Annotated in this window: 49 protein-coding genes, 1 tRNA gene and 1 pseudogene; 25 read left to right on the plus strand and 26 right to left on the minus strand. The window is 60.5% G+C overall.

Features of this window, described 5'->3' with window-relative positions; all coding sequences use genetic code 11:
• From OA90_RS28470 to OA90_RS04500, 5 genes and pseudogenes are all read right to left on the minus strand, one after another.
• Positions 1–212 (minus strand): annotated as a pseudogene (locus OA90_RS28470) (IS630 family transposase); the annotation flags it as partial.
• A 104-nt stretch (positions 213–316) separates the two neighbouring features.
• Complete coding sequence (locus OA90_RS04485; RefSeq protein WP_068407953.1) at positions 317–1,354, minus strand: esterase-like activity of phytase family protein; 1,038 nt, start codon at positions 1,352–1,354, stop codon at positions 317–319.
• A gap of 17 nt (positions 1,355–1,371) precedes the next feature.
• The gene (gene cobT / locus OA90_RS04490; RefSeq protein WP_068407955.1) at positions 1,372–3,288 is read right to left on the minus strand and encodes a cobaltochelatase subunit CobT; all 1,917 of its coding nucleotides are present in this window, start codon (positions 3,286–3,288) and stop codon (positions 1,372–1,374) included.
• Between the two features lie 38 nt (positions 3,289–3,326).
• Positions 3,327–4,313, minus strand: a complete 987-nt coding sequence (cobS, locus tag OA90_RS04495; protein WP_068407958.1) for a cobaltochelatase subunit CobS — start codon at positions 4,311–4,313, stop codon at positions 3,327–3,329.
• Positions 4,314–4,380: 67 nt separating this feature from the next.
• Complete coding sequence (locus OA90_RS04500; RefSeq protein WP_068407964.1) at positions 4,381–4,971, minus strand: DnaJ domain-containing protein; 591 nt, start codon at positions 4,969–4,971, stop codon at positions 4,381–4,383.
• 178 nt (positions 4,972–5,149) lie between these two features.
• Here OA90_RS04500 and OA90_RS04505 point away from each other — a divergent pair, with 178 nt between their 5' ends.
• Complete coding sequence (locus OA90_RS04505) at positions 5,150–5,449, plus strand: BolA family protein (protein ID WP_068407966.1); 300 nt, start codon at positions 5,150–5,152, stop codon at positions 5,447–5,449.
• Positions 5,450–5,761: 312 nt separating this feature from the next.
• On the opposite strand, the gene OA90_RS04510 is transcribed toward OA90_RS04505, so the two are convergent.
• The 3 genes from OA90_RS04510 to OA90_RS29440 are packed head-to-tail and all read right to left on the minus strand — an operon-like array spanning position 5,762 to position 8,883.
• Positions 5,762–7,114 carry an HlyC/CorC family transporter gene (locus tag OA90_RS04510; RefSeq protein ID WP_082836845.1) on the minus strand — a complete coding sequence of 451 codons (1,353 nt, stop codon included), beginning with the start codon at positions 7,112–7,114 and terminating at the stop codon, positions 5,762–5,764.
• Positions 7,111–8,265: a 3-dehydroquinate synthase gene (aroB, locus tag OA90_RS29435; protein WP_068407968.1), complete on the minus strand. Its 1,155-nt coding sequence runs from the start codon at positions 8,263–8,265 to the stop codon at positions 7,111–7,113. The genes OA90_RS04510 and aroB overlap by 4 nt, the downstream gene beginning before the upstream one ends.
• A gap of 18 nt (positions 8,266–8,283) precedes the next feature.
• Positions 8,284–8,883 carry a shikimate kinase gene (locus tag OA90_RS29440; RefSeq protein ID WP_199823614.1) on the minus strand — a complete coding sequence of 200 codons (600 nt, stop codon included), beginning with the start codon at positions 8,881–8,883 and terminating at the stop codon, positions 8,284–8,286.
• Between the two features lie 190 nt (positions 8,884–9,073).
• Here OA90_RS29440 and OA90_RS28970 point away from each other — a divergent pair, with 190 nt between their 5' ends.
• From OA90_RS28970 to OA90_RS04530, 3 genes are all read left to right on the plus strand, one after another.
• Positions 9,074–9,217 carry a hypothetical protein gene (locus tag OA90_RS28970; protein ID WP_170107213.1) on the plus strand — a complete coding sequence of 48 codons (144 nt, stop codon included), beginning with the start codon at positions 9,074–9,076 and terminating at the stop codon, positions 9,215–9,217.
• A complete protein-coding gene (xerD, locus tag OA90_RS04525) occupies positions 9,217–10,140 on the plus strand; it encodes a site-specific tyrosine recombinase XerD (protein ID WP_068407974.1) in 924 nt (307 codons plus the stop codon). Before OA90_RS28970 ends, xerD begins: the two co-directional genes overlap by 1 nt.
• Positions 10,141–10,218: 78 nt before the next feature.
• On the plus strand, positions 10,219–11,847 hold the full coding sequence (locus OA90_RS04530) for an AMP-binding protein (protein WP_068407976.1): 1,629 nt from the start codon (positions 10,219–10,221) through the stop codon (positions 11,845–11,847).
• Between the two features lie 13 nt (positions 11,848–11,860).
• Here the strand turns inward: OA90_RS04530 and OA90_RS04535 are convergent, their stop codons facing one another.
• From OA90_RS04535 to OA90_RS04545, 3 genes are all read right to left on the minus strand, one after another.
• Positions 11,861–12,994, minus strand: a complete 1,134-nt coding sequence (locus OA90_RS04535) for a GNAT family N-acetyltransferase (RefSeq protein WP_068407980.1) — start codon at positions 12,992–12,994, stop codon at positions 11,861–11,863.
• Positions 12,984–14,357: a lipopolysaccharide biosynthesis protein gene (locus tag OA90_RS04540; protein WP_068408689.1), complete on the minus strand. Its 1,374-nt coding sequence runs from the start codon at positions 14,355–14,357 to the stop codon at positions 12,984–12,986. Before OA90_RS04540 ends, OA90_RS04535 begins: the two co-directional genes overlap by 11 nt.
• Before the next feature lie 443 nt (positions 14,358–14,800).
• Positions 14,801–15,199: a YchJ family metal-binding protein gene (locus tag OA90_RS04545; RefSeq protein WP_068407982.1), complete on the minus strand. Its 399-nt coding sequence runs from the start codon at positions 15,197–15,199 to the stop codon at positions 14,801–14,803.
• 103 nt (positions 15,200–15,302) lie between these two features.
• Between OA90_RS04545 and OA90_RS04550 the strand changes: the two genes are divergently transcribed.
• Positions 15,303–16,274, plus strand: a complete 972-nt coding sequence (locus OA90_RS04550) for an endonuclease/exonuclease/phosphatase family protein (protein WP_068407984.1) — start codon at positions 15,303–15,305, stop codon at positions 16,272–16,274.
• Between the two features lie 9 nt (positions 16,275–16,283).
• Here OA90_RS04550 and OA90_RS04555 read toward each other — a convergent pair whose 3' ends face one another.
• The gene (locus tag OA90_RS04555) at positions 16,284–16,634 is read right to left on the minus strand and encodes a cytochrome c (protein ID WP_068407985.1); all 351 of its coding nucleotides are present in this window, start codon (positions 16,632–16,634) and stop codon (positions 16,284–16,286) included.
• A gap of 226 nt (positions 16,635–16,860) precedes the next feature.
• On the opposite strand from OA90_RS04555, the gene ggt reads away from it, so the two are divergent.
• The 3 genes from ggt (at position 16,861) to OA90_RS04570 (ending at position 20,692) form a co-directional block, all read left to right on the plus strand.
• A complete protein-coding gene (gene ggt, locus OA90_RS04560; protein WP_068407986.1) occupies positions 16,861–18,606 on the plus strand; it encodes a gamma-glutamyltransferase in 1,746 nt (581 codons plus the stop codon).
• Between the two features lie 160 nt (positions 18,607–18,766).
• On the plus strand, positions 18,767–19,552 hold the full coding sequence (locus tag OA90_RS04565; protein ID WP_068407987.1) for a ThuA domain-containing protein: 786 nt from the start codon (positions 18,767–18,769) through the stop codon (positions 19,550–19,552).
• Between the two features lie 66 nt (positions 19,553–19,618).
• Positions 19,619–20,692: a Gfo/Idh/MocA family oxidoreductase gene (locus tag OA90_RS04570; protein WP_068407988.1), complete on the plus strand. Its 1,074-nt coding sequence runs from the start codon at positions 19,619–19,621 to the stop codon at positions 20,690–20,692.
• Between the two features lie 365 nt (positions 20,693–21,057).
• Here OA90_RS04570 and OA90_RS04575 read toward each other — a convergent pair whose 3' ends face one another.
• From OA90_RS04575 to OA90_RS04600, 6 genes are all read right to left on the minus strand, one after another.
• On the minus strand, positions 21,058–21,486 hold the full coding sequence (locus OA90_RS04575) for a universal stress protein (RefSeq protein ID WP_068407990.1): 429 nt from the start codon (positions 21,484–21,486) through the stop codon (positions 21,058–21,060).
• An 18-nt stretch (positions 21,487–21,504) separates the two neighbouring features.
• Positions 21,505–24,135, minus strand: a complete 2,631-nt coding sequence (locus OA90_RS04580) for a TRAP transporter permease (protein WP_068407991.1) — start codon at positions 24,133–24,135, stop codon at positions 21,505–21,507.
• A 170-nt stretch (positions 24,136–24,305) separates the two neighbouring features.
• The gene (locus OA90_RS04585; RefSeq protein ID WP_244274554.1) at positions 24,306–25,259 is read right to left on the minus strand and encodes a TAXI family TRAP transporter solute-binding subunit; all 954 of its coding nucleotides are present in this window, start codon (positions 25,257–25,259) and stop codon (positions 24,306–24,308) included.
• Between the two features lie 131 nt (positions 25,260–25,390).
• A complete protein-coding gene (locus OA90_RS04590; RefSeq protein ID WP_068407993.1) occupies positions 25,391–26,719 on the minus strand; it encodes an aspartate aminotransferase family protein in 1,329 nt (442 codons plus the stop codon).
• Positions 26,716–27,624, minus strand: a complete 909-nt coding sequence (locus OA90_RS04595; protein WP_068407995.1) for a MurR/RpiR family transcriptional regulator — start codon at positions 27,622–27,624, stop codon at positions 26,716–26,718. The genes OA90_RS04590 and OA90_RS04595 overlap by 4 nt, the downstream gene beginning before the upstream one ends.
• Positions 27,625–27,912: 288 nt before the next feature.
• Positions 27,913–27,987 (minus strand) — tRNA-Gly (locus OA90_RS04600).
• 337 nt (positions 27,988–28,324) lie between these two features.
• On the opposite strand from OA90_RS04600, the gene OA90_RS04605 reads away from it, so the two are divergent.
• From OA90_RS04605 to OA90_RS04620, 4 genes are all read left to right on the plus strand, one after another.
• Complete coding sequence (locus tag OA90_RS04605) at positions 28,325–28,846, plus strand: prolyl-tRNA synthetase associated domain-containing protein (protein WP_068407997.1); 522 nt, start codon at positions 28,325–28,327, stop codon at positions 28,844–28,846.
• Between the two features lie 127 nt (positions 28,847–28,973).
• A complete protein-coding gene (trxA, locus tag OA90_RS04610) occupies positions 28,974–29,975 on the plus strand; it encodes a thioredoxin (RefSeq protein ID WP_082836846.1) in 1,002 nt (333 codons plus the stop codon).
• 100 nt (positions 29,976–30,075) lie between these two features.
• A complete protein-coding gene (locus OA90_RS04615; RefSeq protein ID WP_068408000.1) occupies positions 30,076–30,753 on the plus strand; it encodes an LON peptidase substrate-binding domain-containing protein in 678 nt (225 codons plus the stop codon).
• A 77-nt stretch (positions 30,754–30,830) separates the two neighbouring features.
• Positions 30,831–31,022 carry a Trm112 family protein gene (locus tag OA90_RS04620; protein WP_068408002.1) on the plus strand — a complete coding sequence of 64 codons (192 nt, stop codon included), beginning with the start codon at positions 30,831–30,833 and terminating at the stop codon, positions 31,020–31,022.
• 304 nt (positions 31,023–31,326) lie between these two features.
• On the opposite strand, the gene OA90_RS04625 is transcribed toward OA90_RS04620, so the two are convergent.
• Positions 31,327–31,623, minus strand: a complete 297-nt coding sequence (locus tag OA90_RS04625) for a YggT family protein (RefSeq protein WP_068408005.1) — start codon at positions 31,621–31,623, stop codon at positions 31,327–31,329.
• A 230-nt stretch (positions 31,624–31,853) separates the two neighbouring features.
• Between OA90_RS04625 and OA90_RS04630 the strand changes: the two genes are divergently transcribed.
• Entirely contained in the window at positions 31,854–32,654 is an 801-nt protein-coding gene (locus tag OA90_RS04630) for a MipA/OmpV family protein (RefSeq protein ID WP_068408694.1), read from the plus strand.
• A gap of 312 nt (positions 32,655–32,966) precedes the next feature.
• Here OA90_RS04630 and OA90_RS04635 read toward each other — a convergent pair whose 3' ends face one another.
• The 4 genes from OA90_RS04635 to OA90_RS04650 all read right to left on the minus strand — a co-directional run bounded on the left by OA90_RS04635 (position 32,967) and on the right by OA90_RS04650 (position 37,227).
• A complete protein-coding gene (locus OA90_RS04635; RefSeq protein ID WP_068408006.1) occupies positions 32,967–33,812 on the minus strand; it encodes a pentapeptide repeat-containing protein in 846 nt (281 codons plus the stop codon).
• Positions 33,813–34,362: 550 nt separating this feature from the next.
• Complete coding sequence (locus OA90_RS04640) at positions 34,363–35,376, minus strand: patatin-like phospholipase family protein (RefSeq protein ID WP_068408008.1); 1,014 nt, start codon at positions 35,374–35,376, stop codon at positions 34,363–34,365.
• 49 nt (positions 35,377–35,425) lie between these two features.
• Entirely contained in the window at positions 35,426–36,208 is a 783-nt protein-coding gene (locus OA90_RS04645) for a 3-hydroxybutyrate dehydrogenase (protein WP_068408010.1), read from the minus strand.
• A 131-nt stretch (positions 36,209–36,339) separates the two neighbouring features.
• Positions 36,340–37,227, minus strand: a complete 888-nt coding sequence (locus OA90_RS04650) for a 4-hydroxy-3-methylbut-2-en-1-yl diphosphate synthase (protein ID WP_068408012.1) — start codon at positions 37,225–37,227, stop codon at positions 36,340–36,342.
• Between the two features lie 266 nt (positions 37,228–37,493).
• Here OA90_RS04650 and ispG point away from each other — a divergent pair, with 266 nt between their 5' ends.
• From ispG to OA90_RS04670, 4 genes are all read left to right on the plus strand, one after another.
• Positions 37,494–38,753, plus strand: coding sequence for a flavodoxin-dependent (E)-4-hydroxy-3-methylbut-2-enyl-diphosphate synthase (ispG, locus tag OA90_RS04655; protein WP_068408014.1), 1,260 nt, complete (start codon positions 37,494–37,496; stop codon positions 38,751–38,753).
• Positions 38,754–38,790: 37 nt separating this feature from the next.
• Complete coding sequence (gene pdxY / locus OA90_RS04660) at positions 38,791–39,693, plus strand: pyridoxal kinase (RefSeq protein WP_068408016.1); 903 nt, start codon at positions 38,791–38,793, stop codon at positions 39,691–39,693.
• Entirely contained in the window at positions 39,686–40,423 is a 738-nt protein-coding gene (locus OA90_RS04665) for a DUF429 domain-containing protein (protein ID WP_068408018.1), read from the plus strand. The genes pdxY and OA90_RS04665 overlap by 8 nt, the downstream gene beginning before the upstream one ends.
• Before the next feature lie 357 nt (positions 40,424–40,780).
• A complete protein-coding gene (locus OA90_RS04670) occupies positions 40,781–41,830 on the plus strand; it encodes a hypothetical protein (protein ID WP_068408021.1) in 1,050 nt (349 codons plus the stop codon).
• Between the two features lie 59 nt (positions 41,831–41,889).
• On the opposite strand, the gene OA90_RS04675 is transcribed toward OA90_RS04670, so the two are convergent.
• The 3 genes from OA90_RS04675 to acnA form a co-directional block, all read right to left on the minus strand.
• Positions 41,890–43,437 (minus strand): DUF2235 domain-containing protein, encoded by a 1,548-nt coding sequence (locus OA90_RS04675; protein ID WP_068408023.1) that lies wholly within the window; start codon positions 43,435–43,437, stop codon positions 41,890–41,892.
• Between the two features lie 280 nt (positions 43,438–43,717).
• Positions 43,718–44,107, minus strand: a complete 390-nt coding sequence (locus OA90_RS04680; protein WP_068408024.1) for a VOC family protein — start codon at positions 44,105–44,107, stop codon at positions 43,718–43,720.
• A gap of 116 nt (positions 44,108–44,223) precedes the next feature.
• Complete coding sequence (gene acnA / locus OA90_RS04685) at positions 44,224–46,899, minus strand: aconitate hydratase AcnA (RefSeq protein WP_068408026.1); 2,676 nt, start codon at positions 46,897–46,899, stop codon at positions 44,224–44,226.
• A gap of 619 nt (positions 46,900–47,518) precedes the next feature.
• Here acnA and OA90_RS04690 point away from each other — a divergent pair.
• From OA90_RS04690 to OA90_RS04725, 8 genes are all read left to right on the plus strand, one after another.
• Positions 47,519–50,311, plus strand: coding sequence for a bifunctional aconitate hydratase 2/2-methylisocitrate dehydratase (locus OA90_RS04690; protein ID WP_068408696.1), 2,793 nt, complete (start codon positions 47,519–47,521; stop codon positions 50,309–50,311).
• 175 nt (positions 50,312–50,486) lie between these two features.
• Complete coding sequence (locus tag OA90_RS04695; protein ID WP_068408028.1) at positions 50,487–51,209, plus strand: DUF4129 domain-containing protein; 723 nt, start codon at positions 50,487–50,489, stop codon at positions 51,207–51,209.
• Positions 51,206–52,528 carry a hypothetical protein gene (locus OA90_RS04700; RefSeq protein WP_068408031.1) on the plus strand — a complete coding sequence of 441 codons (1,323 nt, stop codon included), beginning with the start codon at positions 51,206–51,208 and terminating at the stop codon, positions 52,526–52,528. The genes OA90_RS04695 and OA90_RS04700 overlap by 4 nt, the downstream gene beginning before the upstream one ends.
• Positions 52,518–53,474 carry a MoxR family ATPase gene (locus tag OA90_RS04705; protein ID WP_068408033.1) on the plus strand — a complete coding sequence of 319 codons (957 nt, stop codon included), beginning with the start codon at positions 52,518–52,520 and terminating at the stop codon, positions 53,472–53,474. Before OA90_RS04700 ends, OA90_RS04705 begins: the two co-directional genes overlap by 11 nt.
• A 53-nt stretch (positions 53,475–53,527) precedes the next feature.
• Positions 53,528–54,769 (plus strand): DUF58 domain-containing protein, encoded by a 1,242-nt coding sequence (locus OA90_RS04710; RefSeq protein ID WP_082836847.1) that lies wholly within the window; start codon positions 53,528–53,530, stop codon positions 54,767–54,769.
• A complete protein-coding gene (locus tag OA90_RS04715) occupies positions 54,769–55,767 on the plus strand; it encodes a stage II sporulation protein M (protein WP_068408037.1) in 999 nt (332 codons plus the stop codon). The genes OA90_RS04710 and OA90_RS04715 overlap by 1 nt, the downstream gene beginning before the upstream one ends.
• The gene (locus OA90_RS04720) at positions 55,764–56,687 is read left to right on the plus strand and encodes an RDD family protein (protein ID WP_068408039.1); all 924 of its coding nucleotides are present in this window, start codon (positions 55,764–55,766) and stop codon (positions 56,685–56,687) included. The genes OA90_RS04715 and OA90_RS04720 overlap by 4 nt, the downstream gene beginning before the upstream one ends.
• Positions 56,688–56,774: 87 nt before the next feature.
• The gene (locus tag OA90_RS04725; protein WP_068408041.1) at positions 56,775–57,635 is read left to right on the plus strand and encodes a hypothetical protein; all 861 of its coding nucleotides are present in this window, start codon (positions 56,775–56,777) and stop codon (positions 57,633–57,635) included.
• Positions 57,636–57,671: the final 36 nt, after the last annotated feature.

Below are 57,671 nucleotides of genomic sequence, written 5' to 3' on the forward strand. Positions count from 1 at the left end.
TCGGGGCCTTTTGCATTGAAACGCAAGACCCAGTCGCGGATCACCTGGACCGTCACGCCGCCGACCGCACCCGCATCGCTGCGCAAGCCGCCGTCATAGATCACTGCAAGCGCCAAAAGGCGCCGTGTTTGATCGGCATTCACCGAGCCACGGGCTAGATGACGAAGGGTTGGAGCATCAAAGTCATCTCGAAGACGGATAGGGGCGGACATGGCAAACTCCTCATGTTCCCCATCAGGAATCATATTCGCGAAACTTTGGGAATCCAAAAGAGTCGTCAAATTCGTCGCTTGGTATTACAAAGCTGCCCTGTCGCCTAATCTTCCAGACGGAACCTCAACAGGATCGTCCGTTGAAGAAACGACCTGTTGTCGTCGGACAGCAGGGTCAGGATTGTTTCGCCGGCCTCGTTCCGGTGCACGGCCAGCGCTTCCATATTGTCGATCTGATAGCCGAAATCCGCTTCAAGCAGCAATTCACCCTCCAGGAGGGCATCCGGACGAATGGATTCGCCCGGGAAGCGGCGCAGCCGCAGACCGATCAGGTCGAGCAGCGTGAACCGGCGCTCCACAAGCAACAGATCGCCGTCGGGCAGATAGGCCGCGTCCGTGGCATCGAACCCGTCATGCCGGCGGATGCTGAACCTGTCCGTCCCCTTCTGCCCGATGATGTAACCGTCAAGAACGTTCCCGTCATTGGTTGAGGTTTCAGCAACCGCAATCAGGCTGCCCGCAACGGAGCTGCCGTGTGGGGCGATCGCCAGCGCTTCCAGCCCGGTGTTTCGAGGAAGCATGCGAATATCCTCCACAAGCTTCACTTCGCCGAGCATGCGCTCCTTGCCGGTTGCCAGAGGCCAGGGGTAACGGTAGATCGCGTTCTTGGTTTCGGCGGTTACGTAAAGATCGGAGCCGTCCAGTGCCAGGGCTTCCGTGTCGTGCCCCCAGCGGGCCTTGAGGGTCTTGCCGTCAGCACCGAGCAGCGGCGCCATGCGGACGCCGGAAACATCCAGCGGTGTCCCTTCCGCTGTCTGTGCAATCCGGCCACTCACCCAATGACCGTGGTCGGTCACCGCGAGGAAGGCGCTCCCGCCATCGAGACTGATAAGTCCGGAAAGTCCCCCGATCTCCCGATCGGACGCCAGCAGCTCCAACCCGCCGAGAAATGTCAGCTTGCCGAAAGTCCGCTCTTCACGGCCGATCTGGAAGATGTCGATTGCCTTGGTCCGGACATTGACGGGCTTTCCCTGGCTCAACGGTTCGTCGGCAAACCCGGCGGCCGGCGCGGCAAGCACCGTGGCGAACACGGCCAGGGCAGTGGCGGGTTTCAGAAAATGCCGGAACCGTCTTCCCGTCATGCGTTGCGCCGTGCCGATTACCGGCGGCCGGCGCGGCGGCGCCCGCGTGACTGGGGGTCCTGCTGGACGTTGTCGTCAAAGAGATTGGCCAGCTGGTCGGTCATCGCTCCGGCCAGTTCCTCCGCATCGACGATGGTCACCGCCCGCTGGTAGTAGCGCGTGACGTCGTGGCCGATGCCGATGGCAATCAGTTCGACCGGGGATCTGGTCTCGATTTCCTCGATCATATAGCGCAGGTGGCGCTCCAGATAATTACCCGGGTTCACCGACAGCGTCGTGTCGTCCACCGGCGCCCCGTCGGAGATCATCATCAGGATGCGGCGCTGTTCGGGACGCGCCATCAGCCGGTCGTGTGCCCACATCAGCGCCTCGCCGTCGATATTCTCCTTCAGCAGTCCTTCGCGCATCATCAGGCCGAGATTGCGCCGGGCCCGCCGCCACGGCGCGTCCGCGGATTTGTAGATAATATGCCGCAGATCGTTCAACCGTCCGGGTGTCGGCGGTTTGCCGGCGCCTATCCAGCTTTCCCGCGACTGTCCGCCTTTCCACGCCTTGGTGGTGAAACCGAGGATCTCCACCTTCACGCCGCAGCGTTCCAGCGTCCGTGCCAGGATATCTGCGCAGGTCGCGGCGACGGTGATCGGCCGGCCGCGCATGGAACCGGAATTGTCGAGAAGCAGCGTCACGACCGTATCGCGGAAATTCGTGTCCCGCTCCTGTTTGAACGCCAGGGGAGCCATCGGGTCGGTCACCGCGCGCGTCAGCCGCGCCGTGTCCAACAGGCCTTCCTCCAGATCGAAATCCCAGGCCCGGTTCTGCTGCGCCATCAGCTTGCGCTGAAGGCGGTTGGCAAGCCGGGCGACGGCGCCCTGAAGCGGCGTCAGCTGTTTGTCCAGAAAACCGCGAAGACGGTCGAGCTCCGCCATATCGCACAGCTCTTCGGCGGTGACGGTCTCGTCGAACTGATGGGTGAAGACCCGGTAATCAGTTTCCGGCCGATTGCTGAAGGGCGAATTGGGCCGATCACTTTCGCCCGGCTCCTCCGCGTCCTCGGCCATGTCCTGGTCGGCGAAGTCATCCATATCGGCTTCGGCGGCTTCCGTGTCGCCGCTGTCCTGCTCCTCGCCGGAAAGCTCCATTTCCTGGGGAGCGGCTTCCTGGTCGCCACTGTCCTCTTCGCCGTCTTCGCCGCTTTCGGCTTCGTCGTTGTCGCCCTGATCCTCGTTCTGATCGGGATCCGTGTCCTCGTCCCGGTCACCGATCTCGTCGGCCATGTCGAGAGATCTGAGCACATCGCGCAGACGATCTGCAAAGAGGTTCTGGTCTTCCACTTCCGCTTCGAGCTTGTCGAGATCGTCGCCGGCCTTTTCCTCGATCCAGCCGCGCCACATATCGACGAGCTTTCGTGCGCTTGCCGGCGGCTCGGCGCCGGTAAGCCGCTCGCGCACCATCAGCGACAGCGCATCCTGAAGCGGCGCGTCCTCGCGGCTGGCAATATCGGGCGCACCGGATTTGCGGAACCGGTCGTCCAGCATCACCGCCAGATTGTCGGCAACGCCCTGCATCCGCCGTGCGCCGACGGCCTCGCAGCGCGCCTGCTCGAGGGCCTCGAAGATCGCCCGCCCTTCCGCGCCCTGCGGCATGTTCTTGGCATGCAGTGCCTTGTCGTGGCAGGCGATGCGCAGTGCCATGGAATCGGAAAGACCCCGCGTCACGGCAATTTCATGCGCATTCACCTTGCGCGACGGCTCGGGCAAACGGGCGGACAGGCCACTGAGGCCGGGACGGTCTCCGGAGAAAATCACCTCCAGTTCCGCTTCGCCTGAAATCGCGCGCATGGTGCCGCTCACCGACTGCTTGAACGGCTCGGTGGTCGGTGCGGGCTTGTTGCCCGGAAGGGAATTGTTGCCCGGCCTGGCCCGTGTTTCACGCACTTGCTAAGCCCTCACTTGCACTGGGTGCCATGGGACCCTCAGCTCATCACCACGTTGACGGACGATTCCGGCAGCTCCTCACCGAAGCAGCGCTGATAGAACTCGGCCACCAGGGACTGCTCCATGTCATCGCATTTGTTGAGGAAGGTCAGGCGGAAGGAAAAGCCGATATCGCCAAAGATCTCGGCGTTTTCAGCCCAGGTGATCACCGTCCGCGGGCTCATGACCGTGGAAAGGTCGCCGTTGACAAAGGCGTTCCGGGTCATATCCGCGAGACGCACCATCTTGGAGACGGTCTGGCGGCCTTCATCCGTGCGGAAATGTTTGGCCTTGGCCAGAACAATGTCGACCTCATTGTCATGCGGCAGATAATTCAGTGTGGTGACGATCGACCAGCGGTCCATCTGCGCCTGGTTGATCTGCTGCGTGCCGTGATAAAGGCCGGAGGTATCGCCCAGACCCACCGTGTTGGCCGTGGCGAACAGGCGGAACGCGGGATGCGGGCGAATGACGCGGCTCTGGTCGAGCAGCGTCAGGCGGCCGGAAGATTCCAGAATGCGCTGGATCACGAACATCACGTCCGGCCGGCCGGCGTCATATTCGTCGAAGACCAGCGCGACGTTGTGCTGGTAGGCCCAGGGCAGGATGCCGTCCTTGAATTCCGTCACCTGCTGGCCGTCCTTCAAGACAATCGCATCCTTGCCGACAAGGTCGATTCGCGAGATATGGCTGTCCAGGTTGACGCGGATACAAGGCCAGTTGAGACGGGCGGCGACCTGCTCGATGTGCGTCGATTTGCCCGTGCCGTGATAGCCGGTCACCATAACGCGGCGGTTGTGCGCAAAGCCGGCGAGAATCGCCAATGTTGTCGCCCGGTCGAACAGGTAATCTTCGTCTCGCTCAGGTACATGCTCGGACGGCGCGGAAAATGCCGGTACCTTGAGGCCGGAGTTGAAACCGAAAACCTCTTCCACGGAAACTTCAGTATCCGGCATGGCGATGGCCGCAGTCGTCGTCTCTGTCATCAGTCCTCCGCAGTCCCGTAATTCTCGGGAAGGGTCAATTGGGGGAAGCCGGCAGGACCCTGCAGGCTCAAAGGAAACCGGCTTTTTTCAGGACATTATAGGCCTGAATGATCTCCCGCAGGCGGTCTTCGGAAGACCTGTCACCGCCATTGGCGTCCGGATGGTTCAATTTCACAAGCTCCTTATAGCGCGCTTTTATCTCGGTGCCACGGGCTGTGTAAGCCAGATTGAGCACATCCAGTGAGCGTTTTTCAAGCGCGAGCAGCTTTCTTTGGCGCGGACGATGGGCTTGCGCGGCTCTGCGCTGCGCATTTGTCCGCGTGTCGGCGCGGGTATCATGCCCGTCAGGGCCTTCGGCCGCCTCCCGGTTCACGCCCATCTTCCAAGTCGGACGATGGCCGGTCAGGCTGTCCTTGTGATAGGAGCGCACATCGTCGTCGCCCATTCCGTTGAAATAATTGTAGGACTTGTTGTACTCGCGAACGTGATCGACACAGAAATTAAAATACTGGCCTTCCCGGTCGCGCCCTTTCGGGGCCTTATGGGTTCCGGGCCTCTTGCATCCCGGATGTTCGCAGACCGGATGTCCGTCCTGCTTTGCCCGTTCCTTGTCCGGTTTGACCCGAATGCTGTCGAAGAGTTTGGATTCCAGTTTCATGCGGTAAGATCTTGAGATCCATCAGGCTGCGGACACACCGCAGGCGATTGCGTTGAACCGGGGGCCGGAGCCAATGTGGCGCCGCGGCTCCCGGACGTCGGAAAGCCCGCTACATTATCAGTCGCAGTTGGGCCAGCAAAGACTTGAACTTTGAAAACAGGGACTCCACGTTAAAAACATGAGCACAAAAGAGATTATTGTCGACAAGCTGACCTCGGCCTTCTCGCCTTCCTACCTCAACGTGGTTGACGAATCCGAAAAGCACCGAGGCCACGGCGGCTGGAGAGAGGGTGGGGAGACCCATTTTCGCGTACAGATCGCCGCTTCCGCGTTCGAAGGCCTGAACCGTCTGGCCCGCCATCGGGCGGTCAACGACGTTCTGGCGGAGGAACTGGCGAATGGCGTCCACGCCCTGGCACTGGAGATCCGCGCCGACAGCGAACCGGACCCGCGCGCGACACGTGTCGCGGACGTCTGATTTCAAACGTTCTCCGGTTGTTACCCACCCACAAGATCCCGGATCCGGCTGGAGAATGAACATGATGCGATGAGACGCGCAAGCAGTCCTGTGAGAACAGCGATCAATATCGCGTAATAGCAGCCCTCGAAACGCTTCTGTTTCCAGTTGCGCACCAACAAGCTATCCGAAAACGACTTGATCAGGAACGCTGTGCCTCCTCCGCCGCGGCAGAATCATCCCCTCTTTCAAGCACCGGCCGAAACTCCTGGGACACGACCCGCGACAACAGCGCGCACGGCGGAAACAGGGTGAGCACGCCCCGGCTCACGTCTACCCGCCCGGTTTTGCTGTCAGGGCATCTGCCGCCGTCGCGGGAGAGACCGGCCCGACAATATGGGTCTTCATGGCCGGGGATTGCCCGAGCGGCATGATCCTCAGCCGGGTTATCCGGTTCTTTTCCCGTCTGAGAACCGTGAAGCGGAAACCGTGGAAGGTAAAGATCTGCCGTTCTTCCGGTATCATCCGGGCCTCGTGGATGACGAGACCGGCGATTGTCGTCGCCTCGTCGTCCGGCAGGTTCCAGTCGGCGGCACGATTGAGGTCACGGATCGGGACTGACCCGTCAACGATCACCGAACCGTCCGCCTGCGGGCGCAGACCTTCCAGTTCGACATCGTGCTCGTCCGCGATCTCCCCGACGATCTCCTCCAGAATATCCTCCAGCGTCACCAGACCCATCACTTCGCCATATTCGTCGACAACGAGCGCGAAGTGCGACTTGTTGCGCAGGAAGGCATTGAGCTGGTCTTTCAGGCTGGTCGTGTCCGGCACGAACCATGCGGGAGCCGCGATATCCAGAATATCGATCTTCCCGGCATCTCCGCCAACAGCATGCAGGGCCCGCAAAAGGTCCTTGGCATGCAGGACACCGACAAAATTGTCGCTCTTGCCCTGCCATAACGGAATGCGTGTGTAAGGTGACGCCAGCGTGGCGTTTACCAGATTGGCGGCATCGTCGTCGGCGTTGAGCGCAACCATGTTTGTCCGGTGCACCATCACGTCGGACACTTCCAGTTCGGCGAGGTCGAGCAGACCGCCGAGACGGTCGCGCTCCCCCTTCTCGATAGCGCCTTCGATATGTTGCAGATCGACAGCGCCGCGCAACTCGTCGAGCGCGGAAAGAATGGACCTGTCGTCGTCAACATTGACCCCGAGGAGTTTCAGGAGGTGGCGGACAATCCACTCCACACCGATCACCACCGGCCCGAAGACCGCCACGACCAGGCGGACAATCGGCGAGACTGCCAGAGCGAACCGCTCCGGGTTGGAAATCGCCCATGTTTTCGGCAGAACCTCGGAAAAAACCAGCACCAGCAAGGTCATCACCAGTGTCGCCAGCGCCACCCCCGCTTCGCCGAAGAGACTCAGAAACACACTTGTCGCAAGGGCAGAGGCCAGAATATTGACGAGATTGTTGCCGAGAAGCAGCGCACCGATCAAACGTTCCCGGGACGCCATCAGACGGTTCGCCACGCCCGCCCGCCAGTCGCCGGTCTTTTCAATCTGATGCAGCCGGGCACGGGACGCGGCGGTCAGCGCCGTTTCCGAGCCGGAAAAGAAACCGGAAAGACCAAGAAGCACAAAAATGGCGGCAATCGCCAGCCAGAGAGTCGTTTCCATCATCCCGCGAGTTTCTCCTTGAGAAATTCCAGAACCTGCGCCGGGTCCACACCCTTTTCGACAAAGGCTTCGCCGATGCCGCGGGTCAGGACGAAGGTCAGGGCACCGCGACTCACCTTCTTGTCCTGCGCGATGATATCCATGAAGGTTTCCGCCGGCGGCAATTGCCCCGGAATCTGATCTGTCCGCACCGGCAGTCCGACATCCGTAAGATGTTTGCGCACCCGCACGGTCGTCTCTTCATCGAGCAGACCGAGCCGCTCGGAAAATTCATGCGCCAGCATCATGCCGATAGAGACCCCTTCGCCATGAACAAGCCGCACCGTTTCGTAGGAGACCGCCGATTCCAGCGCATGGCCGAAGGTATGCCCCAGATTGAGCAGTGCCCGGCGACCGGATTCCAGTTCATCCGCGGCAACGACATCGGCCTTGGCCTGACAGGAGCGGGCAATCGCCTCTTCCCGCTCGGCACCTCCGGAAAAGACCGCCTGCCAGTTGGATTCGAGCCATGCAAAGAAATCCGCGTCGCCAAGCAGACCGTATTTCGCTACTTCCGCATACCCTGCCCGGAACTCGCGGGGGGACAGCGTGTCGAGAATGGCCGTATCGGCCAGCACCAGCGCCGGCTGGTGGAAAGCGCCGATCAGGTTCTTGCCGTGCCGCGAATTGATGCCGGTCTTGCCGCCAACGGAACTGTCCACCTGGGACAGAAGCGTCGTCGGCACCTGAATGAAGGCCATTCCCCGCCGCACAGCGGCTGCGGCGAACCCGGTCAGGTCGCCAACCACACCGCCACCCAGCGCGACGACCGCATCACCGCGTTCCAGCTTCGCGGCCAGGATTTCGTCACACAGCCGCTCGAACTCGCGAAAACACTTGGTGCCCTCGCCGGGCGGAACGGTGATCACCGAATGCTCCAGGCCCGCGGCATTCAGGCTTTTCGTGAAATCCTTGAGATGCAGCCCTGCAACGGTTTCATCCACAACGACCGCCAGACGCGCACCGGGTAGAACCGAAGCGATATCCGCTCCGGCCGTTGCCAGAAGGCCGCGGCCGATCTTGATGTCGTAGCTGCGTTCGCCAAGATCGACGCGCACGACATTCACATCTTCCCCGGATCCGTTTTCAACGTCTGCTAGTGCCGTATCTGCCATGGTGTCACACTTTGAAATTCAGGAAATTGAAGTCTTCGAAAGGCTCCCGCCCTCACCCTGCAACAGGTGGTCAGCGAGTGTTAGGACGATCTGGTCCACCACAGCCTCGTGCGGAACGTCCCTGGACTGCACCGTCATTGCCGCCATTGCGTAGACAGGCTCCCGCTCGGCCAGCAGCTTGCGCATGGTCCCCTCCGGATCAGGATTGCGCAGCAACGGCCGGGTCGCCCTCCGGCGCACCCTGGACATTGCGGTGTCCAGATCCACCTTGAGCCAGATGGAAAGGCCCTGTCCCGCGATCTCCGTGCGGGTCGCCTCACTCATGAAAGCGCCGCCGCCGGTCGCCAGAACCTGAGGGCCTTCGCGCAAAAGCCGGGCGATCACCCGCTCTTCGCCGCTGCGGAAATAGTCTTCGCCATGCTCGGCGAAAATCTCGGAAATTGTCATGTTGGCAGCACGTTCGATTTCACTGTCCGCATCGACGAATTCCAGCCCGAGCCGGTGTGCGAGGCGCTTACCGACCGTCGACTTCCCGCACCCCATGATGCCGACGAGAACGATAGATCGGCGCCCAAGGGCCTGAACGAGCCGGGCGAGGTCGACGGATTGTGCTGTCATTCCCGCGTCGCCTTCTTCGGGGCTCCGTATCGTGTCGTTTTCTTTCATTGCGGCGTTGTAACATATTCCGCGAAAAAGACACGGGGGGAACGCGGGAAGTTGTCGTTATCTGATCCCTTGCGCCCGCCGCTCGCTTGCTGAAACAATTCGGCATCCGATTCGCCGAATGCTACGATCCGGGAGATCCGACGTGCCGACCCTGACACGATTGCTGTTTGCACTGCTTCTGCTGGGCGCGCTCGGGTATGGGGCGATTTATTCGCTGGCGAATTTTGTCGACCCGCGCGAGCGGGAAATCACGGTTCGTGTCAAGAAAGACGGTTTTGGCCGCTGATGGCTACTGATTTCGATCTGGAAAATTTTCTGGAAATGCTGGCCGCCGAACGCGGCGCGGCCGAGAACACCCTTGATGGATACCGGCGGGATCTGGAGGATTTCTCGGGATTTCTCGGTGGCAGAACGCTGGCCGCCGCCCACTCCGAGGACATCTCCGCCTATCTGGGTGACCTCGTTCGGCGCGGTTTCGCCGAAACCTCGCAGGCACGCCGGCTTTCGGCGCTGAAACAATTCTACAAGTTTCTGTATGCGGAAGGCAGCCGGGAGGACGATCCGACCCGCACCCTGTCCGCGCCAAAGAAACGCGGCAGTCTGCCCAAGGTGCTCTCGATGGACGAGGTCGACACCTTGATCGAGACGGCTCGGGCCGAGACAGTAAGGCCCCAGAAAAGCGCTGCTGCCCGCCTGCGTGTCCAGCGCATGTACACGCTGATCGAAACCCTTTACGCAACCGGCCTCAGGGTCTCCGAACTGGTTGCCCTGCCGGTGTCGGCCGCCTTGCGCGACGCGCGCCTGATCGAAGTCAGGGGCAAGGGCGGAAAGGAACGATTGGTTCCGCTGTCCCGGGCAGCCCAGGCGGCCATGAAGGATTATGTCGGGTTGCGCGCCGCCGAGGGCGCTCATGAAAAAAGCCCCTGGCTGTTCCCGTCACACGGCGGCAGCGGACATCTGACCCGGCAACATTTTGCCCGCGACCTGAAGCACCTTGCAGCCTCTGCCGGGCTCGACGCCTCAAAGGTTTCCCCACACGTCCTGCGCCACGCCTTCGCCTCGCATCTCCTGCAGAACGGAGCTGACCTGCGTGTGGTGCAACAACTTCTGGGACATGCGGATATTTCCACCACGCAGATCTACACCCATGTTCTCGATGAACGCTTACGGGAGCTGGTCGAAAGCGCGCATCCGCTGGCCAAAAAGTGACAGCCGGAGCTCTATTGCGCTGCAGCATTCTCCACACTAAACTCCGCTGCCTAATTTTTTAGCACTGGAATCCGATCTATGCTGCAGCCCGCCGGCGACTATGACTCGCTGAAAGCCCGTTTCCGTTGGTCCTTGCCGAATACATACAATATGGCCGGCGCTGTGAACGACCGGTGGGCGGTGAGCGACCCGGACCGTCTTGCCATACGCCACGTGCTGTCGGACGGCTCGCTTCAGGACTGGAGCCATCAGGCTTTGAACCGGGCGGCGAACCGCTTTGCCAATGCCCTTCAGGCGCAGGGCATCCGGCGTGGCGACAGGGTGGCGTTGCTCATGCCGCAGATCCCGCAAACGGCGATTGGCCATCTTGCCGCCTATAAGCTCGGTGCGATTGCAGTGCCGCTGGCGTCCCTCTTCGGACGTGAGGCCTTGCGCTACCGCCTTTTGGACTCCGGTGCCAGGGCGCTTGTCACCGACAACGCGGGCCTTGCCAAGCTGGCGGAAATCCGCAGCGACCTTCCCGGCCTCGAGTTGGTTGTCTCGGTGGATGGGCCGGAATCCGGAGTGCATGCCTTCGAAGATCTCCTGTCCGCGGCATCCGACAGCTTCGAGACCCTGCAAACCTCGCCGGACGATCCAGCGCTGATTATCTATACCTCGGGCACGACAGGCCAGCCCAAGGGCGTCCTGCACGGTCACCGCGTGTTGGCCGGCCATATGCCTGGCATCGAACTGTCGCAGAATTTTCTCGGCCGGAGCGGAGATATCCTTTGGACGCCGGCCGACTGGGCCTGGGCCGGTGGCCTTTTGAACGCCCTATTTCCCGCACTGGCGCTCGGCGTGCCCGTGGTTTGCCATGCGTCCAGAAAATTCGATCCGGAATTCGCCTTTCGTCTTCTCGAACAACAGGCCATCCGCAATGTGTTCATTCCACCAACGGCCTTGAAAATGCTGCGCAGTGTCGACGCCCCAGGCAAGCGCTTCAAGCTTGACTGGCGCAGCGTCGGCTCGGCCGGTGAGACACTCGGCCGGGAAACCTATGACTGGTTCGCCGAAGAATTCGGCTTTCCGGTTAATGAGTTTTACGGCCAGACCGAATGCAACGCCGTTCTTGGATCCGCGTCGGAAATCGGTGTCAGCCGGTCCGGAGCTATCGGCAAGGCGACACCCGGCCACGAGGTGGCGATTGTGGATGACGCCGGAATGCCCCTACCGCCGGAGACACCCGGCCAGATTGCCGTCAGGCGGCCCGATCCGGTGATGTTCCTGAAATACTGGAACAAGCCGGAGGCAACCGCTGAAAAGTTCATCGGCGACTGGATGATCACCGGAGATCAGGGGGTGATCGATGAGGATGGTTATGTTCATTTCATCGGCCGCGACGACGACATCATCACCTCCGCGAGTTACCGGATCGGGCCGGGTGAAATCGAGGATTGCCTGATCAAACACCCATCCGTGGCGCTGGCCGCCGCCATCGGCAAACCCGATCCGCTGCGCACGGAAATCGTGAAGGCCTATGTCGTTCTGAACCCCGGGGTATCCGGGGGCAAGACGCTGGAGGACAGTATCCGCGCATTCGTCCGTGAGCGTCTGTCCGCCCATGAATATCCGCGCGAGATCGCATTCGTGGAGGCCTTGCCGATGACCACTACCGGCAAGATCATCCGCCGGGAGCTTCGCGAGCAGGCGAGGCGGGAACTGTAGGGTATTCGGCCGATCAGGCCCTTCCAAGACGTTTCTTGACCGCCCGGAGGCTCCGGCGCAATGCGCGCTTTGCATTCAGGTCCGCATCGCCGAGGACTGCCTTCAGATGTCCCACGGTCCCCAGCGAGGCCAGCAGCGTCGCGGTTTCAACGCGACCCCGCCAGAGCGGCTCGATCATGGAATGGCCGGGAACTGCCAGGGAATCTGCGCCCTTGAACCCCGGCATGTCCAGATTTTCCCGCAGCGCATGCAGCGTGATCTGCGCGCCTGGAGAAAAGCGCGCCCGGTTCTCGTCGAAGGCGATCTTCCAGGAAAAGACACGCCCCCGATCTTGAATGAGCACAAGCGCTGCAACCAACGTATCGCCGACCTTGAGCTGATCGATGCGTACGCCGTCCCCGGCAGCAAGGTTGGCGATTGCGGATCTGGAGAAGGCTTCGGTCTGCGGACGGCTTGACAGCGCTGTTCCCGACCTGCCCTTCCACCCCGAGGCCTCCAGTCGGAGAAAAGCGTCGAAGGCAGCCGGCACGGCCTGACCGGTCAGGCTTTCAAAACTTAATTCATGTTCATCCCCGAGACGGCGCAGCAGCCTGCGCATTTCCTTGCGCCTTTTGCCGCTGAAGGCGGCCTGCAACTGCTCTTGGCCTTTGGGACCCGCATCATGACCCGATCGCTTTTCCTGCGCTGTGACCGTTATCCGCACCGCGTTGGTTCCACACAGATGCGAAGCTGTTTGCGAGGCGAGCGGCAGATAGGGAATGGCAAGCAGCGCTCCGGATCCGGCAGCGCCCTTGAGAAAGGCGGCAACGGCATCCGGCCCGGCCTGCGGGTGCATGAGGGGCGTACCGAGTGGAGAATAATCCGTCGCCCAGACCGTGGCGGCAGCGAACGTGAGCCCGAGACGGCGCCGGCCCACGGGAGCGGCCATCAGCCAGACACCCGTCCTGCCGTCACGGACGACGGCAAGCCGAACCGGCCGATGTTCCATATGCCGCAGATAGGGGCACAGAAACGCCGGACTGAAAAACGGATTCGGATCGAGCGCATCATTGCACAACTGCCGCCAGACGCCGGGCGGCAGGTCTTCATTCAAAGGATCGAAGAAACAGAACTCCGGTTCCGGTGGAGCAATCGAATCACGGGTCAACCGGCCGCTCCCTGGTTACGAAGAGGAGGGGTACGACGAATGTCGTGATATGAAGCTTGCGTCTTACCGTCAGCGCAAGAGCCGCAGCCTCGAAGAAGATGGCGCAACTCGTGGCGATTGCCGCGCCTGCAAGACCCAGCAACGGGATCAGGGCGAGGTTGAAAACAACGTTCATCAGGAAGGTTGCCGCATAAATCACGGCACAGGACTTCTGGTGCCCGGTCATGGTCAACAAAGCATCCGCCGGACCGACGGATGCCCGGGCAAGGACACCGATCATCAACAGTGCGATCAGCGGATAACCGCTTTCAAAGCCACTGCCGAACATGCGCAGCAGCAGCGGCGCGATCAGCAGCAACCCCGCACCGGCGGCAAGAGACGGCCAGAAGGTCCAGTGTGTCGCCTGGCGGACATAATCGGCAAGGCCGGCCCGATCATCATTGTGCAGATAACCGGAAAACCGGTGCGCTGAAGCCGATCTCACCGCGAAATAGACGAAATGGACGAGGGCAAGGGTCTTGGAAGCGGCGAAATAGACCGCCACCTTGTCCGGGTCTTCAAAGAAACTGATCATGATGACGTCGGCACTGGTGATCAGTTGCAGGAACCCGTCCACCAGAAGCATCGGCGCGGAAACCGCCAGCCAGAACTTCAGGTCGACCTTGCGGGGACCGGCCGGAACCTTCGGCGCCAGCCGTCCCTGCAGATGAACATATTGGTAGAGCGCGATCAAAACGGTGGCCGATACGACCGCGACCGTGGCCGTCAGGGCGTCGGTTTGCAGCCCGGCGAGCGCGGCAAGAACAAGCAGCAGCAGAATGGTCAGGGGTCGCCAGATATAGGTGGGCACCATCGCCAGCGCCGGCCAGTCATAACTGCGTGCGATACCATCCTGCACCTGGGCGATTGTGAAGAACGGCAAGGCGAACAAAACGGCAATCAGCGGCAGAACGTAATCGGCATCGATAGCCGAGCGGAACATGAAAACAAGGCCGATCCCGAGCGCACCGGTCACTGTTCCGAGAAAGAAGGCGGTTTGCCGGCTGATACGCAGAAAGCCGCGCAGGCCGTCCATATCGCCGGTCTGCAGATATTGCGGGATAAACCGGCTGGCGGACGTTGAAAACCCGCCACAGGTCATCGCGCCGATGACAATCAGGAAGGTCCATGCAACGGAGTAAATACCGTAATCATGCGCTCCAAGAAGCCGCGCCAGAACGATCTGTGAGAGATAGGCAAGCGCCGCGCCGCCAACACGGATCGCGAACGTCGAAACCGCCATGCGGCCCGCGGTACCCTGGTCCGTCCCACTGCCCCGCAGCAGCGCGGCAGCCTTCGCTGCCTTGCCCAGAGCCTGAGACAAGACGGCGTTTTGAAAAGGTTTTGCCAAGAAAGCCGAAAATCGCAAACACGGATCCTTTTTGAATTCTTGTCCGTATTTGTGACATGAAGGCCTTAATATTCAATGGCGATTGAAATTCCGGCATCCGTATCGATTCACAGATACGTGAACGTGGCGGGCCTGCGAATAGGACCGCCGATGTCCATAACCGCAACACACAGGACGCCTCTGGGAATCCAGGCTTGACGTGCCTTGCCGAATATGGAACAAATAGTGAACATTGATTCGAAGGACCTGCCAACCGCGCAGTATCGGTCCCGACCGATCGAAAAAGTGCAACAGCATTGCGGATGTCGAGGGTTGCCTCCCCTTCTATCCGCAGTTTGGTCCGGCTCCTGCCCCCGCCGCCTTCCGCAGGAGCCGGACATTTTTTCCGGGAAAACGCTCAACCGCTCGCAGGCCAGTTATTCCGGCAGGGCTTCCGCATAGTACCAGCGGCCGGCCTTTTTACGGAAACGGCTAAGTTCCCGGTGCGTGTGCAATGTGCCGCCGGAAAGATATCTTGCTTCGAAAAGAACCGTGCCTTCGCGGTCGCCTTTCCCGCCTTTTTCAGTTGCCAGGACGCGCAAGCCGGTCCAGTGATTTTGAGCCGCCCATCTGGCGGTTTCCAACTCATCAAAGCCATCCTGGTGTTTCGGCCAGAGTGTTTCTTTCAGGTAGGCAATATTCTGTCGGACATAGGCGGTGTATCGCGAGCGCATCAGCGCTTCCGCGGTTTCGGGAAACGCTTCGCCGCCGAGAAAACGCCCGCAGCAGCGATCGATCGGTTCGCCGCCGCCACACGGACAAGGGTCATCGGCCATGCCGGTCTCCTGACATCAAACTTTTTGTTCTCTACCACTGGTTCACAGAACCGTCCCACCGCTAAGGTGTCGGTCCACGTTCCATACGGTCTGGCCCGGCGCAATGAAACTTGCAACCTTCAACATCGAATCCTTCGGCGCCGATCGTTTCGACGCAGCGGCTTTGAAACCGCGAGTGAACGCCCTGCGACCGAGAATACGGGAACTGGATGCCGATATTCTCTGCCTCCAGGAGGTAAACGCACAAAAGGTGACGGGGGCTCCCAGGCGCGGGTTTCCGGCGCTTGACCTGCTGCTCTCGGATACGCCCTACGAGGTCTATCACCTTGCCGCCAGCGAGCGGGCACCGGGCAAGGGACCGGGTGACAGGCACAATCTGGTGGTTCTGTCGCGCTTCCCGATCATATCCGCCGAGAGCCTCTTTCAGGCTCATGCCCATCCGATTCTGTGGCAACCCGGAACGGCCGACCCGGCATATGGTGCACCGCAGGCGATCGAATTCGACCGGCCCGTCCTGAAAACCGAAATCGATATCGGCGTCGGTAAGCCGCTGCATCTTTTCGCGGTTCACCTGCGCGCGCCGATTGCGGCGAATATCCGGGGAGGCAAAACGGACAGCCGCACATGGAAAAGTATTCCGGCCTGGGCGGAAGGCTATCAGCTCTCTGTCCTGAAACAGATCGCGCAGGCCCTGGAACTGCGCCTGGCGGTCGAAGCGCTGCTCGATGCCGATGAGGCAGCGCAGGTGATCCTAGCCGGAGACTTCAATGCCACCGGCGAAACCGGAACCTTGCGTCTCCTGCGCGCCGACCCGGATGACACCACCTCGCCGGACCTTGCCCCGCGCCGGCTTTTCCAGCTTGACGCCTCGCTACCGCTCGACCGGCGCCGGACGATCCTGCACAAGGGCAAGGGTCAGGCGCTCGATCATATCCTTGCAAGCGCAGCAATGACTCACAGGACCATTGATGTCCGGGTCTTCAACGACAATCTGCCCGATGAAATCTTCGACGCCGGCGACCCGGAGATCGCAGGCTCCTTCCATGCCGCGATGCGCGCGGAATTCAATATGTAATGTCCGGGACTACGGCTTGAGCGACGTGATATAGGCGGCGAGATTGGCGATCTCGACATTTCCCAGGTTCATGTCGGGCATCGCCGGATGCGGATCCACCAGGAAGGTCGCCAGACGGTCTTCGGTCCACTCCGGGTCCGCGGCGATGTCGTAAAAGCTGGGCAGCGACGTGCTGGAAACGCTCGGCTGATCCTCGGCGACCAGATGACAGGCGGCACACCAGCGCAGCGCCAGCGCTTTTCCGGCCGTCTCATCGGCTGCCTGTGCGGATGGGGTCAAACCAAACACCGCGGCACCGCTTGCGGCAAACACCGCCCGCAACAGAACGGCAGAAGCCTTGCGTAAAATCATGCGTCCCATGAAGCCTCCTTACGGCAAGCCGCATCCGTGAGTTTTCCGGCAGATGTGGCGCCAGAAAAGGCACTCTACCGGTCCCGGGCGGAGATGCCTTGCGGTGAATCAATCGCACCGTGTGCAGGCAGGCTGCTTCACGTTTGCGTCATGCCAACGCCCCTTGGAATGAACCTGTTGCCTCCCCCGTCGGCATTCTGCACACTTGCACCTGGTCAAAATACCGGAGGGAACCATGCGCCGCCGCCTTGAATCCGTTGTCTGCTCGCTCGCGCTGGCCGCCGCACTCACCTTCGGGCAGGCAGGCTCCCTGACCGCGCAGGAAACCCCAATCTACTCGCTCAAGGACCGGTTTCAGCCGGTTGTCGCGCAAAACGGCATGGTCGCAAGTCAGGAAGCCGTTGCGACCGGTGTCGGCGTGGAAGTCCTCAAGAAGGGTGGCAACGCCGTGGACGCCGCCATCGCCACCGGGTTCGCCCTTGCGGTAACCCTGCCTCGGGCTGGCAACCTCGGCGGCGGCGGCTTCATGCTCATACATATGTCCGAAAGCGGGCAAACCGAGGCGCTCGACTACCGGGAAAAAGCCCCGGCGGCCGCCTTCAAGGACATGTTTCTTGGAGATGACGGCGAACCGGACAACACCAAATCCCGTTTCTCGGGTCTGGCCATCGGTGTTCCGGGAACCGTCGCCGGTTTCGCGCAAGCCCATCAACGCCACGGCAGCGGAAATCTGTCCTGGGCGGAGCTGATCGCGCCGGCGATCGAACTGGCCGAAGACGGCATAACAGTAACGCCCGGCCTGTCCGCCGCCCTGACCGCGGCCATGCCGCGCCTGTCCAGGGATCCGGCAACCGCGGCCGTCTTTTACAAGCAGGGACTGATCGCTCCTCTTCCGGGCGAGGTTCTGAAGCAGCAGGATCTTGCCTCGACCCTGCGCCTGATTGCGGACAAGGGAGCTGAAGGATTTTACGAAGGCGACGTTGCCGCGAGGGTCGCCGACAAGGTTCAGAAAGCCGGCGGCGGCATGACGACAGCGGATCTGGCATCTTATCGGCCGGTCTGGCGCGAGCCCGTCAGCGGTATCTATCGCGGCTATGAAATCGCCTCCATGCCACCGCCCTCCTCCGGTGGTGTTCACATCGTCCAGATCCTCAACATGCTGGAAGCTTTCCCGGTCGCGGAATACGGCCTGAATTCCGCCGACAGCATTCACGCCATGGCCGAAGCCATGCGCCGTGCCTATGCGGACCGGTCGAAATACCTTGGCGACCCCGATTATGTCAGCGTGCCCGTCACTGGCCTGACCGCCCCGGGCTATGCGGCGGAACTGGTGAAGACCATTGGTATGGAGGCGGCAACGCTTTCCGAAGAGATCGGTCCCGACAATCCGCTTCCCTACGAGAGCAACGAAACCACGCATTTTTCCGTCGTCGACAAGGACGGCAACGCGGTTTCGAACACCTATACGCTGAACTTCTCCTATGGCGTTGGCATGATGGCGGACGGCACAGGGGTTCTGCTCAACAACGAGCTGGATGATTTTTCCGCCAAACCGGGTGTTCCCAATGCATACGGACTGATCGGCGGCACGGCCAACGCCATCGAGGCCGGCAAGCGTCCGCTGTCCTCCATGAGCCCGACGCTGGTCTTCCGAGACGGCGAATTCTTTCTGGCCACCGGCTCGCCGGGCGGCAGCCGCATCATCACCACCACGCTGCAGATCATCCTCAATGTCATCGATCACAAGATGAACATCGCCGAGGCAACGGCGGCACCGCGCATTCACCACCAGTGGCTCCCCGACGAAATCCGCATAGAAGAAGGTATCTCACCGGACACGATCGAGCTTCTGGAGAAACGCGGACACAAGATCGAGGTCCGCAATGCGATGGGATCGACCCAGTCGGTCATGAAGGCCGACGGCGTCCTTGCCGGATCTTCCGACCCGCGCCGTGTAGGGGCCCTGACCGCGGGCTATTGAATTTGCCCACGGCCCGAGCCTGCACACCGCCGCGCCTGCCGACTGCCGCTCTCGCCGATTGACAGCCCCGAAGACAGGTGCTAGCGCTATCCAAAGCGCTTTGGATCTCTTTTGCTGCACAAGATCTCATCAGAGTTTCCGCCAACCGGGAGGTACTTTCATGGACATCAGAACCGTGGTCTGGGGCGAGAACGTCCATGAACAGCACAACAGGATCGTAGCCGGCCTCTATCCGGACGGCATGCACCAAAGCATCGCCGATGCGTTGAACACCGACCCGGATATCAGCGCAACGACGGCGACGCTCCAGGATCCCGAACATGGTTTGACGGAGGAGCGGCTTGCCGAAACGGATGTTCTGATCTGGTGGGGCCATGCCGCCCATGGCGATGTCGCCGACGACGTCGTGGAACGGGTGTGCGATGCCGTCTGGTCCGGCATGGGCATGGTGTTTCTGCATTCCGCGCATTTTTCCAAACCCTTCAAGCGCCTGATGGGCAGCCCCTGCAACCTGACATGGCGCGAGGCCGGTGAGCGTGAGCGGCTCTGGGTCACCAGCCGCAACCATCCCATAACCCGGGGTCTGCCGGACAGTTTCGAGCTGGAGATGGAGGAAATGTACGGCGAGCCCTTCGGCGTGCCTGAGCCTCTGGAGACGGTCTTCATCAGCTGGTTCCAGGGCGGCGAGGTTTTCCGCTCGGGGCTGACTTACAAGCGCGGTGCAGGAAACGTCTTCTATTTCCGGCCGGGTCACGAAACCTACCCGACCTATCATGACGCAAACGTGCAAACCGTTCTGAAGAACGGCGTCAAATGGGCCTTCAGTCAGATGGCGCGCGTGAAAGATCCCAATGAGGCTCCGAACGTGCCTGTGGAGGCTGCGCCGGAAAAAATCGAGGAGCGCGGTCCGAAGCTTCATTCGGAAGGCGAGGAAGGGTTTCGCTGATCTGTCGTCCCTCCACCGGATGGAATCAACGTCCGGCCCATGCTCTTGTTGCTATGGAGAACACTTATGGCATCTGCTGCCACCCCGCTCCGGATACTGATCCTTGGCACGGGCAACATGGCCGTCAATCATGTTACGGCCCATCAGAAAATTCCGGGGGTTGAAGTCGTCGCCGGCGTCGACCGGAGGCCGGAGGCCCTGTCGAACTTTTGCGACCGCTTCGCGATCCCGCACAGCTTCGCCACCCTGGAAGAAGCCATCGCCTGGGGGGAATTTGATGCGGTGTCCAACGTCACGCCCGACGCCGCGCATCACGCCACGACCCTCGCATTCCTCAATGCCGGAAAACACGTCCTGTGCGAAAAGCCGCTCGCGACCAATGCGCGGGACGCCCTGGAGATGGCGGATCTTGCGCGGCAGAAGAAGCTGGTCGGCATGGTCAATCTCAGCTACCGCGATGTCGCCGTGCTGCAGAAGGCTGCGTCTCTTGTGGCGGAAGGCACCATCGGCACGTTGCGCCACTTCGAAGCTTCTTATCTGCAAAGCTGGCTGACCCAGCCCGCTTGGGGAGACTGGCGCACGCAGGACCAGTGGCTTTGGCGGCTCTCGACACGTCACGGTTCCAAGGGGGTCCTGGGCGATGTCGGCATCCATATCCTGGATTTCACCACTTTTGCCGCCGGCAGCCGCGTCGACGCGCTGTCCTGCCGTCTGAAAACATTCGACAAGGCGGAGGGCGGCAGGATAGGCGACCATGTTCTGGACGCCAATGACAGTTTCACGCTTCAGGCGGAACTGGAAAACGGTGCTCTTGGCACCATCAGCGCGACCCGTTTCGCCTCCGGCCACCTGAACGACCTGCGCCTCAGGCTCTACGGCGAGGAGGGTGGTCTGGAGGTCCGGTTCGAAAAGCAGATCGGAAGCCTGTGGGTCTGCCGGGATCCCGACCTTGAAACGGCGAACTGGTGTGAGGTGGCCGCAGAGCCGGTTCGCTCAGTCTATGAGCGCTTCGTGTCCGCGATCCGGGAAGATACCGCCGCCGAGCCGGACTTCGACCATGGAGCGGAACTTCAGAAAGCTCTGGATGCCGCCGAACAGTCGCACACGGAAGGAAGTCTGTTCCTGAAGATCGCTGATTGACCCCATACCGGCCGAAGCGAAGTAGCCGATAGAAGCTGCAGCGGAACCCTGGGACCCCGCTGCAGAAGTGGTACTTGAGGCAATGCACCACGGATAGGGCCGCTCATCGAGCCCCTTCCGTAACGCCTGTGGAGTCTACCGTGTTCCCCCTGACACTTCGTTCAGCCCGGAGCACAGGTTTGCCTCAATTTTTAGGCTAACCGGATAATATTCCGCAAAAGGCAGGAAAACGCGCGGTTTCCCGATGGAAACCGAACCCCCTCGTCATTTCGACGGCTAGCATTTTTCGCACTTACAGGACTGGCCCCGGGCCGGCTGTCCAGGGAAAGACCGCCTTTATATCCGGCCATCTGAAAACGGCCGCATCAGTGCCGGACGACATAGACGGACTGTTTGGCATGGCGCACAACGCGCGCCGCGTTGGGACCAAGCAGATAGTCGCCAAGGCCGGGCCGGTGGGCACCGATCACGATAAGGTCACAGTCCAGTTCGTCCGCGACCCTCATGATCTCCGAATAGATCGAGCCGTGGGCGATATGCCCTTTGACTTTCTCCGAAGACGCGGCGTTTTCGGAAAGAAAGCTCTTGAGAGCCGCAAGTGCCCGCTCAAGAACTTTCTCTTCCTCTCCTGGACCGAAATAAGATCCGACGATCGGCATGGAATAGCTCGGCACGACGGTGACGATATGAAGCTCGTCCTTGCGAAGGTTCGCAAGCTCCTCCGCCGTCTTCAAAAGCTGCTTTGCGTCTTCAGCTTCGCCGAGATCGAGCGATACGAGAACTTTTCCAGTCATTGAATTTCCCCCAATTCTCTAGTATGCCGGCACGGTCTGGCGGCGGCGCTGCATCAGGATCACAAGCCCCAGCAGCAGCAACGCAGGAATGTAGAAGACTTCCTTCGCCATCCTTTCTGCGGGCAATTGCACTTTCGAAACCACCACGCTTTCGTCGGCGTAGTAGTCGTATCCCTGCAATTGGGTGAAATACGGTGTTCCGGGCAGCGGCTCCTCGAGGATCGTCTTGTCGCCGTCTTCCATGACCGTCAGGCCGATCTTGAAAAGGCGGTCGGTCCCGTCGTCGGCTTTCGGCCCGAGTTCAAGCACCAGCGTCAGATCCTCGATCTGGTCGGGATCGTCGAAATCCGGTCCCGAAACCACAATTCGAAGCGTACCGCCGTCCTCGACCTCACCGGCAAGCTGAACCAGATCCGAACCCGGCCGGTCGACATAAGGAGGCTGGACGTAGTCGAGCCAGAACCCCGGACGGAAAAGCGTGAAGGCGACCAGAAGCAGGGCGACAGTCTCCCATATCCGGCTTCTGGCAAGGAAGTATCCCTGCGTCGCCGCCGCGAAGAGCATCATCGCCGTCACCCCGATGACGAAGATGAAGACCGCCTTCACCGGTCCGACGTCGATCAACAGCAATTCCGTGTTGAAAATGAAGAGGAACGGCAGAAGCGCTGTGCGGATATCGTAACTGAAGCCCTGGATACCGGTGCGGATCGGGTCCCCTCCGGATATGGCCGCCGCCGCAAAGGCCGCGAGACCCACAGGAGGCGTGTCATCCGCCAGGATACCGAAATAGAACACGAACAGATGCACCGCGACCAGAGGCACGATCAGCCCGCTCTGTGCACCGACGGTGACGATCACCGGCGCCATCAGCGACGAGACCACGATGTAGTTCGCTGTTGTCGGCAGACCCATCCCGAGGATCAGGCTCATGATCGCCACGAGAAAGAGCATGAGCATCAGGTTGCCTCCGGAGAGGAACTCGACGAATTCGCCGACCACCTGGTGCGCGCCGGTCAGCGATACCGTCCCGACGATGATGCCGGCGGCACCCGTGGCCACACCGATGCCGATCATGCTGCGGGCGCCGGAGATCATGCCGTCGACGAAGTCCCTGAAGCCCTCTCTCCAGGCCGCGCTCATCTCGCCGCTTGCCCGCAAGGCGGCTTTCAGCGGCCGCTGGGTGAGCACGATGGTGAGCATGGCGATGGTCGCCCAATAGGCGGATGTGGTCGGCGACAAGCGCTCGATCAGGATGCACCAGATCAGGATGACGATGGGCAGCAGGAAATAGAACCCGGTGACTGCCACGTCCCATGCCCTTGGCAGTTCTTCGATAGGAGCATTCGGGTCGTCCATCTCCAGATCCGGATACCGGGAGGCAACCACAGCCAGAATGACATAGGCGGCAAGACAGATCAGCGCTGCAGCGGTGAAAGTCAGGTTCGGAAACACCACCTTGATCCAGCCGAGACCGTAATAGACCACGGCGGCAAGCACGCACATGGCGATGAAGCCGAAAAGAACGCCGGAAAGACGCCGCGCAAGGGTGGCGGTTATCGTCGACCGCTTCATGCCTTCCAGGCCCAGCTTCAGGGCTTCCAGATGCACGATATAGACGAGCGCTATGTAGGAGATCACCGCCGGCAGGAAGGCGTGCTTGATGAGTTCAGGATAGGAAATTCCGGTAAATTCGGAAATCAGAAACGCCGCCGCGCCCATGACCGGCGGCGTAAGCTGGCCGTTTGTGGAGGAAGCGACTTCCACGGCGCCCGCCTTTTCGGGCGAAAACCCGGTGCGCTTCATCAGCGGAATGGTGAAGGTGCCGGTGGTCACCACATTGGCGATGGAAGACCCGGAGTAGAGACCGGACAGGGCCGAAGCAACCACGGCCGCCTTGGCCGGACCGCCGCGCAGATGGCCGAGGAGGGCAAACGCCAGCTTGATGAAATAGTTGCCCGCGCCGGCTTTCTCCAGCAGCGAGCCGAAAAGCACGAACAGAAAGATCATCGAGGCGGAAACGCCGAGGGCCACACCGAAGACGCCCTCCGACTGCATCCAGTAGTGCCACATGGCCTTGCCCAGGGACGCCCCTTTCCACTGGATCGCATCCGGCATGAACGAGGCATGGCCAAAGAAGACGTAGAAGACGAAAACGGAGGCGACAATCACCAGCGGCAGACCGAGAGAACGGTAGACCGCGATGCCCAGGCTGATCATGCCCATGATCGAAAAGACGAGATCGGCGGTGGTCGGTAGACCGGCGCGGCTGGCTATTTCTTCCTTGAAAACAAAAAGATAGATACAGGACGAGGCGCCGAGCAAGGCCAGCACCCAGTCGTAAAGAGGGACACGGTCACGCGGTGACGACTTGAAAAGCGGATAGGCCAGCATCGCCAGCGCAAGGGCGAACGCCAGGTGGAACTGCCGCGCTTCCTGATTGTTGAAAACAACGTTGACCCCTGTCAACTCGGTCAGGACATAAGGAACATTGGAGGCGATATAGATCTGGAAGGTGGACCAGACGAACGCGAGTGCCAGTATGAATTTACCTGCCGCGCCTGCCGCTGACCGGGCACCGGTCTCGACCTCGGCGACCATCATATCCACATCGACGTCTTTTTCGCGCCTGGTATCGTCTTCAGCTGACATTCCAAGTCCCTCCGCTTGCGTTCCGGCGACCAGAACGCGCTTCCCCGTTTAGCCAGGTTCCACCACCCGGCATCCGGCCCCCGCCGGAAGTGGTCTCGAGAGACCGTAGTCTTATGTTTTAAAAAGCAAAAACCGGGCAGGAGGAACCTGCCCGGCGTATTGGCGGAAGATCACATCCAGCCGCGTTCCGTGTAGTATTTCACGGCACCCGGATGAAGAGGAGCGGACAGGCCGTCCTTGATCATTTCTTCTTCCTTGAGGTTGGCGAAAGCCGGATGCAGCTTCTTGAAGGCGTCGAAATTGTCAAAGACCGCCTTGACGACGGTGTAGACGACTTCGTCGGACACATCGGAGGAGGAGATGAAGGTGGCGCCGACGCCGAAGGTGTTCACGTCATTGTCGGTGCCCCTGTACATGCCACCCGGAATGGTCGCCACGCGGTAGTAGGGATTGTCCGAGACGAGTTTATCGATCGGCTCGCCCGACACCGATACGATTTCGACATCGCAGGTGGTTGCCGCTTCCGTGATGGCCGCTGCCGGATGACCGACGGTGTAGATCATCGCGTCGATCTTGCCGTCGCAGATCGCCTGGGCCATTTCCGAGCCTTTCAGCTCCGCCGCCAGGGCAAGGTCATCCATGGTCATGCCAAAAGCATCCATGACGACTTCCATCGTGGCGCGCTGGCCCGAACCGGCGTTGCCGACATTCACCTTCTTGCCCTTGATGTCCGCGAAACCGGTGATACCGGAGCCTTTGCGGGCGATCAGGGTGAACGGTTCGGGATGGACGGAGAACACCGAGCGTTCTTTCTCGAACGGCCCCTGATCCTCGAACTTGGACGTGCCGTGATAGGCGTGATACTGCCAGTCCGACTGGGCAACGCCGAATTCAAGTTCACCGGCGCGGACGGTGTTGATGTTATAGACAGATCCGCCTGTGGATTCCGCCGAGCAACGGATGCCATGTTGCTTGCGGTCCTTGTTCACCAGGCGGCAGATCGCCCCGCCGGTCGGATAATACACGCCGGTGACACCACCGGTTCCGATGGAGATATATTCTTCCGCGGTCGCTGCCGACGCGCTCATACCGAGAGCGAATGCCCCGGCGATTACGGAGTACATGAGTTTCATTAGTTTCCCCTGTTCTTATGGTATCGGGCGCGGTTCCTCCTCGCCCCCTGAGCACAGCCCGGGCAGGCTGTGAAAGACTTTGCTGCAACCATACTATGCGAAATTTTACGCAAGGACACCCTCTACATCGGCTGCAGCGCCGCATCGACTGCAGCGCCGAGGCGGTCAACAATTGTCTCTATATCAGACCTGGTTGAGATGAAAGGCGGCGCGATCAGCACGTGATCCCCGTTCCGTCCGTCGATCGTTCCTCCCATCGGATAAACCATCAAACCCCGCTGCATGGCCTCGCGCTTGATGTGTGCGTGAATCTTGAGCGCCGGATCGAACGGCGCCTTTGTTTCCTTGTTTTCGACAAGCTCGATCGCCTGGAACAGCCCCCGGCCGCGAATGTCTCCGACGCGAGGATTCTGCCCGAAACGTTGCCCAAGGCAATCCGTCAGATGGGCTCCCACGGCCATGACATTCGCCAGAAGGTTGTCGCGCCTGATGATGTTCTGCACCGCAAGCCCGGCCGCCGCCGCCATCGGGTGGCCCATATAGGTGTGTCCGTGCTGGAAGAACCCGCTCCCCTGTTCGAACGCCTCGAAAATCTTTCCGCTGAGCAGCGCTGCCCCGATCGGCTGATAGCCGCCGCCGAGTCCCTTGGCGATGACCAGGAGGTCCGGACTGACGCCTTCCTGCTCGCAGGCATGCAGCGTTCCCGTGCGGCCCATGCCGCACATGACCTCGTCGAGAACAAGCAGGACGCCGTAGCGGTCGCAGATCTCGCGGATCTTGCGGAAATACCCCGGCGCCGGAGGCACCGCACCGCTGGTCGCACCGACAACCGGCTCGGCCACGAACGCCATGACCTGATCTGTGCCCAGCGCCAGGATCTGGTCCTCCAGCTCTCCGGCGGCGCGTGCGCCATAGTTCTCCGGGGTCTCACCCTCATGCTGATGCCGGTAGGCGTAGCAGGGGGCAATGTGATGGGTTTCGATGAGCAGCGGGCTGAACTGCGTCCGCCGCAAGGCGTTGCCGCCGGCCGCGAGCGCCCCCAGCGTGTTGCCGTGATAGCTCTGACGGCGGGCAATCACATGCCTGCGTCCTGGCTGGCCGGTTTCCACGAAATACTGGCGCGCCATCTTCAGAGCCGCCTCCACGGCCTCCGAGCCGCCGCTGACCAGATAGGCCTTTTCCAGACCCTCCGGGGCGGTCTCGACCAACCGGTCCGCCAGCTCTTCGGCCACCTCTGTGGTGAAGAAGCCCGTATGGGCAAAGGCCATAGTGTCCAGTTGCGCGTGAAGCGCCTTGAGGACATCCGGATGACCATGACCGAGACTGGAGACCGCGGCGCCGCCCGAGGCGTCGAGATAGGCCTTCCCGTCCCGGTCAAATATGAAAACCCCTTCACCGCGGGCGGCGACCGGAAGGTCGGACTGAATAGATCGGTGAAGAAGATGCGTCATCGAACGTCTTTTGTTTGGGTCGCGATGGGATGGGGCCGTTTAGTTGCATGCGTGCCGAGGCTCGCATGATAGGAATCCACCTGCCTGAGTGCTTCCAGTGTTTCTTTTTCTCCCTGACCGGCGACCAGAACGGCCAGGATTTCTGCAAGCAAAAAGGCGGGTGTCATCGAATGGTAGAAAGAGGGGCTCTCCGTTGTTGTTGCGATCGTTATGGTGGCGCGCTTTGCCAGAGGCGAGACGGGACTGTCCGTCAGGGCGACGACAGGTACACCCTGCTTGTGCGCGTAATCGACGATATCCAGCGTCAGCTGGGTATAAGGCGCGACGGTGACGGCGAAAAGCACGTCCTCCTTGCCAGCGAACCGGATCCGGTCCGATCCGGTGTTGGCGATGTCGTCCAGCAGGACCGATTTGTCGCCGACGAGCGACAGGATGTAATTGAGCTGCCACGCGATCGGGTGGCTGGCGCGCAGCCCGAGGCAATAGACACGCCGGGACCCGGCCAGAAGCGTCGCCGCATCGCTCAGGGTGACAAGCTGTTCCGCCGCCGACAGCGCTTGCAGCTGCCGGGTGACAGAAGCGACAATCTTCGCCGCGAGCGCCTGATCGCCGCCGAGATCCTGCAGACGCTGCTGATCGCGCGCCTTGTCCTCGAAACCGGTTGCCGGATTTCGCATGGCGTCCGCATAGGCATCGCGCACGGGGTCGAAGCCTTCAAACCCGAGCTGCTTCGCCAGCCGCATCATGGTCGAGGGCTGCACCCCCGCCCGGCGGGCCTGCTCCCGCATGGACAGAAGCGCCACATCGCGCGGATTGTCGAGCACGAACCGCGCGGCTTTCCTGACTTCGGCGGAATAACCGTCAAAGGAATTGATGATCACATCTGCAAGCGGCGGCGTCTCCATGGATCAAATCCTAACGCCTTTTCCATCGCTTGCAACATTTGTTTCATAATTGCCATCAAAAATACAAGTGATGCATAGCAGAAGCTGTCCGGACTGTTTTCACACCAGTGCATTTTAAAGCGGGAGGCGAGTGACATCGACCCGCTTACTACCAAGCAGCAAATCAGTCAGGCCGGGCAAAGCCTTGAAAGCGCTGACCGATCTGACAACATGACCATCTATGTAAAAAGGAGAGGTTTCGTGAAAACGAAAAAGGACCCGGGATCTCTCCCAGGTCCTTTTGAAATCTGGAGCGGGCGATGGGATTCGAACCCACGACCCCAACCTTGGCAAGGTTGTGCTCTACCCCTGAGCTACGCCCGCACAGCGACCTGACCGCCTGGGAAGTAAGGCCCCGGCGTCGGTGGCGCTGTATATGAACCAAGCCGGGACGGATTGCAACACCGAATCTGCAGAATTTTTCTGCCCTCTCTTTTTGTGGATTTCCTGTGCCGCACTCCGCTGAAAAACCACGGAATTCAGCACTATAGTCTGCCAATTCGCCCTTGTGGCCTAATGCGGAAACGCGCTAGATCAGGCTGTTTTCATGCAACGCCATGAAAAACGCAAAACCTGTTCGATTTTCAGGGATTGAAGTTTGCCCGGAGCCGGGAGCTCGAGGAGGCAAGCTTCCGCCCTTACCAGGACCTGGGAAAACAGCATGCCGGCAAGCCGCGAAGACCTGATGAACTTTTTCGGGGAACTCGATATCGATGTGACCACGGTCGATCACGACCCTGTCTTCACCGTGGCGGAATCCGGCGATCTGCATGAACGCATTCCCGGCGGGCACACCAAGAACCTGTTCGTAAAGGACAAGAAGGGCCGCCTGTTCCTGATCGTGGCGCTGCACGATGCGCAGATCGACCTCAAGAAGATCCACCAGATCATTGACGCCCGGGGGCGCGTGTCTTTCGGCAATGCGGATCTTCTCATGGAGGTGCTGGGCGTGGAACCGGGATCGGTGACACCTTTCTCGCTGATCAACGACCGGGATGCACAGCGGGTCACACCGGTATTCGACGCGGCAATGATGCAGCACAATGTTCTCAACTTTCATCCGCTCAGGAATAATGCGACCACATCCCTTCAGGCGGACGACCTGATGAAATTCGCCGATGCCTGCGGCCACTCCGTCCGCGTCCTCGCGGTCAGCGAAGAGGCGGCAGAGGCCGGGTTTTGAGGCCCGCACAGCGGGCGTTTGTAATTCGGGTGCATCGGCTCCATGTTATGAGCCAAATCGACCCTTTGGCGGTTACCACTTTCGGTCCGGGCGCGGCAGACACGGACCACAGAAACGAGGCGGACAGATGAGCAACGGCAATTACACCATGGGCGGCCAGATAGGCGGCGGTTTCGGTGGCAGCATGGGTGGCGGCTACGGGGGACAGACGGGTGGACAGGGCGCGTCCGGAGGCGGCGGCGGCGGCGCTCCAGCGGGCGGCGATCTGGTTTTCGACGTCACCACCGAGACCTTCATGGCGGACGTCATGGAAGCCTCCCGCCATCAGGTCGTGCTGGTCGACTTCTGGGCGCCCTGGTGCGGCCCCTGCAAGCAGTTGACACCGATCATCGAGGCCGAGGTGAAGGCCGCCGGCGGCAGGGTCAAGCTCGCCAAGATGAATATCGACGAGCATCCCGAGATTCCCGGTCAGATGGGCATCCAGTCGATTCCGGCGGTCGTCGCCTTCAAGGACGGCCAGCCGGTCGACGGTTTCATGGGTGCGCAGCAGGAAAGCCAGGTCAAGGCCTTCATCGAAAAGGTCGCCGGCCCGGCCCCCGTGAACGAGGCGGAGGTGCACCTGGAACAGGCGGAAGAACTGCTCGCCACCGGAGACTTCGCCCAGGCCGCCCAGCACTTCGGGGCCGTCATGCAGATGGAGCCGGACAACACCAGGGCCATCGCGGGCCTCGCCCAGTGTTATCTGGCCGCCGGCGAGCCGGAGCGCGCCAAACAGGCCCTCGAGCTCGTGCCTGAGGAAAAACGTTCCGAGGAGGCCTATATCGCGGCAAAGACGGCGCTCGATCTGGCGGAACAGGCGGCTTCTCTCGGCGATCTGGCCGACCTTCAGGACCGGATCGAAAAAGATCCGCTCGATCTTCAGGCCCGGTTCGACCTGGCGCTCGGGCTGAACGGCAAGGGCGACAAGAACGGCGCTGTCGATCAGCTTATCGAGATTGTCCGCCGCGACCGGGAATGGAAAGAGGACGGTGCCCGCACGCAGTTGCTGCAGTTCTTCGAAGCCTGGGGCTTCAAGGACCCGGCCAGCGCCTATGGCCGCCGCAAGCTTTCGGCGGTGCTGTTTTCTTGACGATTGCCGATCGAGCCACACATTAGGTCATGGACAGCCTGACACATCCAGGGATGCGCAGGCGCCGGATCCTCATGAAGACAACAGGAAAGGCGGGGAAATGCAGGCGGGAAATGCCATTTACGAAACGATCGCGGATCTGCCGCCGATCCTGCCCGTATTTCCCCTGCCCGGTGCCCTGCTGCTCCCCAGAACCCAGTTGCCGCTGAACATCTTCGAACAGCGCTATATCGACATGGTCGATGCGGCCCTGGGAGGCAACAGGCTGATCGGTGTGGTCCAGCCGTCTCCGGACAGCAATGCCGACGACCAGGACAACCCGGTGCTGGCAAGCGTCGGCTGCGTCGGCCGCCTGACCAGCTTTCAGGAGACCGGCGACGGGCGATATCTGATCACCCTTCAGGGCGTCACCCGCTTCGCCCTCGGCAGAGAGAAGAGTTCCTATTCCGGGTTCCGTCAGGTGGAATGCGACTTCGCGCCCTTCGCTCATGATCTCAAATGCGGCGAAGGCGAGGAAGACGTCGACCGGCATGGCCTTTTGAAGACCCTGCGCGACTATCTCGACGCCAACAATCTGGAAGCCGACTGGCGCAGCGTTTCGGAAGCCGAAACGGAAGTCCTGGTGAACGCGCTTTGTATGATGTGCCCTTATGGCCCGCAGGAAAAGCAGGCGCTGCTGGAAGCCCGCGACCTGAAGACCCGCGCCGAAACTCTTATCGCCATCACCGAGATGGACCTCGCCAAGTCCCAGAACGACGGCGGATCCACATTGCAGTAGACCTCCCGACTTTGCCGGGATGCGATACTGCGGGCGGGCAGGGCGAAGCAAGCACGTACGACAGAAAGACCAATCTCATGACAGAACCCGCGGAACGCCCCGTCGACCGGAAGCTTCTTGAACTCCTCGTCTGCCCCCTCACCAAGTCGACGCTGGAATATGACGCGCAGAAGCAGGAACTGGTTTCCCGCTCGGCCAGGCTTGCCTATCCGATCCGCAACGGCATCCCCATCATGCTGCCGGACGAAGCCCGCAAACTGGAAGATTAGGCCGCGGACGAGAAGTGCTTGGGTTTCAGCTTTCTGATCAAGGCCTGCCATGCCCGCGTCATCGGCTCTGTTGAACGCGGTACAGACTTGAAAGCCTCAAATTCCTCGAAATCATTGCGGACCGGAAAAGAAACGTTCTTCGAATGCGCGAGGCGGGCCGGGCGGTTCTTGCCGTGTCATACAAGACGATCCGCAACGATAGCTGCATCGCCCCTGAGCTGGAATGACCGATAAATGGTTGTAAACAAACACAAAGCCCGGACCAGATAGCCCGGGCTTTGTTCATGCGATTACTGTCAGGCGATCAATATCCGGCGAACATCGGCATCAGATTGATGATGATGATCTGGCGGAGGAAAATGATGAGCAACAGCAGGATCACCGGGGAGATATCGACTCCGCCCAGATCCGGCAGAAACCGGCGGATGGGACGAAAGGCGGGCTCCGTCAGATTGTAGAGAACACGGCCGATCGCGTTGATGACCTGATTGTTCGAATTGACGATATTGAAGGCAAAGAGCCACGAGAAGATCGCAGAGGCAATGATCACGTATGTGTAGAGTTCAAGTGCGATAAGAATGACGTTGAAAAGGGCTGTCATGGTCTTGTCCGTTGCCGTTCAGGATCTGTCTTGGTCCTCATGTAGCTGCAAGAGGGAAAAGCTGCAAGGCGCGGCATCTTCTAACGCGGATTTGTTTGCCCGCCTGCCTCGCTGAAAGGGTGTCCAGATGCCCAAATGCAACAGTTTCGCACAACCTCGATTCCTTAGGCTTTCCATAACCTTTACTCGTGCTATTGTCCCACCAACGGATTCCAATGGATGTGATCATAATGATGAAGCTGTTGTCGCGCGCTGCACTGGCCCTTTCCCTGAGCGCCATGTCTGGCGCAGCTTTGGCCGAAAGCGGCCAGATTTCCGCAAAGGACGCAAACAAGCAGTTTGTGATCGATCTCGGTGTCGGTGCGATGGTTAAACCGCGTTACGAAGCTTCGGACAGCTATCTGATCTATCCTTTCCCGATTATCTCCATCGGTCGCTTTTACGTTCCCGGTCTTGGCCAGGTAAACGACGGACAGCGCAGAACCGGACCTTTCGTGTATCCGGCCTTCAACTACATCGGCGAACGCAAAGCCAGCGACAGTGCGGATCTGCGCGGCACCAAAACCGTTGACTGGGCGCTTGAGCTCGGGCTTGGCGGCGGGTATCGCACCGAGCACTTCCGTGGCTTCGCGGAATTGCGTCAGGGGATCAACGGACACCACGGTCAGGTTGGACAGCTCGGCCTCGACGGGATCATCTATCCGCATGAAAAATGGGAAGTCAGCTTCGGCCCGCGCGCCGATTTTGCGTCCGAGGACTACATGGACACCTATTTCGGTGTCAGCGCCTCTGAAGCCGCCAACAGCGGCGGACGCCTGAAGGCCTACAACCCCGGCGCCGGCTTCAAGAGCGTCGGCGTGTCGGCCCGCGCCAGCTACGACTGGAACGACGACGTCCGTCTCCACCTTCAAGGTGGCTACGACCGTCTGATCGGCGATGCCGCCGACAGCCCGATTGCCGAAGGCGGCAGCGAGAACCAGTTCAGTGTCGGCGTCGGTGTGAGCTACCGCTTCGCGTTCGACCTGTTCTAAAGCGTGTCGCGTTTAGACGGATTCAACTATTCCGGAGAACACCCGAGGCAGCGTTTGCATTGCAAATGCGTTCGGGTTGTTCCCTGAATTCAATTCAGCGCGACAGGCACTTAGAAACACAGCGCTGTTCTGACAACCTCCGGGCCAAGGTCAATTGGATCCGGCCGGCGAAAGCGTGTGACACCCTCTCAAACGTAAATACGCCTTGCACGCCCATCCTCTAGCGGAGGGGATCGGGAAGGTTTTGTCAGCACCCTCCGACCGCAGCTATGGCGGCTGTAAGACACCTGGAATCAAGCTGGCCCGCGGGTGTCAGTAAGCGCAATCAATCAGCGTTATGCCGCTTGGAAGCTTGGTGGCGGCATCTCCGCAGGCACCCAGAATCCGGCTTGGGTTCAGGTTTCTGGCGCCAGTCAGATCGGCACCCGGCAGACGCGTCCGGCGCAACAGCGCCCCTTCAAAATCGACACCGGTCAGATTGGCGCCGCTCAGATCGGAACTGACCAGCCGGACATTGGTTAAATCCGCACCGGAAAAATCCGCGCCCCGCGCGTTGATACGGTCGAGCTTTGCATGGCGGAGACGCGCATTCTGGAAATTGGCGCCTGTGAGTTCCACCCGTTCCAGATTGACCCCGTCCAGTTTCGCTTCCTTGAAGGTCGCCCCATTCGCGACGGAGCGGATGAGCGTGACGTTCCTGAGGTCCGCCCCGTCAAAATTTGCGCCGCTGAGAATGCTGGAGTTCATGTCCGCATCTCTCAGATCCACGTCCTGAAGATTGGCGTTTGTCAGATTGGCCTTTTCCAGATCGACTGATCTCATGCTGGCACCAGAGAAATTGGCGCCGGAAAAATCCGCCCGTTCGGCTTCCGTACGGCGAAGATCCGTTTCGCGGAAGTCTGCACCCGGAAGCACGGCCTCCTTCAGGTCGACCTCGCGCAAATTCGCCCTGTAGAAGTTTGCGTTCGTCACCGTCAGCGCCCGGAGCTCCGCCAGTTCCAGGTCGCAACGGGGACAGCCGCCGTTGTCGGTGATCTCCGCGATGCGTGCCACGTCACTCGCCGCCATGGCCTCCACTGCAACGGCGCCTCCCGAACCGGCCATCACCGTCAGTGCACCAAGGCAACCTGTCAGAAACCGGGTCATCCTGTCGCTCATCGCAAATCCCTTTTCCCGTAAGCCAAAAAAATCGGTCTGCAGTCGTTCGGCCGGGCGCCGAAAGCAGAATATCGACCGGTCGTAAACTGTCAGAGCGTCCTGTCCGCATTCGAATGAACACAGGCTGCTCTAGAAATAGGTCGCCAAGACGGCAATTTAAGAACAGTTACCACCCCAAAAATCGAATTTATATGAAAAAGACATAAGGTCTGCGGCAGCAACTATGGAACATGCCCAACGACGATGAGCGGCTCCCGCCGGATCCTTGTGGGAAGGAAGAAGCAGGCGGGGTCGCATTTGCCCGCTTCTTCCGTCCACTTTTCGCTGACGACGCACTACCTGACAATCAGCGTGCCATTTCCAACGCAAAAGCCTTGCCAAGCTGATTTCCCGGCCAAACGCCCAGATCTGGCCGCGTCTGAAACACAACACACAAGATGCTGATTCCGTTCAGGAAGTCTTCACCGTCCCTGCATTGCAATTTGCAATGCCACTTGCAAACTTGGCTAAGAGAGGGTTAACGCCGCACTGTCCCCCCGCCCCTGTCAAATCAGGAAAACTCGCTTCGCAGATCGATCGTCGAGCGTTTGCCGATATCGTCGTAATGACGGTCAAGCCACTCCCGGGCGGTCTTGCGGCCGATGTCGCGCAACTCGGTCAGAAACGCCCATTCGGCATTCAGTTTCGATGAGGCCTGCAGCGGTTTCAGTTCCGTGGCGGTAATCCGGTGCATATGCACCTTCATGTAGTCTTCCCGCGACAGTTTCTCCTCCTCGATCAGCCGGGAGACAAAGTCGATGGCCCTGAGTTCCCGCAACAGCGTCGAATTGAAGCTGATCTCGTTGACGCGATTGAGAATTTCCCGCGCGCTCTTCGGCACTTCCCGCCGCTCCAGGGGATTGATCTGGATGAGCACCACATCCGGCGTTCTGGTCTCGTAGAACAGCGGATAGAGCGGCGGATTGCCCATGTAACCGCCATCCCAATATGGTTCCCCGTCAATTTCCACCGCCTGATAAAGATGCGGCAGGCAGGCCGACGCCATCACCGCATCCAGGGTCACTTCCTTGTGGGTGAAGATCCTGATCTTCCCCGTGAAGACATTGGTTGCTGAAATGAAGAGCTTCACCGCGTCGCAGGATTGCACCTTGTCGAAGTTCACGGCCTTCGCCACCACGTCGCGCAGGGGATTGACGTTGAATGGGTTGAGTTCATAGGGAGAGGCAAACCGCGACATCACGTCGAAATAAAGGTAGCTCGGAGAAAAATCGAGGCTCCACTGGCCGAGGAGCACATCCAGGGGGGAGCGCTGGATCGGACTGAAGTGAGCATGGCTGCTGACCTCGCGCCAGAATTTTTCCAGGCTTTCCCGCGCGCCTGCCTCGCCGCCTTCCTCCATGCCGCTGACCAGAACAACCGCATTCATCGCGCCTGCGGACGTTCCGGTAATCGCATCTATGACAAAGCGGTTATCTTCCAGAAACCAGTCCAGAACACCCCAGGTAAACGCGCCATGCGCACCACCGCCCTGCAGGGCGAGGTTTATCTTCTTCGGTGCGCTCACGGCGGCCCTCCTTCGGCATTTTCACGAGGACCTGGAACCCCAGTGCCCTTTACTGTGCCGTCCATCCGCCATCCATCGGCAGCACGGAGCCGGTGATCGAAGAGGCTGTGTCGGAACACAGGAACACCGCGTATCCTGCAACCTGTTCGATGGTCACGAACTGCTTGGTCGGCTGGGCGGCCAGCATTACGTCTTTCTTGACCTCTTCCTCGGTCATGTTGCGCGCCTTCATCGTGTCGGGGATCTGCGCTTCCACCAACGGCGTCCAGACGTAACCGGGGCAGATGGCATTCACTGTAATGCCCTGCTGGGCCACTTCCAGCGCGACCGTTTTCGTCAGGCCGGCGATGCCGTGTTTGGCGGCGACATAAGCGGATTTGAACGGCGAGGCGACGAGAGCATGCGCAGACGCGGTGTTGATGACCCGGCCCCACCCCCTCTTTTTCATACCCGGGAGGGCTGCCCGGATGCCGTGAAAAGCGGACGTCAGGTTGATCGCGATGATCGCGTCCCACTTTTCGACCGGAAACTCGTCCACCGGCGAGACGAACTGGATGCCCGCATTGTTGACCAGAATATCCACCGACCCGAATTCCTTTTCCGCGTCGGCAATCATGGCGGCGATCTCGTCACCCTTCAGCATGTTGGCGGGAGAATACACGCAGCGAACACCGAAATCGGCCTCGATGGCAGCGCGTGTCCGTTCGATTTCCGCCGCATCGCCAAGACCGTTGATGACGACATTGGCCCCTTTTTCCGCAAAAGCGCGGGCGCAGCCAAGGCCGATCCCCGAAGTGGAACCGGTTACAACGGCGGTTTTATTGGAAAGCATGATGGAACTCCCGAGAACTGAAATTTTTCCAATGCATCATTCCACCAGTTGGTGCCGCACCGCAACATTGCAATGACAAAAATGATCGGCGGACAATTCCAGACCGTTCCGCTCCGGTATGGACCGGTTTTCTAGCGTCGGCGCAAACGCTGGACGCGATCGAGTGCCTTGCGGGCCCGCGCGCTCGCAACGGCCTTCTGCTCCCCCGCCCTGACGTAGTCGGCGGGCTTCAGACCAAGCCGCTCGGCGAAACGTTCCCGGATAAGACCGTAGAATGTGGCGTGAAGGCTGGCGAACGCCCAGACAAGGATCAGCATTGTACCCATTGGAAACACCGCAGAGCGGATCTGCTGCCAAAGCACGCTTGCCGGCAGGAGCCCGTCGCTGATGCCCAGCAGCAACGCCCAGGCAAACACCAGAAACCCTGCGAGCAGGCTCATGACCAGTGCGGAAAATGCCATGGCCCAGCCGAGACCGGACGTCGCCCGCCAACTTTCCTTCAAGGTGAGCGGATCATCAAGCGCCGCCGCCGGCAAGATGACCGAGAGCCGCTGAACCACCATCAATGCGATGAAGGGCGCCAGAAAGAAAAGCAGCAGGCCCGCACCCGCCGTCACGGCCGCAAGAAGCAGCGCGACAATCGCCAGAGGGATGAGCGACAGGAGGCCGATCAGGGCAAGAATGATCTGGTTGAGGATCACCCGCAGGGTGCGCCCGCCGAAAGTGACGGGAAAGTCCCTCGCATCAATCAGGATTTTGCGGACATAGGCGATGGCGATCGAAAAACCGACCAGAAGATTGGCGACCGCCGCCAAGAGACGCAGGGCGCCCTCATCGACGGCGGCAACCGGTTCCGTCATGTAGGACACGGTCTTGAACCCGCTTTCCGGCATCAGCGCGCCCCCGACGGCGAAGTTGAGAGCGACAAGCAGCAGGATATAGGCCCAACCTGTCCTGAGCAGCGTGCCGATATTGTGCTGCGCCAGAGAGAGGGACCGTTCCAGAACCGTGATGAACATGTGCTGCCTTCAGAAGTTTGACATGGGTTGCCGCAGGATACCCGTTTTGCAGGGCTGCGCCAGCAGGGCGCCGGACAACGAACGCCAGTGCGCATCTGGCGTGACACTCCGCCGCTCCGGACGAAAAACGACCGCATTCGACCGGCGGAAACCGCCCCCCATTGCCCTTTTTCGCCTCACCGCCTAATCATGCGCTGGAAAAGCGGACCGAGTTCCCTCATGTATGTGTCCATGAGCTCAAGACCAATGACCCTGTGGTTCCAGTCATGATTGATGATTTTGCAAAATCCCTGCCCCGGCGCAAATCGGTTGGCGTGATGGTCGGCAATGTGATGGTCGGCGGCGACGCACCGGTTGTCGTGCAGTCGATGACCAACACCGACACAGCCGACGCCGACGCGACCGTTGCCCAGGTTTCGGCGCTCGCCAGGGCCGGCTCTGAAATCGTGCGCATTACGGTCGACCGGCCGGAAGCGGCGGTTCAGGTGCCGCGCATCCGCGAGCGGCTGGACCGCCTCGGTGTCGATGTGCCGCTGGTCGGCGATTTCCACTATATTGGCCACAAGCTTCTGGCCGACTATCCGGACTGCGCCAAGGCGCTCGCAAAATACCGGATCAATCCGGGCAATGTCGGCTTCAAGGCCAAGCGCGACACGCAGTTCTCCCAGATCATCGAGATTGCCCTGAAACACGACAAGCCGGTGCGCATCGGCGTCAATTGGGGGTCGCTCGACCAGGAGCTGCTAACGAAGCTGATGGACGAAAACGCGGAAAGCACCAGTCCGGTTTCGGCCGCGTCCGTGATGCGCGAGGCGATCATCCAGTCCGGCATCCTGTCTGCCGAACGCGCCGAGGCTCTTGGCATGGGCCGCGACAGGATCATCCTGTCCGCAAAGGTCAGCCAGGTCCAGGACCTGATTGCCGTTTATGCCGACCTCGCCCGCCGGTGCGATTACGCGCTTCACCTTGGCCTCACGGAAGCTGGCATGGGCAGCAAGGGCATCGTTTCCTCGGCCGCCTCCATGGGCATTCTGCTGCAGCAGGGCATCGGAGACACGATCCGCGTATCATTGACGCCGGAACCGGGAGGCGACCGCACCCGCGAGGTGCAGGTGGCGCAGGAACTGCTGCAGGTGATGGGCTTCCGCGCCTTCGTTCCGGTCGTTGCCGCCTGTCCCGGATGCGGGCGCACCACTTCGACGGTGTTCCAGGAACTGGCGTCAGACATCGAGGACCATATCCGCGTTTCCATGCCGAAATGGCGTGAAGAATATCCCGGCGTCGAAAGTCTCAATGTCGCTGTGATGGGCTGTATCGTCAACGGGCCGGGCGAATCCAAACACGCCGACATCGGCATCTCGCTGCCCGGCACCGGCGAGACCCCGTCGGCACCGGTTTTCGTGGATGGCGAGAAAGTCACCACACTGCGCGGACCGGGCATTGCCGGCGAGTTCAAGAAAATGGTGCTGGACTACATCGAAAAGCGGTACGGAACCGGAAGCAAATCGTCTTCCGACGCCGCCTGACCCTCCACAAAGAACCTGATCCGGAAAGTAGCCGACGATGACGCAACCGCCGGGAGCCCCCGTGCCGCAGAAAAAGCCGATCCTTGTCATCACCTCGCAGGTCGTGCGCGGCGGCATCAGTGGCCGCGGGCTGACATTCGCGCTCGAGCGTGTTGGGCACGACGTCTGGTTCCTGCCGACCATTCTGCTTCCCTGGCACCCGGGCCAGGGCAGCGGCACACGGATCGTCCCCCCGTCCGATGATTTTGCCGCGATTGCGCAGGATCTTGCCAACGCGCCCGGACTTGGCGAGATCGGTGCGGTTATCTCCGGGTATCTCGGCAACGCCGCGCAGGCAGAAGCCATTGAAGGCATCGTGAAGGCGGTCAGGGAGGCCAATCCGCAGGCACCCTATCTCTGCGATCCGGTCATCGGTGATTTTTCTCCTGCCGGAGGCAGCGGGCTTTATGTCCCCGAGGCGACCGCCGAGGCCATCCGGGATCGATTGATCCCGCTTGCGGATATCGTCACGCCCAATTGTTTCGAACTCGGCTGGCTGACCGGACGGGAAATCGAGAGCGAACTGCAGGCGCTGGCGGCCGCGCGCCATCTCGGCAACGAGCGTGTCATGGTCACTTCTTCCCCTGCGCTCCGCCGCAACGCCATTGCTAACCTGCTTGCGGGGCCGCACGGTGCCGTTGCCGCGGAACATGCCGTCATCGCAGATCCTCCCAAAGGCACCGGCGATCTGATTGCCGGACTGTTTCTCGCCAATCTGCTCGCCGGACTGGAGGACGAGGAAGCCCTCAAGCGCGCCTCGGCTTCCGTATTCGAACTGGTGGCCAGAAGCGTCCGAAGAGGCGCCGACGAGCTGCTGTTCGCGGAGGAACAGCAGTCGGTCGTCCGGGCCATGGCGCTGGTGACCTCGCGCCGGGTTATGGAAACCAGGGCCCGTGCCTGACAGCACCGGCCTGTGGGTGGCGGGGATCGACGGCTGCAAGGCCGGCTGGATCGCCGCTCTGCGCAATCTGAATAACCCGCGAGACCTTGAGCTCCGGTTTTTCCCCGCATTCGCCGACCTGCTCGCCTGCGAGCCTTTTGTGCGGATCATCGCGGTCGACATGCCCATCGGCCTTCTCGACAACATCGGCCCCGGGGGCCGCGGTCCGGAGAAGGCGGCGCGAAACCATCTGGGACAGCGGCAGTCCTCCGTCTTCGCCGTGCCATCACGCCCCGCCGTCTACGAGGACGATTATCCGGCGGCCTGTGAAACGGCACAGAAAACATCGCAACCGCCGAAAAAAGTCTCCAAACAATGCTTTTATCTATTTCCCAAAATCCGGGAGATCGACGTCCAGATGACGCCGCAGCTTGAGGCTCGTGTTCATGAGGTGCACCCGGAGCTGGCCTTCTGGAGGCTGAACGGCGAGCGGGAAATGAGCCTGCCGAAAAAGATCAAGAGCCGACCCAATCCGGAAGGTCTCGATCAGAGACGGGATCTTCTGGTTTCCAAAGGTCTTGACCGGACTTTCCTGGATCAGAAGCCGCCGCGCGGATGCGGCCGCGACGACATCCTGGACGCGGCCGCCAACAGCCTGATCGCGGAGCGAATTCTCCTCGGGCAGGCGGAACCGTTTCCGAAAGACTATCGGCGGGACGAGCGCGGACTGAGGATGGCGATCTGGGCATGACACGCTCGGCTTGCGGCAAATTCCTTCGCCGCTTGCCTACGGAAGGCTTGTTGCGGCGACGCGATTGCAAGTGAAGTAGAACGACGTCCTTTAGACCTCTGTCGCTGAAATCTGCTTACCGATACGGCGGTTTCGCCCGTTGGGAAACAGTCTTCGTGCGGCCGGTCATGACCTCAGCACAAATTCCACCTTCATTTTTCGCCTCAAAATTGCAACACTGCATTTGAAACTCCGCGAATTTTATAAAACGCGTTCAGCGGTATTGTCCGCGCAAAAGATTTTTGAATTGCAGCGGCCGGAAATACCGGCCCTTGAACCGGTAAATCGAGCGCCGGGATTTCAGAAAGTGGGGGAGACATGGATCGGAATCTTATTCAGTCCACCGGGGTCGGCAAAAGAGTCCTGCTGATCCTGACAGCACTGCTTTTGCTGCCGTTGCTGACAGGCGCAAATGCTCTGGCCGAGGTGGTCCTCAAGGCCCCTCCGAACGGAGCCTTGCAAATCACTCGGTCTACGGAAACGTTCATCGCACGCGAAGCCAAATATGGCACCGTTGACGTGATATCGAACGTGGGTGGCAACGAAAATGCGCTGATATACTTCCCGCCCAAGCAAGGTGAAGTCTCCACCGACACCGTCACCTACAAGCTCGCCGGCAAACCGGATGAGACCGTGACCGTAACAGTCGACCTGAAAGACGGACCAGGCGCTTTCGGCAGCGACGAGATCTACAACGAGTCTTTCAAGGCCGTATTCGTCCTGTTCATTATCGCTGTCCTGGTGGAAAGCGGTCTTCAGCTCATTTTCCGTTGGCGGCCCTACCTGCGCCAGTTCGATACGTCGTCGGCCAATGCCGTCATCGCCTTTGCCTTTTCCCTGACCCTCGTGCTGATGTTCAATCTCGACGTCGTGACCAACCTCTTCAACATCTACACCCAGCCGGCGAACCCCGAGCAGAACACTCCGCCCGGCTATATCCTGACCGCGATGATCATTGCCGGCGGCAGCGCGGGCGTGAACCGTATCCTCAGGGCACTCGGCTTCAGGCCGATCGAAGCGCCGGCGGAAATCAAGGGACCGAAGAAAGAGGATGAGGCCTGGATATCGGTTACGCTGACCCGCGAGAACGCGACAGGGCCCGTGGATGTGCTGTTCGGCAAGGAGGGTGAGGCCGCGGTCATCGGCACGATACCCGGAGACGGCAAGATGTCTCCTTTGAAGTCGCTGTTTTTCCGGAACAAATCCCGCTTCCCTCAAAGCGGCGGCTATTCCGTGCCGGTTGACGGCCCCTATGTGATCAAGGTCCAGGCGCGCGACCCCGCCGATCCGGATAAGAAGATCGAAGCCTCCTGGGGCTCGAACCGGATCGGCAAACGGGCGGTGATCGACCTGAATTTGAAACTGTAGGAAAGCCGCGAGAACCTCACGCAGGTGGCCGGGAAACCGGCCGACTGCGTGAGGAGAGACTACCTGATCCGCTCGACCGTCAGTTTTACGCTGCCCCGGTTGTTGCCGTACGCCTGCCAGGCATCGTTTGCGAAAGCATAAAGATATCCGTCCCCCTTCGGAGAGATCTGCGCGCCTTTGCCGATCAGGAGGCTTTCATGCGGGACCGCGTTTCCCGTTTCATCCGTGCTGATCCCGTTGGCAACAACCCCGACGAGCGAAAACCAGGGCATGCCTCCTTCCCGCCGGGTGAGCCAGAAATCGGTTTGCGGGTTACCGGACAAGGCCTTGAACACCTTCTCCACCTGTCCCCAGGCGGAAGCGGCCAGGTGAATGACTTCGCCCGCCTGAAAGTCTCCGTCCTTCGTGCCTTCCGGACCGCACTTGATGGTGGCATCCACCCACTGGCCCGACGCCGAGAAGCGATAGTCTTCGCCGGCCTTCAAAAACAGCCCGGTCGCATTCCATTTATCGCGGGCGAAGATATCCATCGTGAGTTTCTGCCCCACGTTCAGCCGCTGCGTCGGCCAGTAGACGGATTGGGTCAGAGGCGGATTTCCATGCCGTTCCAGAGCGGACGAATGAAACGCCGGACCCGAATCCGGATCGGTGATACAAGGCACGCTTCGCGGCCGCGACTTCAGCTTCTTGTAGAACCCCATGACGGAATCGTGCAGCACGTCCCGAGGGTCGGGAGCAATCTGGGCCACGGCCTCCGGACGGAAGGCAAGACCGCAGGCCGCCGCTTCTTCGATCATCCATTTGAGAGCCCCATCGGGAAGCCCCTTGCGGGCGTAGCCTCCTCCCACATCGGAATGCGCACCGGGAAACCAGATCTGCCGGACATCCGTCCGCGCCGCGAACTTCGTCCACAAGGTCGCAGAAAATGTCGAACGGGGCTCGTCCATGGCAATGGCGTGCCGCGCGAAGGCAACGGTGTCGCTCAGCTCCGCATCGTGAAAGGAATGCTTGGCGGGATCGTCGAAAAGGTTCAGCAGCGCGAGCTCGTCCGGAATGCCGAGAGACCCGACCGTATCCCATACGCCGAGGAAGTGGACCGGTGTCTTCCCGGCACCGTCCAGTCCCGGCCCGGTGTTGTGAAACGCCAGATGCCTCAGGCTTCTCCGGTTCTGCTCCGTTCTGCGGTAGTTGGCAAAGACTTCATCCACCCGAGCCCAGACGATCTCATCCGGCAATCCCTCTTCGCTCAAATCGAGCAGTCCACATGCGGAAATCATCCCCGCCAGGCTTCTGACGGTGTAGGCGCCCCTGCTGAATCCGAACAGAAAGACGGCGTCTCCCGGCTGATAGACCCCCGCGAGCCATTTGTAGGCACTCTTGATATTGCGGTCGAGGCCGGCACCGATCCCGCCGCCGAGAAGCCTCTTCCACCAGCCGCCTTCCGTCCCGACGCCCGCGTGATAGTACTTTTCCTGCTTGCCGCCGGAAGCATCGGCCGCGCTGATCGCGGCGTGGATTTTCACCACATTGGTCGGGGCCGGAATACCCTCGTCCATATTGTCCGGCGTCGCCCAGGTTCCATCGCAACACACCACAAGATTGACCATGCCCCACTCCCGTCTGGATTGCCCGGAACCATGAATTAACCACAGGCTTTACCGCATCGCCAAGAATCTTCGCGGGGACACACCGGTCCGGGTAAGGTAAGCCCGGGTGCCTTTCCGGTTATCTGCGTCGTCACGATCCCGAACCCTGGAGCCTTGGTGTCCTGACGTCTGGGGGGCAGAGGTGCACCAACCTGCTCTCGAAACGGGTGGATCTCCGATCTGGCCGAAGATGACACCGGAAAAGCCGGAGTCATCTGGACCGGAGTCATCTGGAAATGACTCAGTCGGTTATCCGGCTCAGATGTTCGCCGAAAAGAAGCACATTGCCGTCGGGATCCCTTGTCTCGAATTCCCGCATTTCCCAGGGCTGGTCGACTATGTCCTCGGTGATATTGGCTCCGGCGTTTGATGCAAGGGCGTAATACCCGTCGACACCATCGACAAAACAATATGCGGTTCTGGCGTGCGGATTATCGCCTGCCGTCAGATGCAGTTCGATCTTGTCCCGGCCCAGAATAGCATATCGCACTGGATCGCCGTCCTTGTCCGCCCACTCGAAACGGACGTCAAACAGCAGCTTGTCGCGGTAATAGGCGACGGCCCCAGCGACGTTGCTGACCGGAAAGACAGGGGCGATGTGGGCGAGCTCGGGTGGCTTGGCTTCATGCATTTGGAAACCTCCAGTTGAGATGCTGTCTAACTTGCCGGAATCGACAATTGGAGGCAAATAACAAAACGGGCCCCGAGGGCCCGTTGAAATCATCGTCGAAAAGCTGATCGGAATGATCAGCTCGTCACCAGATTCCGCAGCACGTAGTGCAGGATGCCGCCGGCCTTGATGTATTCCAGCTCGTCTTCCGTATCGACACGGCACAGACACTCGATGGTTTTTTTGGTGCCGTCCTCGTAGGTGACTTCCACATCCATCATCTGACGCGGCTTGATGTCGGCGATGCCCAGGATGGTCACGCGTTCCTTGCCGGTGATGTTGTGCGACTGCCAGCTCTCGCCTTCCTTGAAGGTGAGCGGGATGACGCCCATGCCGACCAGGTTGGAGCGATGGATACGCTCGAACGACTGGGCGATCACGGCCCTGACGCCAAGCAGCGTGGTGCCTTTCGCGGCCCAGTCACGGGAAGACCCCGTGCCGTATTCCTTGCCGGCGAAGACGACCAGGGGAATACCGGCTTCCTGATATTCCATGCAGGCGTCGTAGATCCACTTCTTCTCGCCGTCCTTCATGGTGACGCCGCCTTCGACACCCGGAACCATCTGGTTCTTGATACGGATGTTGGCGAAGGTGCCGCGCATCATCACCTGGTGGTTGCCACGGCGGGCGCCATAGGAGTTGAAGTCCTTCTGGGCGACCTGGTGTTCCGCCAGATAGGTGCCGGCGGGACTGTCGGCCTTGATGTTGCCGGCCGGAGAAATGTGGTCGGTGGTAATCGAATCCAGGAAAAGCCCCATGATCGCCGCGCCCTTGATGTCCTGAAGCGGCTTCGGCTCCATGGTCATGCACTCGAAATAGGGCGGGTTCTGCACGTAGGTCGAGGCTGCCGGCCAGCCATAGGTCATGCCACCTTCCACCTTGATCGCCTGCCAGTGCTCGTCGCCCTTGAAGACGTCGCCGTAGCGCTCGCGGAACATTTCCTCGTTGATGGAGGACCGGATCAGATCGGTGATCTCAGCCGTGGTCGGCCAGATGTCCTTCAGGTAAACCGGGTTGCCGTCCTGATCGTCACCAAGGGAATCCTGTGTGATGTCGATGTTCAGGTTCCCGGCGATGGCATAGGCGACGACCAGCGGCGGTGAGGCCAGGTAGTTGGCGCGCACATCCGGGTTCACCCGGCCTTCGAAGTTGCGGTTGCCGGAAAGCACCGAGCAGGCGATCAGGTCGTTGTCGTTGATTGCCTTGGAAATCGCCGGATCCAGAGGTCCGGAGTTGCCGATACAGGTGGTGCAGCCGTAACCGGCCAGCGTGAAGCCGAGCCCGTCGAGATCGTCCTGGACACCCGCCTTTTCCAGATAGTCCGTCACCACCTGGGAGCCCGGTGCCAGCGAGGTTTTCACCCACGGTTTGACCTTGAGGCCCTTCTTCAGGGCGTTGCGGGCGACAAGGCCCGCGCCAATCAGCACAGACGGGTTGGACGTGTTGGTGCAGGACGTGATCGCCGCGATGACCACATCGCCATTGCCGAGATCGAAGTCCTTGCCTTCCACGGCAACGCGCTTGGACAGCTCGCCCGCCTTCTTGAACTCCTCCGCCATGGTTTTGGCGAAGCCGGCCGCGGCGTCGGCAAGGTTGATGCGGTCCTGCGGACGCTTCGGTCCGGAGATGGCCGGAACGACAGTGGAGATGTCGAGTTCCAGCGTGTCGGTGAAGACCGGCTCCTCGCTGCCTGAACGGTACATGCCCTGAGCCTTGGCATATTCCTCGACCAGTGCGACGCGGTCCTTGTCGCGGCCGGTGGCTTCCAGATATTTCAACGTATCGGCATCGACCGGGAAGAAGCCGCAGGTCGCGCCGTATTCCGGCGCCATGTTGGCGATGGTGGCTGAATCTTCCAGGCTGAGATTGTCGAGGCCCGGTCCGTAGAACTCGACGAACTTGCCGACGACGCCCTTCTTGCGCAGCATTTCGACGACGCGCAGCACAAGATCGGTCGCGGTGATGCCTTCATTGAGCTTGCCGGTCAGCCTGAAGCCGACAACTTCCGGAATCAGCATGGAGATCGGCTGGCCGAGCATGGCCGCTTCCGCCTCGATGCCGCCGACACCCCAGCCAAGAACCGCCAAGCCGTTGACCATGGTGGTGTGGCTGTCCGTGCCGACCAGCGTGTCCGGATAGGCAACGGTTTCGCCGTCCTCTTCCTTTGTCCAGACGGTCTGGGCAAGATATTCCAGGTTCACCTGATGGCAGATACCGGTTCCCGGGGGCACCGCACGGAAGTTGTTGAACGCGGACTGGCCCCAGCGCAGGAACTCATAGCGTTCCTGGTTACGCTCGTATTCAAGTTCGACGTTTTTCCTGAAGGCGTCCTGGGTGCCGAAATAGTCGATCATCACCGAGTGATCGATGACGAGATCGACCGGCACCAGCGGATTGACCTTTTCCGGATCACCGCCGAGCTTCACAGCCGCGTCGCGCATGGCGGCAAGGTCGACCACGGCCGGAACACCTGTGAAGTCCTGCATCAGAACCCGGGCCGGGCGATAGGAGATCTCTTGAGAGGACTTGCGGGTCTTCAGCCATTCGGCACAGGCAAGAATGTCTTCTCTGGTGACCGTGCGCCCGTCTTCGAAGCGCAGCAGATTTTCCAGAACGACTTTCAGCGAAAACGGCAGTCTGGAAACGCCTTCCAGGCCGTTCTTCTCTGCTTCAGGAATGGAGAAATAGGTATAGGTCTTGCCCCCGGCGGTCAGTGTTTTCTTGCACTTGAAGCTATCGATGGACTGGGTCACTGCGCGCGATCTCCTTATGTGTCCGCTGGCCCGGGCCGCGTCCGATCCGGTACCTGGCGTAGTCTCTCATCGCCCCCGACGCGGAGCCAAAACGCTCTGCCGTCCGAAGCAGTTTCGCGGGGTATACGATTGAGAGCCTCTCCCTCATCCGCCGCCGCAAGTCGATGCGCCGTCCCTAATAGCAACCTTTGGCTTCCTTAACCAGATATCGCCACACCGCATCCTACCCATAAATTGGATGCCCGCGGCTGTTTTAAAAGGGGTGTTCCGGCCCGCGGGCACCACATCGGCCGCAGATACGACAATCGAACCACATCCTCATCCGGAATGTATAAAGATATTGCATACCATTGTATACTGAACTAGAACCGCGCTCAGCCAGCTTGTTTCCGCTCGCCAGACAGACAGCGACCCGGCAGACGAGCTTCATCCAGAACGAGTGGATCGAATTTGACGTTTGAAACCCGATTGCGGCTTGTCTCCGGTTCAAGTGTCAATTTTCAAGGATCCGCTGGAAACATTTAATTTCTAGAGGTTTTAGAGATTCAGAAATTTGCAATCGGAGTCAGGTACAAAGATGCAAATGTCGGATTCAAACCATCAGGACGCCGGGATCATCATGAGCTTGTACACAGACTACCTGAATGAGATCGAAACTCGCAAAGGCCAGGACCTGCATCCCAAGCCCATTGAGGATGGCGCCCTCGTGCAAGAGATCGTCGCCCAGATCAGGGATCCCCGGCATGAACACAGGGAGCAGTCCCTCAAGTTCTTCATCTACAACACATTGCCCGGAACGACGAGCGCCGCCGGCGAAAAGGCGAAATTCCTGAAAGAGATCATTCTCGGCACAGTCGTTGTTGAAGAAATCGGGAAATCCTTTGCCTTTGAGCTTCTGTCTCACATGAAAGGCGGTCCCTCTGTCGAAGTTCTGCTCGATCTGGCTCTCGGGGACGATAAATCCGTCGCCAGGGACGCCGCCGAAGTTCTCAAGACGCAGGTCTTTCTCTACGAGGCGGACACGGACCGGCTGAAGGTTGCCTTTGAGGCAGGCAATGAAATCGCCCGGGACATCCTCGAAAGCTATGCGCAGGCCGAGTTTTTCACCAAGCTTCCCGACCTTGAGGAAGAAATCAAGGTCGTCACCTACGTTGCGGGCGAAGGGGATATCTCCACCGACCTTCTGTCTCCCGGAAACCAGGCGCATTCGCGCTCCGACAGGGAGCTGCATGGCAAGTGCATGATTTCCGAGGCTGCGCAAAAGGAAATCGAGGCGCTTAAGCTGCAGCATCCGGACAAGCGCGTGATGCTGATCGCCGAAAAGGGAACGATGGGCGTGGGCTCCTCCCGGATGTCCGGCGTCAACAACGTCGCCCTTTGGACCGGCAAACAGGCAAGCCCCTATGTTCCTTTTGTGAACATTGCCCCGGTTGTCGCCGGTACCAATGGCATTTCGCCCATTTTCCTGACAACCGTCGGTGTGACCGGCGGCATCGGCATTGACCTGAAGAACTGGGTCAAGAAACTCGACGACGACGGCAATCCAATTCTGAACAATGACGACAACCCTGTTCTTGAACAGAAATACTCTGTCGAGACGGGCACCGTTCTCACGATCAACACCAAGACCAGGAAGCTCTACAACGAAGCCGGCGATGAAGAGCTTGTCGATGTCTCCTCCGCCCTGAACCCGCAGAAGGTAGAGTTCATGAAGGCCGGAGGCTCCTATGCCATCGTCTTCGGAAAGAAACTTCAGACTCTCGCGGCCGAGACCCTCGGTATCGATGTGCCTCCGGTGTTCGCGCCGTCGAAGGAAGTGTCCCACGAGGGCCAGGGCCTGACAGCCGTCGAGAAGATTTTCAACGCCAACGCCGTCGGAGTGACCGAGGGCAAGGTTCTGCATGCGGGATCGGATGTCCGTGTGAAGGTGAATATCGTCGGCTCCCAGGACACCACCGGCCTGATGACGGCCCAGGAGCTGGAATCCATGGCCGCGATGGTGATTTCCCCCACCGTCGACGGCGCCTACCAGTCCGGCTGCCACACCGCCTCGGTCTGGGACCTGAAGGCGCAGGCCAACATCCCCAAGCTGATGAAATTCATGAACCAGTTCGGTCTGATCACGGCGCGGGACCCGAAGGACGTCTACCATCCGATGACGGATGTGATCCACAAGGTCCTGAACGACATCACGGTCGATGACTGGGCCATCATCATCGGCGGCGATTCCCATACCAGAATGTCCAAGGGCGTTGCCTTCGGAGCGGATTCGGGAACCGTGGCACTGGCTCTGGCGACGGGGGAGGCGACAATGCCGATCCCCGAATCGGTGAAAGTCACCTTCAAGGGCAGCATGAAGAACCACATGGACTTCCGTGACGTGGTCCATGCGACACAGGCCCAGATGCTGAAGCAATTCGGCGACAACGTCTTCCAGGGACGCATTATCGAGGTCCACATCGGTACGCTGCTCGCCGACCAGGCGTTCACCTTCACCGACTGGACAGCCGAAATGAAGGCCAAGGCATCCATCTGCATTTCCAACGACGACACGTTGATCGGCTCACTCGAGATCGCCAAGAGCCGCATTCAGATCATGATCGACAAGGGAATGGACAACAGCAACGGCGTTCTTCAGGGACTGATCGACATTGCCGACAAGCGGATCGGCCAGATCAGGTCCGGTGAGAAGCCCGCACTGACGCCGGACGACAACGCCAGCTATTTCGCCGAAGTCGTCGTGGATCTGGATGTCATCGACGAGCCCATGATTGCGGACCCGGATGTGAACAATGCGGATGTTTCCAAAAGATACACCCATGACACGATCCGGCCCGTGTCCTTCTACAAGGGCGAGAAGAAGGTTGATCTTGGATTTGTCGGCTCCTGCATGGTCCACAAGGGCGACATGAAGATTGTTGCCCAGATGCTCAAGAACCTCGAGAAGGCCAATGACAAGGTCGAGTTCAAGGCGCCTCTTGTGGTCGCCGCCCCGACCTACAACATCATCGACGAACTGAAAGAGGAAGGCGACTGGAGCATTCTCCAGAAGTACTCCGGATTCGAGTTCGACGACGCCGCACCGAAGAGCACCGCCCGGACAGACTACGAAAACATCCTCTACCTCGAGCGGCCGGGCTGTAACCTGTGCATGGGGAACCAGGAGAAAGCCGCGAAAGGCGACACGGTGCTCGCAACGTCCACGCGTCTGTTCAAGGGCCGTGTCGTTGAAGACTCCTCGGAGAAAAAGGGCGAGTCCCTCCTCGCCTCGACTCCCGTTGTCGTGCTGTCCGCTGTCCTTGGCAGAACACCGAGCATCGAGGAATACAAGGCTGCCGTGGAAGGGATCGATCTCACCAAGTTCGCTCCGCCGCTGCAAAAACCGGCGGCTCCCAGATCGGTGCATTTTTAGGCACCCCAACCGCTTCGAGTGATGACTGCCGCCGACGGACAGATGGCCGTCGGCGGCAAACGATCCGGACGCCATCTTGCGACCCCGAAAACTCGTTGGCGTGGGCCAGGCCACGCATCCAGATAAGGCGAAACGCTCTATTGCGCCGGGTTGGGCAAGCACGTTAAAAACAGCCATGCGCTGCTTTTTTGTTTTTTTTGTTCTTTCAATCGTATTTTCCCCCCTGACCCAATCGCTGGCGCAGGAGGCTGTTCGTGAACCGGTCGAGATCGGTGAATCCGGACGCGATTACCTCAGGTCGATCCGGCTGCGCCGCATCGACACCGACGTTGCCTATTACGATCCGTCCGCGCCCCCACCGGAACTGAAGACCGGGCTTCAGCCGGAGCCTCAGAGACAAACGGAGGGTGAGCGGCCGCGCGGTGAAACCAGCGGTGAGACTGACTGGCCTTTCCTGGTGGTAAGCGGTGTCGTACTTGCCGCGATCCTTTACCTGTTCCTGCGCCTTGGGGGCCGCATGACGGTTTCCCTGAAGCAAGAGGCCCGCAATCCCGGCAGTGGACGCCGCAAGGCCCTGCCGGAAGCTCCGGCCTGGGCCGAGAAGCTTGGCACGCTGGATGAAATCCTGCGCATCGACGACCGGCGGCGCGCTCTGGTGCTGCTGGCGCAAAAAGCCCTCGCCGCGACCGTCGCGGCCAATGGCGTCCTCATGCAGCGCAGCTGGACCGCGCGCGACGCACTGCGCCATATCCCCGACAGACAGGCACAGGTCGACGCGCTGCGTGCCCTGGTCATGGCCAGCGAACGCGTGCAGTTCGGCGGGCGCGATGTAAGCGAGGACGAATTTCACCAGCATGTCGCCGACTGCAGACAATTGCTTGGACAGGGCACATCATGAGCGACACGGAAACCACCCGCCCTCCCGGCACGCTGCGCATCGAGCTGGTGGTCATCGTTCTTGTCTGCGCCATAGGAATTGCCGGACTTTGGTACCTTCTTTCACAGCAGCAGCAGACACTGCGCAGTTCTCCCGCCGGGTTGGACGGACTGCAGGTCTGGCTGACGTCCGAGGACGTCAGCGCGCAAAATTTCACCGGCGGCTGGCCGATCGATCAGACATCGGTCGGCCTTCTGGTGGTACCGGTCTACGACACGGCGCTTGATGCCGACCGCGTGCCCGCCACGACCCAGCAGGAACTGTTGCGTCAGCAGGATGAATACGATCTCGATGCGGACGTCATCGGGCTCAAGGCGCGAACCGTACCGACGCTTGTCGTCCTGCCGAAATGGCGCAGCGGGATGCGCCTTACAGGGCTTGCCCATCCTGTGCTGAAGACCGAACGCGACCGTCTGGGGTCAACGCTCGGCAGGATAATCGATGAAAGCGATCCCGAACTGATCGACGCGAAGTCCCCCTTCACGGACTTTCCGTACCGCTCGACTGACGGCAAAGACCTGAGCGCCCGGATTTATGCGGCGCAGACGATCAAGGCGCGCGGCTGCATCCCGGTCATCGGCACAGAAGAAGCAATGCTTCTGGCCGACTGCCCCCTCCGGAAGGACGCCGGAGATCAGGACGGGAGGCTTCTTGTGCTGACGGACCCGGATCTGCTCAACAATCACGGTCTGCGGCTGGGCGACAATGCGCATATAGCCAGCGACTTCCTTCGCTCTCGGGCGGCCGGCCGCAATGTCGTGATCGATTACAGCCGCAGTTCCTGGCTTCGCGACCCCTTCAGCGAACCCGAGCGCGAACGGACATGGGCGGATCTCGGCCGCTTTTTCGGCCCTCCCTTCCTGACACTCTGGATTGGCGCCGCGCTGGCCTTCCTGCTGTTTTTCTGGCGCGGCGCACTGCGCACCGGGCCGATCCGCCCTGAAGCTGCGGCGCCCGGGGCCGGCAAGCTGCTTGCGGTGCGCGCAAGGGCGCGGTTGATGCGGCTGTCCGGTCACGATGGCGCCCTGATCCGCGAGTACGCCGCAGCGCGGATGGCGGCAATGGCGGCCGCGCTTTTCGGGTCCGCCCATGCGCGCCACTATGGCGGCGAAGACGCTTTTCTGAAATCGGCCCAGCGCCGGCATCCGGCCGAAACGGCCCGCCTGCGCACGGTTCTGGCGAATATCCGGCAGCTTCCGGCCCATCTTCCGGCAAGTGAAGCCATCCGGCTCATCGACGAATTCGAACAGGTTCTGGAGCAAATAAACCATGACGCTTGACGCCCTGCGGCAACACACGGACGCCTTGAGGGCGGAAATCGGACGCACCGTCCTCGGTCAGGAGGACATTGTCGACCTGCTGCTGGTCGCGCTGTTCGCACGCGGCCATGTGCTGCTCGAGGGTCCTCCCGGCACGGCAAAGACCCTTCTGGCCCGAAGTTTCGCCGCGGTTCTGGCGCTCGACTTCGGCCGCATTCAATTCACTCCGGACCTGATGCCCGGCGACGTTCTGGGAACCTCGATCTTCGATTTCCGTACCAATGCCTTCGTTCTCACCAAGGGCCCGATCTTTTCCCAGGTTCTGCTGGCCGATGAAATCAACCGTGCACCTCCCAAGACCCAGGCGGCGCTCTTGCAGGCGATGAGCGAGCGGACTGTCAGCATCGACGGCAGCGATCATTCGCTCGGCCGGGAGTTCATCGTGATGGCCACGCAGAACCCCATCGAGCAGCAGGGCACCTACCCGCTTCCCGAGGCGCAACTCGACCGGTTCCTGTTCAAGCTGGTGATCGATTTTCCGCCCGAGGACATAGAAATGGCCATCCTGCGCCAGCATGCCGCCGAACCCCTCGAGGCGGGCCTGGAAACGGCGGACCTCACCAAGGTGCTGGACGCGGCAGCGCTGGCGGAAACCCGGGACCTGGTCGACGCAATCATTCTCAAGGACGACATCCTCGCCTATATCCTCCGCCTCGTGCGCGCGACTCGGGAGAGCTCCGAAATCGCCTATGGCGCCTCGACCCGGGCGGCGGATGCCCTGGCCAGTGCCGCCAGAGCCACCGCTGCGATCAACGGCCGCGATTACGCCATCCCCGACGACGTCAAACGGCTCTTCATACCCACCCTGCGTCACCGGATCGTCCTCGGTCCCACCGCGGAAATAGAGGGCCGCAGCCCCGCGCAGGTTCTGGAAAACATCCTCAGCCAGATCGAGGCTCCCCGCTGATCCGTCCCTCCAAAAGACTGCTTGTCCTGGCCCTGGCAACGCTCATCCTTTCGATGATCGCGGTGCTGGCAGGTGGCGCGGTGCGCGAAGCCGCCGAAGCACCGTGGATTCTGCTGGCGGTGGCGGTGATCTGCGATCTGGCGCTGTCCCTCCGGCGACCGAAAGCGTTGACCTTCGAAACGCCGGCCGAGATCTTTGTCGGCGAAACTGCCACGTTGCACATGACAATCGACAGGGCACCCCGGGATCTCCGGGCCCGGTTCGACTGGCCGGCCGGGCTGGAGGAAAGCGGTGAAGTCACTTTCCTCCCCGCTTCAGACGGCCGCGCCACCTGTGACATTCGCTGCCGTGCGATACGGCGGGGTGTCTGGCGCCTCGAACATGTCTGGCTGCGTTGGACATCGCGCCTGAAACTGCTCGAGTTCGTGCCGCGTCTGGACGCGGGCGTGGAAATCCGCGTTGTCCCGAACATCCGGCTTGTCCAATCCGGACAGATAACCACCACGGTCCTGTCCACGCTCTTCGGCGCGAAGGAAAACCGGGCTATCGGCGAAGGGTCGGAATTTCAGCAGCTGCGTGACTTCGTCCCCGGCATGGACATCAAGACAATCGACTGGAAACGTTCCGCCCGCCGCAGGTCGCTTGTCGCCAAGGAACTGCGCGCCGAACGCAACCACCATGTCATCGTCGCGCTCGACAACGGCTATCTGATGCGCGAGGAGATCGGCGGCCTGCCGAAGATCGACCACGCCGTCACGGCGGCGCTGGCAACCGCCTGGGCCGCGGCGATAGGCGGGGACCTCGTCGGGTATTACTCCTACGATGTGAAACCCCGCACCTTTGCAACCCCGGCTCCGGGCCGTGCGGCTTTTGCGAGGCTGCGTCACTGGACGGCTGAACTGTCCTATGTCAGCCGCGAGACGAACCACACGCTGGCCTTGAGCGAGTTGAACGCCCGCACGCCCAAACGCAGCCTGATCGTCGTTTTCACCGATTTCATCGACACCACCTCGGCCGAACTGCTGATCGAGAACATCGCCATTCTCGCCAGGCGTCACCTGCTGATCTTTGTGACCATCCGCGACCCGGAGCTGGAGACACTTGTCGATACGCCGCCTGAAGACCTCAACGGCGCGGCGGCACTCGTGGCGGCCAACCAGTCCATCCAGGAACGCCGCCTGGTCCTTGAACGGCTCACCCGCCTGGGCGTGACCATTGTCGACGCCAGACCGGAAGCGATTACCGCGCGGTTGATTTCGACCTATCTCGAGATCAAGGCACGGGAGCTCATCTGATGGACAGCCAGGACCTCATCCGCTCCGCACGGTTCCGAAAGGAGCGCGAGGCCGACTGGCAGCGTCTTGAGACGCTGGTGCGGACAGCGGAGAGCAAGGGGCTGCAGCGTATGGCATTCGCCGATGCGCGCGACCTCGCCGAACTCTACCGGCAGGCCACGACATCGCTCGCCATTGCCCGGGAGATCTCGCTCGACAAGGCCCTGCTCACGTATCTGGAGGCCCTGACAGCCCGCGCCTATCTGTGCGTTTACGCGCCGCAGGAGCGGCTCGGCGGATTGTTCGGCCGGTTCCTGAAACGCGGCGCACCTGAAGCCATGCGCCGGTCCTGGAAGTTCATCCTTCTGGGCTTTCTCTTCATGACGCTCGGCGCGCTGGCGGGCTATCTGCTCTATTTCGAGAACAACGACTGGTTCTACGTCTTCATGCCATCCGAGATGGCCAGTGGCCGCAGCCCGAATGCCACCACCGAGTCCCTGCGGTCCTCCATCTACGGTCATGACAGCGGAACATCGGGACTTGGCAGCTTTGCGGCCTATCTGTTTTCTCACAACACCCGGATCGCCATCTTTGTCTTCGGTCTCGGCGTTTTCGCCTGCGCACCGGCAATCCTGCTGACGTTCTACAACGGTCTCATACTCGGAGCCTTTTTCGCGCTTCATGTCGACCGGGGCCTGGGAGTGGATCTCGCCGGCTGGCTCTCCGTCCACGGGGTCACCGAACTGTCGGCCGTCTGCATCGCCTGTGGCGGCGGGCTGAAACTCGGTTCGGCGGTTCTGTTTCCCGGCAACAGAACACGCGCCGATGCCCTTCGCCATGCCGGCCGCGATGCGGTGAAGCTGGCACTCGTTGCCGCGCTCATGCTTGTCGCCGCCGCGCTGCTGGAAAGTTTCGCCCGCCAGCTCGTTCAGGACATGACCTCGCGCTTCGTGATCGGCTGGGGCGTCGGCGCACTCTGGCTGGCATGGTTTGCGTTCGGCGGAAGGAGGCTGCGATGATCGGCCGCTTTCGCAAAGACAGGAAGGACAAACGACCTTCACCCGATACTCTCATGCCACCGGAAGGGGTCCCCCTGACGCTGCCGATTGCAGGTGTCGGTGTACGCACCGCCGCGCAGTTCACCGACATTGTCCTGACCTCCATCGCGGCGATCAGCCTGCTTGTCCTGCTTGGAACCCTGGGTCTGCTGGGACCGCAATCGATGACGGCCATCGCCGTGCTGGTCTTCTTCTGTATCGGCGTTCCCTACTATGTGCTGGCCGAGCTAGCCTGGAACGGCCAGACGCTGGGCAAGCGCATCATGAAGATCAAGGTGGTGGCTCATGACGGTGGATCGCTGAGCGCGCATTCTCTCGTCCTGCGCAACCTTATGAAGGAAGCGGAGGTCTTCCTGCCGGGCACGCTCCTCCTGACGCTGGACACGGCATCTCCCCTGGAGACGGCCGCGTCGCTGATCTGGATCGCAATCGCATTGCTGGTGCCCCTGTGTAACCGTTACCGCCGCCGTCTCGGCGACATGATGGCCGGAACCCACGTGATCCATCTGCCGGTGCCGATATTGCTGAAGGACATGGCGGTGGAAAAACCGCAGGTAGAAACCGACCGAAAGTCCTTTGTCTTCCTGTCCCATCAGCTCGATCACTACGGCGCATTCGAACTGCAGACCCTCGAAACACTGCTTCGGTCCCGCAACACACCCCCGGCCACCGCCGTCAGCCGGCAGACGGAAGCAGCCATAGCAACGATTGTCGAAAAGATACGCAAGAAGATCGGTTACGCCGAACCGGTGCCGCCGCAAGACCGGATTCGCTTCCTGCAGGCGTTTTACAATGCCCAGCGCGAACACCTGGAACAGCGCCGGCTGTTTGGCGACCGGCGCGAGAACAAGCATTATGCCCAGACGAACGGAGACAGCTGATCGCGCCTACTCCTGCGATAGGCTTGACTGACCGGATCCTCCTCCTATCCTGAAACAGGATTTTTTTGATTTTGGAGAACCATACTATTGACTGACGATCATGCAGCCGCTCAAGAACACATCGCCAGTCCAGTTTTCGAAAGCCAGCCAAGACTGCCCCTCAGCGTAGGCACACTGATTAGCGACAGCTTTGCGGTTTTCTTCCACCACATCGTCGTTGTCTGTCTGATCGGACTGGTGCCGATGCTCCTCGGACAGGTGCTTCCCGATTTGGTCCTCGGGTACTACACGGGTTTCGGCGAGATCGGATCTGACGCGTTCGACACAATTTTACTGCCTCTGGTCATGACGTTTTTGCTGCTGGCGGTCTACTCAATCACCACGGCCATTCTGGTCCAGCTCGCCTGTGACGATCAACTCGGCCGCCAGATCAGGATCCGCCGGTACATCCGGCCCGCCATCAGGGCCTTGCCTGCAATCCTCATTCTGAGCTTCGCGGTCCTGGCGATCCTTGTTCTGTCCCAGATAGTCGTGATGCTATTTTCGTTCGCCTCGCACTATCTCGCGCTCGTGGCGCTTCCATTCCAATTCGGTTTCGTTCTCTGGATTGTTGCGGTTTTCTCAGTCTGCGCGCCTGCAGTCATCTTTGAGCAGTCCGGCCTGCGTGGGCTCACCCGCAGCGCTGAACTGACCTGGCACTATCGCTGGCCAATTGTCGGCACCCTGGTGCTGATCAGCCTGCTCATCGCTGTGTTCTATCTGGTCGTTGGCGCTATTTTCATGGTCTTGTCGATGGCGACCAACGGTCTGATCGGCGGCCTTCTCTTCGGCCTGCTATCAACCGCAGGTACCAGTATTCTCGCCATCGCGGTATCGCTGATCTACGCTCGCTTGCGTGAGATCAAGGGAGGTGTAGGCCTCGAAAGCATCTCCGAGGTCTTCGATTGACAGGGGTTACGGGGTGTTGAGAGCCCGATTGCCCAT

Origin of the sequence: Labrenzia sp. OB1 (assembly GCF_001624695.1) — a bacterium.
In the GTDB taxonomy this organism is placed as follows: domain Bacteria; phylum Pseudomonadota; class Alphaproteobacteria; order Rhizobiales; family Stappiaceae; genus Roseibium.

Coding starts and splice junctions, on each gene's coding strand:
- aroB (WP_068407968.1), bottom strand. CDS start 8,265: ATGGCAGATACGGCACTAGCAGACGTTGAAAACGGATCCGGGGAAGAT.
- OA90_RS04635 (WP_068408006.1), bottom strand. CDS start 33,812: ATGAGCGACAGGATGACCCGGTTTCTGACAGGTTGCCTTGGTGCACTG.
- OA90_RS04645 (WP_068408010.1), bottom strand. CDS start 36,208: ATGCTTTCCAATAAAACCGCCGTTGTAACCGGTTCCACTTCGGGGATC.
- xerD (WP_068407974.1), top strand. CDS start 9,217: ATGGCTACTGATTTCGATCTGGAAAATTTTCTGGAAATGCTGGCCGCC.
- OA90_RS04675 (WP_068408023.1), bottom strand. CDS start 43,437: ATGGTCAATCTTGTGGTGTGTTGCGATGGAACCTGGGCGACGCCGGAC.
- OA90_RS04630 (WP_068408694.1), top strand. CDS start 31,854: ATGATGAAGCTGTTGTCGCGCGCTGCACTGGCCCTTTCCCTGAGCGCC.
- ggt (WP_068407986.1), top strand. CDS start 16,861: ATGCGCCGCCGCCTTGAATCCGTTGTCTGCTCGCTCGCGCTGGCCGCC.
- OA90_RS04700 (WP_068408031.1), top strand. CDS start 51,206: ATGAGCGACACGGAAACCACCCGCCCTCCCGGCACGCTGCGCATCGAG.
- ispG (WP_068408014.1), top strand. CDS start 37,494: ATGATTGATGATTTTGCAAAATCCCTGCCCCGGCGCAAATCGGTTGGC.
- trxA (WP_082836846.1), top strand. CDS start 28,974: ATGAGCAACGGCAATTACACCATGGGCGGCCAGATAGGCGGCGGTTTC.
- pdxY (WP_068408016.1), top strand. CDS start 38,791: ATGACGCAACCGCCGGGAGCCCCCGTGCCGCAGAAAAAGCCGATCCTT.
- OA90_RS04565 (WP_068407987.1), top strand. CDS start 18,767: ATGGACATCAGAACCGTGGTCTGGGGCGAGAACGTCCATGAACAGCAC.
- OA90_RS04575 (WP_068407990.1), bottom strand. CDS start 21,486: ATGACTGGAAAAGTTCTCGTATCGCTCGATCTCGGCGAAGCTGAAGAC.
- OA90_RS04615 (WP_068408000.1), top strand. CDS start 30,076: ATGCAGGCGGGAAATGCCATTTACGAAACGATCGCGGATCTGCCGCCG.
- OA90_RS04580 (WP_068407991.1), bottom strand. CDS start 24,135: ATGTCAGCTGAAGACGATACCAGGCGCGAAAAAGACGTCGATGTGGAT.
- OA90_RS04670 (WP_068408021.1), top strand. CDS start 40,781: ATGGATCGGAATCTTATTCAGTCCACCGGGGTCGGCAAAAGAGTCCTG.
- OA90_RS04595 (WP_068407995.1), bottom strand. CDS start 27,624: ATGGAGACGCCGCCGCTTGCAGATGTGATCATCAATTCCTTTGACGGT.
- OA90_RS04705 (WP_068408033.1), top strand. CDS start 52,518: ATGACGCTTGACGCCCTGCGGCAACACACGGACGCCTTGAGGGCGGAA.
- OA90_RS04585 (WP_244274554.1), bottom strand. CDS start 25,259: ATGTACTCCGTAATCGCCGGGGCATTCGCTCTCGGTATGAGCGCGTCG.
- OA90_RS04720 (WP_068408039.1), top strand. CDS start 55,764: ATGATCGGCCGCTTTCGCAAAGACAGGAAGGACAAACGACCTTCACCC.
- OA90_RS04695 (WP_068408028.1), top strand. CDS start 50,487: ATGCGCTGCTTTTTTGTTTTTTTTGTTCTTTCAATCGTATTTTCCCCC.
- OA90_RS04680 (WP_068408024.1), bottom strand. CDS start 44,107: ATGCATGAAGCCAAGCCACCCGAGCTCGCCCACATCGCCCCTGTCTTT.
- OA90_RS04620 (WP_068408002.1), top strand. CDS start 30,831: ATGACAGAACCCGCGGAACGCCCCGTCGACCGGAAGCTTCTTGAACTC.
- OA90_RS04715 (WP_068408037.1), top strand. CDS start 54,769: ATGGACAGCCAGGACCTCATCCGCTCCGCACGGTTCCGAAAGGAGCGC.
- OA90_RS04555 (WP_068407985.1), bottom strand. CDS start 16,634: ATGGGACGCATGATTTTACGCAAGGCTTCTGCCGTTCTGTTGCGGGCG.
- OA90_RS04500 (WP_068407964.1), bottom strand. CDS start 4,971: ATGAAACTGGAATCCAAACTCTTCGACAGCATTCGGGTCAAACCGGAC.
- OA90_RS04710 (WP_082836847.1), top strand. CDS start 53,528: ATGATCGCGGTGCTGGCAGGTGGCGCGGTGCGCGAAGCCGCCGAAGCA.
- OA90_RS04590 (WP_068407993.1), bottom strand. CDS start 26,719: ATGACGCATCTTCTTCACCGATCTATTCAGTCCGACCTTCCGGTCGCC.
- OA90_RS04510 (WP_082836845.1), bottom strand. CDS start 7,114: ATGATGGAAACGACTCTCTGGCTGGCGATTGCCGCCATTTTTGTGCTT.
- OA90_RS04605 (WP_068407997.1), top strand. CDS start 28,325: ATGCCGGCAAGCCGCGAAGACCTGATGAACTTTTTCGGGGAACTCGAT.
- cobS (WP_068407958.1), bottom strand. CDS start 4,313: ATGACAGAGACGACGACTGCGGCCATCGCCATGCCGGATACTGAAGTT.
- OA90_RS29440 (WP_199823614.1), bottom strand. CDS start 8,883: ATGACAGCACAATCCGTCGACCTCGCCCGGCTCGTTCAGGCCCTTGGG.
- OA90_RS04545 (WP_068407982.1), bottom strand. CDS start 15,199: ATGGCCGATGACCCTTGTCCGTGTGGCGGCGGCGAACCGATCGATCGC.
- OA90_RS04625 (WP_068408005.1), bottom strand. CDS start 31,623: ATGACAGCCCTTTTCAACGTCATTCTTATCGCACTTGAACTCTACACA.
- OA90_RS04690 (WP_068408696.1), top strand. CDS start 47,519: ATGAGCTTGTACACAGACTACCTGAATGAGATCGAAACTCGCAAAGGC.
- OA90_RS04550 (WP_068407984.1), top strand. CDS start 15,303: ATGAAACTTGCAACCTTCAACATCGAATCCTTCGGCGCCGATCGTTTC.
- OA90_RS04650 (WP_068408012.1), bottom strand. CDS start 37,227: ATGTTCATCACGGTTCTGGAACGGTCCCTCTCTCTGGCGCAGCACAAT.
- OA90_RS04530 (WP_068407976.1), top strand. CDS start 10,219: ATGCTGCAGCCCGCCGGCGACTATGACTCGCTGAAAGCCCGTTTCCGT.
- OA90_RS04505 (WP_068407966.1), top strand. CDS start 5,150: ATGAGCACAAAAGAGATTATTGTCGACAAGCTGACCTCGGCCTTCTCG.
- OA90_RS04485 (WP_068407953.1), bottom strand. CDS start 1,354: ATGACGGGAAGACGGTTCCGGCATTTTCTGAAACCCGCCACTGCCCTG.
- OA90_RS04570 (WP_068407988.1), top strand. CDS start 19,619: ATGGCATCTGCTGCCACCCCGCTCCGGATACTGATCCTTGGCACGGGC.